Source organism: Pseudomonas sp. GW823-FHT02F05, from assembly GCF_058797315.1.
This window is the reverse complement of record NZ_JBXAJM010000002.1, coordinates 286450-334817: the sequence shown is the minus strand read 5'-3', so window position 1 is coordinate 334817 and position 48368 is coordinate 286450. Positions and strand designations below refer to the sequence as shown.

Sequence of the window (48368 nt, the reverse complement as noted above, 5' to 3'; positions counted from 1 at the left end):
CTCACCGTCGCCGCGTTCATTCAGGAAACACATGTTATCGTTGACGTTTTTCGCGAGCAAGCTCGCTCCTACAGTTGATCTCTATCGTTGTTCAGCGATTCAAGGGCGCAACGAAGCGGCTGTCAGCAGCGGTATAAATCCAAGGCTCATCCACATCAGTGACTTTGAAACGCAGGGTTTGAGAGCTGCTGGCCGGTGTGTCCGCCAGCAACGCTACCGACACCGGTATATCGACAATTTCCCCGGCAGCCAGACTGACATGGGTCTTGCCTTGCAACTGGAACCCCTCGGCATCCACCAGTTCCAGGCGGTAGTCCTGGCGCTGCTGGGTCTTGTTGATCACCTTGAGGCTGTAGATGTTTTCGATCAAGCCCTGGCTGTTTTCACGGAACATGCCTCGGTCTTTGGTCACATCCAGCGACACCATCGGCCGTTCAATCAGCGCCACCACCAACGCCGCGATCATCACCAGCAGCACGGCACTGTAGCCGATCAGGCGCGGCCTGAGCAGGTGGGTCTTGCCACCTTGCAATTGATGCTCACTGGTGTAACTGACCAAGCCACGGGCATAGCCCATTTTGTCCATGATCGAATCACAGGCGTCGATGCAGGCCGCACAACCAATGCATTCCATTTGCAGGCCGTCGCGGATGTCGATGCCCGTGGGGCAAACCTGAACGCACAGCTGGCAATCGATGCAATCGCCAAGGCCAACCTCGGCTGGCTGCACGTCACGTTTACGCGGGCCACGATGCTCGCCGCGGGTGGTGTCGTAGGAAATGGTCAGGGTGTCCTTATCAAACATTACGCTCTGGAACCGTGCATAGGGGCACATGTGCATGCACACCGCTTCGCGTAGCCAGCCGGCATTGATGTAGGTAGCGCCCGTGAAAAACAGCACCCAGAACAGGCTCACCCCACCGATCTGCCACGTCAACAGTTCGGCGGCCAAGGGGCGGATCGGGGTGAAGTAGCCCACAAACGTCAGCCCGGTCAACACACTGATACCCAGCCACAATGTGTGCTTGGCCGAGCGCCTCGCCAGCTTATTCAGGCTCCAGGGGGCGGCCTGAAGTTTGATGCGCTGGTTGCGCTCACCTTCGGTCACCTTCTCGCACCACATGAACAGCCAGGTGAACGAGCTTTGCGGGCAGGTGTAGCCGCACCATACGCGGCCGGCAAACACCGTGATCGCGAAGAGGCCGAAGGCGCAGATGATCAACAGCGCCGAGAGCAGGATGAAGTCCTGGGGCCAGAACGTCGCACCAAAAATGTGGAACTTGCTCTCGGCCAGGTCCCACAGTACGGCTTGGCGCCCACCCCAGTTCAGCCACACGGTGCCGAAAAAAGCCAGGAACAGCAGGCCGGCACCGCCCACTCGCAGGGTGCGAAACAAGCCGGTAAAGCTGCGGGTATGGATCAGGTTGTCGCTGGATTTGGCCTTCACTTTCTTGGGGTGAATGGGCTCAAAGGTTTCCACGGTTGGGATTCGTTCGCTCATGGTCATTCGCTCATCAGCCTCCATCAGGCCGACGAACTATGGGCGACAGACTGTTTGCATAACAGACTCAGGTGGCGTGATAAAAAGCGGATCAGATCAGCTTGAAGCGTTCTTGTGCGTCAATCTGCTGCACCCCATGGGCATAGGGGTGCAGGGGTTAAGCGGGTCTGATGATGCAGATCAATTAAATCACCGAACCAGGTTGGTCCGCCTTTACATGCTCACGGCCATCGGTTGCGCCTTCAACCGTCAGCGCGTCCGCCTCGGCTTCGGTGATGTAGATGCGCGAACCTGCCAGTTCCAGATAAGACATGGCTTTGTCGTGATCGGTCAGGATGGTCACCCGGGTGGCTGGCAGGCTTTGTTCCTGGCCATTGTCGTCGAGCGTGAAGTAGCACAGATGATTTTCGATGCGTACGGTCATGACAATCTCCGTTTTGTGGGCTATGCAGCGTTAGGCGGCCGCCATGCGCACGGGTTCCAGGCAACTGACTGGCGGTCTGCGCTGTCCATCCTTTATCTATCCATAATAAAAAGGAGCGCATCCATGGAGGCCTGGTGGCATCTGGCGTGGCAAACCCTGCAAGCCGAATTCGCAGACCTTGGCGATGCCCGGCAACTCACCCAAGTGACCGTGCGCCTGCTGATCGCGGCGATCCTCGGCGGCATCCTGGGGTTTGAGCGTGAACACAAGGGCAAGGCGGCCGGAGTGCGCACCCATATGCTGGTGGCGCTGGGCGCCGCGCTATTTGTGCTGGTGCCGCAGATGTCCGGCAGCCAGGCGGATGCCATGAGTCGTGTGGTTCAAGGGGTCATCGCGGGCATTGGCTTTCTCGGCGCTGGCACCATCCTCAAGGGCAAGGAAGACGAAGAGGGCCAGCATGTAAAGGGCCTGACCACCGCGGCCGGGTTGTGGATGACCGCCGCCATTGGGGTTGCGGCGGGAATGGGGCGTGAATCGACGGCGGTGCTCAGTACGCTGCTGGCCCTGGCGGTATTCAGTGTGATGCCGCGGATCGTCAAGCTGCTGGAGAAGGATGAGTGACGCGGGTTACGTGATGAGGTTGCCGTATCTCACCTCACCGAAGGCTTTCACCACAAACGGCGACTCTCCCGGGTTGCCGGAAATCATCACCACGCTCGTATTGTGAGCCGGGCTATAGTGAATCTGTACCTCACTACTGACTCCCGAGAAGTTTCCTACCAATTTCAATGGCGTGTTGCCGAGTTGATTTCTAATTGCCGATACATCGAGTTTGTCTCTGTGGTGGTCAAAATCCATCACTTGCTCAGGCGCGTCGAAACTTGATTCACGGCTATTACGGAAGGTGAAGGTCTGACCATTGTCATTCCTGAGCTTGTTGTTGTGTTTGAGGCTTTCTGCCGGGGGCGGTGGATTATCCGGTTGAGGGGGTGGGTTGCCGAGGTCCGCCTCTTTGCCGATATCGAAGAGGGCTGAAGCCAGAGGCGTACTTTGCCGCATTCGCTGTATGGCAGAAAGCTTCTCAATGCGTAGATCACGCTCGATTTGCATAGCGCAGTTGAAACCTGCCTCGGGATCAAGAGTGGAGGTGCGCTCGCGAATTTCTTCAAGGCTCAAGCCCGGGTCCTCGATATGTGAGGATCGGTCATGAATCATCTGCAGGCTTGATTGACCTAAACGCTCCTTCACATCGGTAATCAGTTTGCGCGCTTCGTCTGCATCCGGGCCGTGCAGCAAGGATTTGACGTTTTCCCTGCTTAACAGGCTTCGGATCGTGGTCACCTGCCCGGAGGTCTCGTGTGAGTTGGGCGCGCGCAGCATATTGGTAATGTTCTGCTGGCTGGTCAGCGCACGAAGTTGGGCAAGCTGGGTGGCGTCGGCACCGGCCGTCTTCGGCTCTACGTCCGCAGAGGGGGCAGGGTTGGGCAAGGTAAAGGTTTGCGGCGCCCCGGAAGGGGCGGAGGCGGGCGTGTCAGGCTCTTTCCTGCGCATGATTGCGCTTGGGCCGGCCCTGAACAGATCGTTCAGTTTTTCCCGATGATCGTTGACTGGCGGTTGTTGGATGCCGTGAACATCCGAGAACGGGGGCAGTAGTGAGGTGCGCATAGAAGGTACTCGCTTAACGGACAAGATAGTCTGCGGCCGGCAAGGGGGCGAGGCAGCGTACGGGAGACTGAATCTATCTTGTTCATCAAGAGGGGGATCTCGGTATTGTCGGTGATTGAAGTAGGAAAGCTCAGTAGCGCTTGCCCGCGATACTTTCACGGGCAAGTGCTTGCGTGTCTGTGAGTCAGGCAATAACCGGCGGCATCGTCGTGGGCGGTTCCTGCACCGGTGGCGGCTGGTTTTCAGGCGGCTCCTGTTCAGGGTCGCGTTCCGGTTCGGGCGGGGGCAATGGGGGGGCGTCGATATTCGGATCTTCGGGTTCAGGAGGTGTCGGGATGCTCATGGGTATGGCCTCGTTTGTGCTTTGCTCTGTTGGTGGACCATTGCCTGCTGGAAATGATTCCCGCCCAGGGGCGGTATATCCACCTGAACTTTTGGGCAGCGCCCAGGCTCGGACTTTAAACGGCCCAGCTCAAGGATAGCGTCGCCGTACCTGAATTCGTATCAAGCAAAGAGCGTCCAAAGGGCGTAAGGGGAAGCTGCTCGATGACTGCCGAAACACTGGTTCCAGAAGACTCCGTGCTGCCGTTGTCGCAGGCGCTGCTGCTACCCAGGATCGCGATCGAAAGCACCATGCCGGTCATCGACAACGGGGAGTTTGCCGTCAAGGCGGTGGTGGGCCAGCGGGTTCATGTCACCAGCAAAGTGTTCGCCGATGGCCACGATAAACTGGCGGTGTTGATCCGCTGGCGCGCCCTGGGAGACGAAAGCTGGCACAGCGTAGTCATGCTTGATATCGGCAACAACGGTTGGGAGGGCGCGTTTACCGTGGCCCACCAAGGCCGTCATGAGTACTGCATCGAAGCCTGGATCGATACCTTTGCCAGCTTCTGTTACGAACTGCGCAAGAAGCATGAAGCTGGCGTGCCCGTCAGCCTGGAGTTGCAGGAGGGCCGTAGCCTGGTGCTGCAGGCCGCCGAACGCAGTGACAACGAACTGCGTGACCGCTTGATGCTGTTGCACCATGAGCTTTCCGGCCTGTTGGAAACCGAGCAGGTGGCGTTGTTCCTGCACGAAGACAGTGCACACCTGATGACCCAGGCCGACCATCGCGCCTATTTGAGCGTCAGCCCCGCCTACCCGATTGACGTGGAACGTGAAGCCGCACAATTTGCCAGCTGGTACGAGCTGTTTCCCCGCTCGATCACCGACGATCCGGCGCGGCACGGCACCTTTAACGACGTGCACGCACGCTTGCCGATGATTCACGACATGGGCTTCGACGTGCTCTATTTCCCGCCGATCCACCCCATCGGCCGTAGCCACCGCAAGGGCAAGAACAACTCACTCACCGCCGGCCCTGATGATCCGGGCAGCCCCTACGCCATTGGCAGTGAGGAGGGCGGTCACGAGGCTATTCACCCTCAGTTGGGCACTCGCGATGATTTCCGCCGGTTGGTCAAGGCTGCTGCCGACCACGGCCTGGAAATCGCCCTGGATTTCGCCATCCAGTGCTCCCAGGACCACCCGTGGCTCAAACAGCATCCGGGTTGGTTCAACTGGCGCCCGGACGGCACGATCAAATACGCGGAAAATCCGCCGAAAAAGTACCAGGACATCGTCAACGTCGATTTCTATGCGGCCGATGCCATCCCCAGCCTGTGGACCGAGCTGCGTGACATCGTGGTGGGCTGGGTGGAAGAGGGCGTGAAGACCTTTCGCGTCGACAACCCGCACACCAAGCCGCTGCCGTTCTGGCAATGGCTGATCAGCGACGTGCGTGCCAAGTACCCGGAGGTGATCTTCCTCGCCGAAGCTTTCACCACACCGGCGATGATGGCGCGCCTGGGCAAGGTCGGCTATTCCCAGAGCTATACCTACTTCACCTGGCGCAACACCAAGGCTGAGCTGAGCGAGTACCTTGCCCAACTGAACCAGTCGCCCTGGCGTGAGTGCTACCGCCCGAACTTCTTCGTCAATACGCCGGACATCAATCCGGGTTTCCTGCATGAGTCCGGTCGCGCAGGCTTCCTGATCCGCGCTGCGCTGGCCACGATGGGCTCGGGCCTGTGGGGAATGTATTCGGGTTTCGAGTTATGCGAAGCCGCGCCGGTGCCGGGCAAAGAGGAATACCTGGACTCGGAGAAGTACGAAATCCGACCTCGGGACTTCACCGCGCCGGGCAACATCATCGCCGAGATCGCCCAGCTCAACCGCATCCGCCGCCAGAACCCGGCGTTGCACACGCACCTGGGGCTCAAGCTCTACAACGCCTGGAACGACAACATTCTGTATTTCGGCAAGCGCAGCGAAGACGGCAGCAATTTCATTCTGGTCGCCGTCAACCTCGACCCGCACAACGCCCAGGAAGCCCACTTTGAATTGCCGCTGTGGGAGATGGGCTTGCCCGACGATGCCCAGACCCAGGGCGAAGACTTGATGAACGGCCACCGCTGGACCTGGTACGGCAAGACCCAATGGACCCGGCTGGAGCCGCAGATGCCGTTCGGGATCTGGCGCATCAGCACATCCTGAGTGCTCGTTCCCACGCTCTGCGTGGGAACGCCTCACTTGACGCTCTGCGTGGGAACGTCTCACTTGACGCTCTGCGTGGGAACGTCTCACTTGACGCTCTGCGTGGGAACGCCTCGCTTGACGCTATGCGTCGCGCTTGGGACGCGGAGCGTCCGGGGCTGCGTTCCTACGCGGAGCGTGGGAACGATCCTCGAGAACTTTGTATTTTCAGGAGTTTGCAATGGCCAAGAAACCCAAGGCAGCCACCTTTATCAAAGACCCGCTCTGGTACAAAGACGCGGTAATCTACCAGGTTCACGTCAAATCCTATTTCGACTCCAACAACGACGGCATTGGTGACTTTGCCGGGCTGATCGCCAAGCTCGACTACATTGCCGACCTCGGCGTGAACACCATCTGGCTGCTGCCGTTCTACCCATCTCCCCGGCGTGATGACGGCTACGACATTGCCGAATACCGCGGCGTGCACAGCGACTACGGGACGATGGCCGACGCCAAGCGCTTTATTGCCCAAGCCCACCAACGCGGGCTGCGCGTGATCACTGAACTGGTGATCAACCACACCTCCGACCAGCACCCCTGGTTCCAGCGCGCGCGCAAGGCCAAGCCAGGCTCGGCCGCACGGGACTTCTACGTGTGGTCGGATGATGACCAGAAATACGACGGCACACGCATTATTTTCCTCGACACCGAAAAGTCCAACTGGACCTGGGACCCGGTGGCCGGCCAGTACTTCTGGCACCGCTTTTACTCGCACCAACCCGACCTCAACTTTGATAACCCGCAGGTCATGAAAGCGGTGCTGTCGGTGATGCGCTATTGGCTCGACCTGGGCATCGACGGCCTGCGCCTGGACGCCATTCCCTACCTGATCGAACGGGACGGCACCAACAACGAAAACCTGGCGGAAACTCACGACGTCCTCAAGCAAATCCGCGCCGAGATCGACGCCCATTACCCCGACCGCATGCTGCTGGCCGAAGCCAACCAGTGGCCCGAAGACACGCAGCTGTACTTTGGTGACAGAAAGGGTGATGACGGCGATGAATGCCACATGGCGTTCCACTTCCCGCTGATGCCGCGCATGTACATGGCGTTGGCCCAGGAAGATCGCTTCCCCATTACCGACATTCTGCGCCAGACCCCGGAGATTCCCGCCAATTGCCAGTGGGCAATTTTCCTGCGCAATCATGATGAGCTGACCCTGGAAATGGTCACCGACAAAGAGCGCGACTACCTTTGGAACTACTACGCCGCAGACCGCCGCGCCCGTATCAACCTGGGCATTCGGCGACGCCTGGCGCCGCTGGTGGAGCGTGATCGTCGGCGGGTGGAATTGCTCAACAGCCTGTTGCTGTCGATGCCGGGCACGCCAACCTTGTACTACGGCGATGAAATCGGCATGGGCGACAACATCTACCTGGGCGACCGTGACGGCGTGCGCACGCCCATGCAATGGTCTATCGACCGCAATGGCGGGTTTTCCCGTGCCGACCCGGCCAGCCTGGTGTTGCCGCCGATCATGGACCCGCAATACGGCTACCAGTCGGTCAACGTTGAGACCCAGGCCCAGGACCCGCATTCATTGCTCAACTGGACCCGGCGCATGCTCGCAGTGCGCAAGCAGTCCAAGGCGTTTGGCCGTGGCAGCCTGAAGATGCTCTCGCCGACTAACCGGCGCATCCTGGCTTACACCCGTGAATACACCGGCGAAGACGGCCACACCGAGATCATCCTGTGCGTAGCCAATGTGTCGCGCAGCGCCCAGGCGGCGGAGCTGGACCTGTCGGCCTTTGCCGGCATGGTGCCGGTGGAGATGCTCGGCGGTAATGCCTTCCCGCCGATCGGTCAGCTGAATTTCCTGCTGACCCTGGCGCCCTATGGTTTCTATTGGTTCGTGCTGGCAGCGGAAAACCAGATGCCCAGCTGGCATGTGGAACCGGCGCAAAGCATGCCCGACTTCACCACTTTGGTACTGAAAAAACGCATGGAAGAGTTACTGGAAGAACCTTGCCGCACCAGCCTGGAACAGACTTCACTGCCCGCCTGGCTGCCCAAGCGTCGCTGGTTTGCCGGCAAAGATACGGCAATCGACACGGTGCACATCGCTTATGGCGTGCGTTTTGGCGACCCGCAGCATCCGGTGTTGCTCAGTGAGATCGAAGTGACCAGTGCTGGCCAGGTCAGCCGCTACCAACTGCCCTTGGGCTTCCTTGGCGAAGACCAGTTCACCAGCGCCTTGCCCCAGCAATTGGCTTTGGCCCGAGTGAGACGTACCCGTCAGGTAGGTTTGGTGACCGATGCCTTCAGCCTTGAGCATTTTATCCTTGAGGTGATCCAGGCCATGCAGGCCGGCACCGTGCTCAATACCCCTGACGGCGATCTGCGCTTCGAGGCCACTCAACACTTGGCCGCACTGCAACTGACCCGTGAATCGCCGGTGCGTTATTTGTCTGCCGAGCAGTCCAACAGCTCGGTGGTGGTCGGTGACAGCCTGGTGCTCAAGCTGATTCGTAAAGTCAGCGCCGGTGTGCACCCGGAGCTGGAAATGAGTGCCTACCTGACCGCCGCCGGCTACCCGAATATCTCGCCGCTGTTGGGCTTTATGAGCCGCCGCGACGGGCAGGGGCAGGACAACCTGCTGATGATTGCCCAGGGTTACCTGAGCAATCAGGGCGATGCCTGGAGCTGGACCCAGAACAACCTGGAGCGGGCGATCCGCGATGAGCTGGCCGACGCGATCTCTGAACAGGAACAGCATTACAACGCCCTCGGCGAACTGGCGGATTTTGCCGGTTTGCTCGGTCAGCGCCTGGGTGAAATGCACCTGGTGTTGGGTGCGCCAACCGCCGACAAGGCTTTCAAACCCGAACCCACCACAGCCAAAGACACCCAAGCCTGGGCCCAGGATGTCGGCGCCCAGATCGACCGCGCCTTGCAGTTGCTCAAGCTTAATCAAAGCCAGTTGAACCCCGCCGACCAGGCGTTGGTCAGTGAATTACTGGCGCAGAAAAAAGCCATCGCGGCGCATGTTCAGGCGTTGGCCAAAGCCACGGTGGGCGGGTTGCGCATTCGCGTCCACGGTGACTTGCACCTGGGCCAGGTATTGGTGGTCAAGGGCGATGCCTACTTGATCGACTTCGAGGGCGAACCGGCGCGACCGCTGCATGAGCGGCGCGGCAAACACAGCCCTTATAAAGATGTGAGCGGTGTGCTGCGTTCCTTCGATTATGCCGCGGCCATGGCGCTGAATGTGCAGGGGGTGGATCACACGCCAGAAGCGAACGCTGCGCGTAAACGTGTGACCGACCGCTACCTGAATGAAGCCCGCGTAGCATTTACCCAGGCTTACCAGGCCGCTGCGTCTACACTGGCGCATGACTGGCAGGATGCCAACGGCCAAGACGCAGCGCTGACCTTGTTCAGCCTGGAAAAGGCCGCGTACGAAGTGGCCTACGAAGCAGAAAACCGCCCGACCTGGCTGCCGGTGCCCCTGCAAGGGCTGCACGGCTTGCTGAGCGGGCTGACACCTATATCTAAACCTGTACGCGGTGGGGAGACGTCATGAGTTTTACACAGAGAGAACCGCTGCAGCCCAAGTTGACTGCATTGCCGGCGTCCAAGGACGTCGATGCGCTGGTGCGCGCCGAGCACCCCGACCCCTTTTCGATCCTGGGGCCCCATGATGACGAGCAGGGCGGCCAGTTTATCCGCGCGTTCCTGCCGGAGGCCCTGAGTGTCCAAGTATTGGCGCGTGACACGGGCGAGCCGGTTGGCAGCCTCGACGCCACCCAGGTGCCGGGCCTGTTTGTCGGGCACTTCAGCACTCGCCAGCCCTACCTGCTTAAAATCCAGTGGGCCGGCGGTGAGCAGATCACCGAAGATCCCTACAGCTTCAGCCAATTGCTGCTGGGGGAAATGGACCTGTACCTCTTTGCCGAAGGCAATCACCGTGACCTGGGCAACTGCCTGGGGGCTCAGGTGGTCAGCGTCGACGGCGTGCAAGGCGTGCGCTTTGCCGTCTGGGCGCCGAACGCACGGCGGGTTTCGGTGGTGGGAGACTTCAATATCTGGGACGGGCGCCGCCACCCGATGCGTCTGCGCCATCCATCGGGAGTGTGGGAAATCTTCATCCCACGCCTGCAGCCGGGCGCGGCCTACAAGTATGAAATTCTCGGTGCCCACGGCATTTTGCCGCTCAAGGCCGACCCTTTGGCGTTGGCCACCCAACTGCCGCCGGACACCGCCTCGAAGGTCGCCGCACCTTTGCAAGTGGATTGGCAGGACCATGAGTGGATGCAATCGCGGGGAGACAAGCAGAAAACCACTGCGCCGTTGTCGATCTACGAGCTGCATGTGGGGTCCTGGCAGTGCGAGCTGGACGAGGCCGGTGAAGTTGCCCGTCAATATGGCTGGCGCGAACTGGCTGAGCGGCTGATTCCTTACGTTCAACAATTGGGCTTCACCCATATCGAGCTGATGCCGATCATGGAACACCCCTTTGGTGGCTCCTGGGGCTATCAGGCGTTATCCCAGTTTGCCCCCAGTGCTCGCTTTGGCTCGCCGGAAGACTTTGCCTGGTTCGTCAATGCCTGCCATCAGGCCGATATCGGCGTGATCCTTGATTGGGTACCCGCGCATTTCCCCACCGATACCCACGGCCTGGCGCAATTTGACGGTACCGCGCTGTACGAATACGCCAACCCCCTGGAAGGCTTTCACCAGGACTGGGACACGCTGATCTACAACCTGGGCCGCACCGAGGTCCACGGTTTCATGCTCGCGTCGGCCTTGCACTGGCTCAAGCATTTCCACGTCGATGGCCTGCGCGTGGACGCAGTGGCCTCCATGCTGTATCGCGATTATTCGCGCAAGGCCGGTGAATGGGTGCCCAACCGCCATGGCGGTCGCGAGAACCTGGAAGCCATCGACTTCTTGCGGCACCTGAACGACGTGGTTGCCCTTGAAGCCCCGGGCGCCTTGGTGATTGCCGAAGAGTCCACGGCCTGGCCTGGCGTCAGCCAGCCTACCCAACAGGGTGGCCTGGGGTTCAATTACAAATGGAACATGGGCTGGATGCACGACTCCCTGCATTACATCCAGCAAGACCCGGTGTATCGCGCCCATCATCACAACGAGCTGAGTTTCGGGCTGGTGTACGCCTGGTCGGAGCGCTTTATCCTGCCGATTTCCCATGATGAGGTGGTGCACGGCAAGCACTCGCTGATCGACAAGATGCCCGGCGACCGCTGGCAGAAATTTGCCAACCTGCGCGCCCACCTCAGTTTCATGTGGATGCACCCCGGCAAGAAGTTGCTGTTCATGGGCTGCGAATTTGGCCAATGGCGCGAGTGGAACCACGATCAGCAACTGGATTGGTATTTGCTGCAGTACCCCGAGCACCGTGGGGTACAGAAGCTGGTAGGCGATTTGAACCGCCTGTACCGCGAAGAGCCGGCGCTGCACGAACAGGACGATGCGCCCCAGGGCTTCCAATGGCTGATCGGTGATGACGCGATCAATAGCGTCTACGCCTGGCTGCGCTGGAGCAAGGATGGCAAGCCGGTGTTGGTGGTTGCCAACTTCACCCCGGTGCCCCGTGAAGGCTACGCAGTCGGTGTGCCGTTTGGCGGGCGGTGGAGTGAGGTGATCAACAGTGATGCCGATACCTACGCGGGCTCCAATTACGGGAATGGCGGGGCCGTGTTTACCCAGGATGAGCCGCGCCATGGGCAACCGGTGTCGCTGTCGTTGAACCTGCCGCCCCTGGGCGTGCTGATTTTGCGACCTCAACAGCCTGAAACGCTCTAGCGCGGCGTATGCCGCTGTTCGGCTTGCTGGCAAGGTGCCACAATGGCGCCTTTGCCGTCGCCGGTCAAACAGGCCAACCCCATGCATAGCCTCGGGCAAGATCAGGGTCACTCCATCGAAGAGCAGGTGCGAACCGACCGTTTGCACCAGCTCTTTCGTCAATCATTCTCGGCGATCTTCGGCAGCTACCTGGGCGCCGTCATGCTCTGCTGGCTGTGCTGGGATCGATTCGATCAGCAGGTCATCCTGGTGTGGCTGGTACTGCTGGCGGGCTCGTCATTGGTGCGCCTGCATCTGTTTGTGCAATGGTTTCGCTGCCCTGACGTGGGGCGCACACCCGCCCGTTGGGAGCGCCACTACTGGGTCACGCTGATGCTGTCGGCGGGTATCTGGGGCGGCGGTGCTCTGGCGGTGATGCCGGTCGATGACCGCTTGTCCCAGGTGCTGGTGATGCTGTTTACCGTGGGCATGTCGGTCAGCGCGGTGTCCTGTTATTCAGCCTATCGCTACATGACGCTGGGCTCGATGGCGCTGGTGTTGCTTCCCTGCACGGTATGGATGCTGTTTCAGCCTTCTCCGATGCAGGTTGGCGTGGCGCTGGCGGTGCTGGTGTTTGCTTCGTTTGTGGTCGGTGCGACGCGCAAGCTGTCCGATGCCCTGGAAAAAGCCTTCCGTCTGACGAGGCAAATGGAGCGCGCTCATCATATTTCCAACCGTGCCGCCCAGACCGATGAGTTAACCGGGCTGATGAACCGTCGGGCGTTCTACGAACAGGCCCAATTGCTGTATGCCCAGTGCCTTCGCGAGCAGCAGCCGCTGTGTGCATTGATGATGGACATGGACCACTTCAAAGCCATCAATGACACCTACGGCCACCAGGCCGGCGACCAGGTGTTGCGCCAGATTGGCGCGGTGATCAGTGCGTCCTTTCGCCAGACCGATATCTACGGTCGCCTGGGGGGCGAAGAGTTTGCGGTATTGCTGCCCAATACCTCGTTGGAGACCGCACGCAGCATCGCCGAGGAGTTGATCCAGACGATTCATGATTTGCCCGCCGACCCGGTACAAGGGGTGAGCGCAAGCCTGGGCGTAGCATCGACCTGCACTCAGCCTCTGGATTTGAACGCCTTGATGAACAGCGCCGACAAGGCCCTGTACCAGGCCAAGGCATCGGGTCGCAATCAGGTAGCGGTCGTCGACTGATCCTTGCACATCGCCTTTGCCAGCACCCGCGCAACTTGGTCGGCGGAGTAGGGCTTGGCGAGGAACTCAAAGCCTTCGTAGCCGCTGTCTGCCAGTTCCTCACTGTAGCCAGAGACGAGTACCACGGGCAGGTCGGGGCGGCGCTGGCGCAGCAACCTGGCCATGGCCACGCCGGTCATGCCGGGCATCACCACGTCGGAGAAAATCGCGTCGAACCCCTGGACGTCATTGCCAGCGAGGTTCAGCGCCTGTTCGGCATTGGTCGCCCAGGTGGTCTGGTAACCCAGGTCCTTGAGGATCTGGCTGGCGAAGCGTCCCACCTCTAAGTTGTCCTCAACGATCAGCACATGTTGATGAGCAGCCTCCTGCGGCGCTGGCAGATCTGCAGGGGTGTGTTGATCCGGCGCCGCTTCGCCTTCGACTTGCGGCAGATACAAGGTAAACACCGTGCCTTGGCCGAGGGTGCTGGCCACATCGATATTGCCGCCTGACTGCTTGGCAAAGCCGAATACCTGCGACAGGCCCAGGCCGGTGCCTTTGCCCACGGCCTTGGTGGTGAAGAACGGCTCGAAGATGCGCTCGAAGGTGTCGCTGGGAATCCCGCTGCCGGTGTCGGCCAGGGAAATGGTGATGTAGGGCATGCACGACTCGGCATCCCCACGAATACGTGGCAGCGTTTGCTCGCTGGCGACTTTGAGGGTCAGGGTACCCTGGCCGTCCATCGCATCGCGGGCGTTGAGGGCGATGTTGATCAGTGCGGTTTCGAACTGGCTGGGGTCGATGCGCGCATAGCAGGGCTGATCGGGCAATTTAACCTGCACATGAATGCGTGCACCGGTAACGCTCTCGAGCATCTCGCCGATATTTTGCACGCGCTGGCCGACATCGAACACCTGCGGGTTCAGTGGTTGGCGCCGGGCAAAGGCGAGCAGTTGGCTGGTGAGCTTGCTGGCCCGCTCGACGGTGTCGGACACCGCGCACATGTAGCGTTGCCGACGCTCCTCGGACAGGCCGGGCTGGCGCAGGAAGTCCACCGACGAGCGAATAATGGTCAGCAGGTTGTTGAAGTCATGGGCGACGCCGCCGGTCAGTTGGCCGATGGCCTCCAGCTTCTGTGACTGGCGCAGTGCGGCTTCGGCCTCGGCCAGCGCATGGGTACGCTCATTCACGCGCTGTTCCAGGCTGGCATTGAGCTCTGTATAGGCGGCCAGGCCCTCGCGCACGGCGGCATCGGCGCGTACGCGCTCGATATGCGCCCAGGAACGCTCGGTGACTTCGCCCACCAGCGCCATGTCATAGGATGACCAAAAGCGCGGCAGTTTGTCGTGCACGGCCATCAGCGCGGTGAGCCGCCCGTCTTTGATCAACGGCATGCAAATAGTGGCTGTCACCCCCAGTGCCTGGAAGCTCGCGGCGTCATGGGGTGGCAACTCGATCAGATTATTGCGTATCACCAGTGGCTCGCCGGCACGCAGGCAGTTGACCGCGCATTCCCCGAACGCCGCGAGGCTGTAATGCCCGATGATGCTCGGCGAGCCATGCGCCGACCAGTCGCCGCGAATGGTAAAGCCATCTTCATCCTCGTCCATGTCGGCGTAGGCACAGATGGATACCTGCAGATGTTCGGCCAGCAGGCGGGTCGTAGACGTCAGGATGGTTTCGGCGTCGGTGGCATTGACCACGCTGTTGCCGATGGCGTCCAGCACTGCCAGGCGACGGGCCAGGAATACCGTGGCGGTTGTTTCGGTCACCGTGTCGAGCAAACCGACCACCACGCCTTGGGCATTGCGAATCGGGCTGTAGCAAAAGGTGAAATAGGCTTGTTCCGGCGCTTCGTTGCGTTGGATCAACAGCGGGAAGTTTTCGATATAGGTGGCGTGCCCATCGAACGCGGCGTCGGCGATAGGGCTGATATCGTCCCACACCTCGTGCCAGATCTCGTTGAACGGGCGGCCCAAGGCGTCGGGTTTGCTACCCAGGATCGGCGTGAACGCGTCGTTGTAGAGAGTAATCAACTGAGGCCCCCAGACGATGGCCTGGGGGAAACTCGACGCGAAGCACAGCGCAACGGTTGTCTTCAACACATCGGGCCAGTGTTCAAGTGGCCCCAGGGGCGTATTGGCCCAATCGTGCTGACGAACCCGCTCTGCCATTTCGCTGCTGCCTTGCAGCCAATTCATCATGGGGTTCACACCTTGCTTGCTACGTATTGTTTAGCTTTGAAGAGTCAGGCCGACTAGCAACAGACCGGAATGACCGCATTCAGTTCAGCGCAATTATCTCCCTGATAGCACTTTGATTTCATTGTCTATTTGCACGCCGTCATTATTGGCCGGGTTGGGCCGGCGCTCAACCTTATTGCGTGCCGAATAAGCCCGTCCAATAGATGCCCGCGTCACTCTTGGGGTCCATGGCGTAGGCGGCACCCAATTCGCGAAATTGCGGGTTCATCAGGTTGGCGCAGTGGCCGGGGCTGGCGAGCCAACCGTCTACGACCTTGCGCGGCGTGTCGAGGCCGGCGGCGATGTTTTCACCAATATTCTTCGCGATATACCCCGCCAACTCGGCGCGGTCGCCGGGCGTACGGCCGTCGGGGTCCAGGTGGTCGAAGAAATTGCCGTTGGCCATGTTGCGGGTATGGCTGTTGGCTGCGCCGGCCAGGGTGTCGTTCCACGACAGGGGCGCCGTGGCGGTGAACGCCTGGGTGCCACACTGGCGCGGCTCGGCACGGGCGGTGTTGATCAGGTCGAGCAGTTTTCTGCCTTCGGTCTGCCAATCGCCCAGGCCGCTGGTCACCAACGGGCGAGCCAGCACGATGCGCCAGTCCTGGCCGCTGTTGCTGACCCCGATGTCGACAAATTGCGGATCGAGCACTACGCGGCAAAAGCTCTCGCGCACCGCTTTCATCGCAGCCTCGGCATCCTTGGGACCGGACAGACTGATGGCCTGCACGTTCACCATCGGGTACGCAGCCCGCGCCAGCGACTGCTGCAAATCGCCGACATTGGAGGCCGGCAACACCAGCCGTGTATCGCTGGTCAGCGGCGGCAGCTCCTGGGAACCCTGGTCACCGCAGCGTTGCACCTGGCTGCGGTATTGGTTGATCTGTTGGACTAACTGACTTTCTTCATTCGCCATCGCGCTGGCGCAGAACACCGTAGTGGCGGCCAGCGTCGCAAGACCCATCATCAATGACAGAACGCGCATGGACGTTACCCTTGAGCTTGAAAGTGCCCATGATGCGCGATCCAGGTGCATCCATGCACCCGTTGGTCCGAACTTTTTTGCTCAGTTCTTGAATGCCGAGTGTTTCGCGCCCTGATCGCAAAGGGCAAACACCACCACCAACAAGGCAGAAATCGCAAGGATCACCACCACGCCATCGGTGGAGTGGGTGGCCGAGGCCGCTACCATAGATAGCGCGCCCAGCGGTGCCAGGCCACCGGCAATGGCGGTGCCGATTTCCCGCCCGGTGCCAAAACCCGAAGAGCGCGTTTGCGTCGGGAACTGCCGGCTCAGGAACGAGCCCTGGGGCGCAAACATCATCGGCGCGAGGATACCGGTGCCCACACCGATTGCGAGGTAAATCATCAGGCTTTCACCACTGTTGAGCAGGGCCAGGAACGGGTAGGCGAACAACAGCGAGCACAGCCCGCCGAGCATCAACACGGCCTTGCTGCTCCACTTGTCACACAGCCAGCCGAAGCAGGGCACGGCGACGATGGCTACCAGGCTGGCGATGGTCACCGACAGCGAGGTGACATGCACGTCCACGCCTTTGAATTGGGTCAGGTACGCCAGGGAGAAGGTCTTGAAGATGTAGCTCAGGGCGTTGTAGCCAATCGCGACAAAAAACACCACGGCGAGGCCCTTGAGGTCGTTCTTGAACAAGGCCTTGAGGGGCGATGGCTTGGCTCTGGCTTTTTCCTTGCTCAGCGCTTCGAACTGTGGGGTTTCCGGAATGCTGTTGCGCACCCACAGGCCGACGCCCACCAGCACGATGCTGCAGATAAACGGAATGCGCCAGCCGCCGGCCAGCAGGAACTCGTTGCCGTTGATGGTCAGCAGGTAAATAGTCAGCGAGGACAGCAACAGGCCCAGGTTCAGGCCCAGTGCCGGCCAGGCGCCCTGGCTGCCACGCTTGCCTTGGGAGGCATGCTCGTAGGACGTGACCGCCGCCCCCGACAACTCGGCACCCGCGCCCAGGCCCTGGATGATGCGGATAAACACCAGCAGGATCGGGGCCCATATGCCGATGGAGGCGTAGCTGGGGATCAAGCCGATCAAGGTGGTGCACACGCCCATCAGGCAGAAGGTCAGCACCAGCACTTGCTTGCGCCCGAACTTGTCGCCCAGGTAGCCAAACAGGATGCCGCCGAAAGGGCGTGCGATAAAGCCGATGGCAAAGGTCGAAAAGGCCATCAGCGTGGCAGTCTTCGGGTCGCTGTTATCGAAGAAGATCTTCGAAAACACAATCGCCGCCATGGTGGCGTACAGGTAAAAGTCGTACCACTCCAGCATCGAGCCGAAGATGGTGGCGGCGGCTACTTTGCGTAGACGCTTGCGGGTTTGTTCGGGCGTTTCGGTACCGGGAATGGAGGCGGATGCCGACATGCTGGACTTCCTTCTGGGTCTTGTAGTTATTGTTGGGTGAACGGGCGGTGCGGTGTTACTGGGGGTGGAACAGGCGGTCGGCGATCATCGCGCCGATGGGCATGGCCGAGGTGGCGGCCGGCGAGGGCGCATTGCACACATGCAGCATTCGTGAGGTTTGGGCGAACAGAAAGTCGTGCACCAGGCTGCCGTCGCGCATCACTGCCTGGGCACGGATACCGGCCTCGTAGGGCAGCAGGTCATCGAGGGTCAGGGACGGACAGTACTTGCGGCACTGCTCCAGGTAGCCGGACTTGAACAAGGAGTTCTTCATCTCGGTGGTGCCCGAACCGAGGTTTTGCCAGAGGGTTTTCCAGAAACCCGGGAAGCTGGCGTACTGCGCCACGTCGCGCCAGTTCACCGAAAACTTGCGGTAGTTCTCGCGGCCCAGGCCCAGCACGGCATTCGGGCCGACGGTGACGCTGCCGTCGATCATGCGGGTCAGGTGCACGCCGAGGAAGGGCAGCTCCGGGTCAGGGATCGGGTAGATCAGATGGTTGACGATGTTGTTCTTGGCGGCGGGCAGGCGGAAGTATTCGCCCCGAAACGGGATGATCTGATGGTCGATACGGATGCCGGCCAGGCGTGCCAGGCGGTCCGACTGCAAGCCGGCGCACACCACCAGGTGGCGGGCCTGCCAGGTCTCGCCCTCGGTGTTGACGGTGACCGTATCGGTGTTTTCGTGGATGGCAGTGACGGTGCGTTCCAGGCAGATCTGCCCACCGTTGCGACGAATCACCTGGGCCATGGTCTCGCACACTTGGCGGTAATCCACAATCCCGGTGGCATCGAGAAACAAGCCGCCGAGGCCGACGATGTTCGGTTCACGCTGGCGCAGTTGTTCGGCATTCAGGCGCTCGACCTGCATGCCATTGAGCTGGGCACGGGCGTACAGCGCTTCCATACGTTGCATTTCCAGCGGGCTTGAGGCCACCAGCAGCTTGCCGCACACCTCGAATTTGATCCCGTGTTCGCGGCAGAACTGCTTGGTGGCTTCGGCGCCGCGCTTGCACAAATCGGCCTTGAGGCTGCCGGGTGCGTAGTAGATGCCGGCATGGATCACGCCGCTGTTGTGGCCGGTCTGGTGCCTGGCCAGTACCGACTCTTTTTCCAGGATCACCAGCGACGCGCCGGGTTGGCGCTTGAGCAGCTCCATGGCGGTGGCCAGGCCGACAATGCCGCCGCCGATAATGCAAAAGTCATGAATCATTGCTGGGTACCTAGGCTGTACATTTCAGTCTGCTTATCAGGTTGTCAGACTAATGTTTTTGTTAAAAAAATGGCGTGTCCACGGACACGCTGCAAACAAGGTGGATCAATTCGTGGTGGGTAATTCCAGTTGCAGGCGTCGCGCCGCGGCACGCAGGTGCGCCTCGGCACTGGCGGCGGCGCGCTGGGCGTCGCCGTCGGCAATGGCCTGGTAGAGCTGTTGATGTTCCTGGGTCGCGTCGGCCGAACCGGTGGCAAAGCGCGAGGCCGAGTTTTCCCACGCGGTTTTACGCGCACTGGCCAACTGGCTCCTGAGGAAGTCATGGAAGGCCACGAAGTAGTCATTCTTGCTGGCGTCGGCAATGGCACGGTGGAATTCCACATCGGCCAGGGCTGCGGCTTCAAAGTCGTCGCGGTTGTCCTGCATGGCCTGCAACGCGCTTTTCATGCGCTGCAGGTCGGCGCTGTCGCGGCGCTGGGCGGCAATCGAAGCGGCCTGGGTTTCGATCCACAAGCGCACTTCGAACATTTGCGCCAGGTCAGGTCGCCGACCATTGGGCTGTGGAAACCGAAACACCGTGCCTGCAGGGGTCTGCGAAATAAACGAGCCCAGGCCACGGCGGGCGGTGAGCACACCGTCGGCCTTGAGCTGGGCAATGGCTTCACGCACCACGGAGCGGCTGACGTTGAGTTGTTCGGCCAGTTGCTGTTCGGTCGGCAGGCGCGACTCCGGGGCCAGTTGGCCGGATTCGATTTCTGCGCGAATGGCGCTGACAACCCGTACGACAAGCGAATCGGGGCGCTGGAGCTCAAGCATGGGAAAACCTTGGTGATCAGGTTGTCAGACAATAGTCGTTACGATTTTAGCTTGTCAACGTTTGTCTGCTTCGCGCTGGCCAGGGAATGTGCGCGTCTCCAGGCGATCAGCACAGCCAGTAACAGCAAACCTACCGCCATGGCGAAGGTGGCGTGCAGGCCGGCTGCCACCGCCTGGGGCGCGGCATGGCTGACATCCGGGGTGGTGTGGGCGAACACCGCGCCGAGGGCCGATGCGCCGAAAATCAGGCCCAGGTTACGCGACAGATTCAGCAGGCCGGACACTGTGCCTCGGCGTGTCGCCTGTATATCGCTCATTACCGCCGTGTTGTTGGCCGCCTGGAACAGGCTGTAGCCGGCTGTCAACACGATCAGCGCCGCGAGATAAACACCAAGCCCGGGCGCCTGCGACAGCAACATAGCCCCGCACAGCATCACGCTCAGCCCCACGAGGGTCAGGCGTTGACTGCCGAGGCGATCGGTCAGGTAACCCGCCGGTACACCGGTAACCGCCGCGACCGTTGGCCCGACGGCCATGGCCAAGCCCATCCAGGCGGGATCGAGGCCCAGGCCACGGGACAGGTAGAACGGGCCCACCACAAACGTGGCCATGATCACCGCCGACACCAGAACGCTCATGACCAGGCCGGCGCGCAACGGCGCATCGCGCAGGGGCGCCCAGAGTGTATCGCCTGGCGAAGCTTCGCGGGCGTTAGCATCCGCCGGCAAATAACGGTAGGCGAGGGCGGCAGCCACACCCGCCAAGGGCAGGCCGATCAGAAACAGCGCGCGCCAGCTCCACAGGCTGAGCAATACTCCGCCGACACTCGGCCCCATGGCCGTGCCGAGTGCCGACATAGTGCCGAGCAGGCCCATGACCCGGCCCGTATTCGCTTTCGTGACCGTGTCACCGACCATGCCCAGGGTCATCGCCATCATGATCGCCGCGCCCAGGCCCTGGAATGCCCGTGCGCCGATCAGCCAGGACAGGGTTGGCGCGGCGGCACAACCGGCGCAGGCCAGGGCAAACACCAGCAACCCGGCCAGCAGCAAGCGCCGGCGCCCCAGACGGTCGCCCAGGCGCCCGGCGCTGACAATCACGGCGGTGATGGCCAGCAGGTAGGCGAGCACCACCCACTGCACGGCCTGAAACGATGCCCCGAAGGCGTGCGCCAGGCTGGGCAGGCCGACATTCGCGATGCTGGTGCCCAGGGCGGCCAGCAACATGGACAGCGACAAGGCCACCAGGCCGCCGCGTGTGGAGGTTTGCATGCGCGTTTCCTTGAGTGAATGCACCTGTCGCAAATCTACGGCGTCGCTTAAGATGGCGGAAGACGCAGGGGTTGCAGGTTATAGCTGCATCCAACGCCTGATAAGGAGACCCCATGCCCGACCTCAATTTACTCATCACCCTGGACGTGTTGCTTGCCGAAGGCAGCGTCGCTCGCGCCGCCCAGCGCCTGCGCCTGAGCCCTTCGGCCATGAGCCGGGCCCTGGCGCGTTTGCGTGCAGCCACTGGCGATCCGCTGCTGGTACGTGCCGGGCGCGGCCTGGTACCGACGCCCCGGGCGTTGCAATTGCGTGAACAGGTCAGCCAATTGGTGCAGGACGCCCATGCGGTATTGCGCCCGGCAAACACCCTGGACTTGGGTGAGGTGGTGCGCACCTTCACCCTGCGCACTAGCGAGGAGTTCGTCGAACGCTTCGGCCCCGCCTTGCTGGCGCGTATCGCCCAGGACGCCCCAGGGGTGCGATTGCGTTTCGTGCACAAGAGCGACAAGCACAGTACGTTGCTGCGCGACGGTGTCGTCGACCTGGAAACCGGTGTGGTCGATGCCGGCGCCAGCCCGGAGGTGCTGACCCAGGCGCTGTTCCGTGACCGCCTGGTGGGCGTGGTGCGCGAGGGCCATGCTCTGAGCCGCGGCCCTCTTAGCGCAGCGCGTTTCGCCCAGGGACAACATGTCTACGTGTCGCGGCGTGGGCAGGACCGTGGCCAGATCGACGAGGCCCTTGAGGCGCAAGGTCTGGTTCGGCAGGTCGGCATCGTGGTCGCCGGTTTCAACACGGCCATCGCCCTGGCGCGTGATACCGACCTGATCGCCAGCGTGCCTGAGCGCTATATCACAGTGCCGCCTCGAGGCTTGTACTGCTTTGAGCTGCCGGTGACATTGCCGCCATTTACCGTGGCGATGCTGTGGCACCCGCGGCAGGACGCCGACCTGGCCCATCGCTGGCTGCGCGCATGTTTGCGCGAGGTGTGCGGGCCATGAGCGGCGCGCAACAGGTACAATCGCCGCTGCCTTGACGCGAAACCCCAGGAATTTGCATGTTCAGCCTTACCCGCTACACCACGCCGTGCCCCGAACCGGTCAACAGCCAGATCCTGCAGATGGTGGTGGACAACCTCACCGATATCAGCAGCGTAGCGCTGGCACCGAGCAACCTGCTCTACAACATCTACCAGTACGCCATCGGGTTTGAGGTACACCTGTACCTTGAGGCGTTGAATGGCGAAAAGGGCATCGCCGTCGAGTTGGTCGTGGCAATGGAAGACGAGACGGTGGTGGGCTTTTGCCTGTACCTGCCGGTGAAGGATGATCCGCACGCGTGTGGCATCGCGTTTATGGCGGTACACGCCCGCTTTCGTCGCCAGGGTGTGGCACGCAGCCTGATGGACGAGGTGTTGGCGCGTTATCCCCACGCCGAACTGGCCTGTGCGGTAGAGAAGGTTGCGGTGTTCGAAGCCATGGGTTTCCAGGTACGCGGTGCGCGTGGCACCCAGGTCGTGATGAACACCCGCAACTACGGCACCGATGGGCTGATGGGCGTGTTGGATGTGGCTTCAATCTACAGCTCGCTCGAAGTGCGGCAGATCCACACCTACCTGCTGCAAAAACACGGCAAGCGCGCCATGGTCGACGCAGAGAAACAGCGTGATCGGCACCTGGACCAGTTGACGCGCAAGGCGCAACTGTTCGTCCAGGGCCGTCTGCCTACGGCCTGACGCGCCTGACCATCCCGAGGATAGTCTCCAGCAGTTCCTGCTGAGCTTCCTCGCGGCTGATCTCGCCATTGGCCGCCGCATGGGACAGGGCTTCCGCCGCGCCGAGCATGGCGCGCAACCCGGCCTGGGAAATACTGCCGCCGTGGGTGAAGGGCGACAGCGCGTCTCGGCATTTATCGAGAAAGATCGCCTCGTATTCGCGCTTGGACGCTTCCAACTCCGGCGAACCGCTCAAGGCGGCAATCACCCCGGGGATTTCCCGACCTTGCAACAACACACAATCGACATACGACGACGCGATAACCCACGCGCGGTCCTCAAGAGTCGCCTTGCTGGTGGCGATGGCATCGGCAAACACCTGGTCCTGGCGCACGTCGAAGTCTGCATACAGCGCGGCCAGCAAACCCGCGCGTGTAGCGAAGTGGTCGTACACCACCGGTTTGGTGACGCCCGCCAGCTCGGCCAGGCGGCCCAGGGTCAGGGCGTCGGAGCCCTCGTCACGCACCAATTGCCAGGCCACGTCGAGTAACTGGCGCAGGCGATCTTCACGGGACAAACGACGACGTGGGGCAGGGGATTCACTGCTTGACATGCTTATATACCAAAAGTAACTTATTCGACGTAACTTACTAAAAGTAGATTAATCCGAAATGGAGTCAAAGTCATGCACGCACTGATCGTTGTTGCCCATCACGACCCACAATCCCTTACCCATAGCGTGGCCGCCGAGGTGGGTGCAGGCTTGAGCGCCTCTGGCCACACCTTTGAAATAGCCGACCTTGCCGCTGAAGGGTTCGACCCACGCTACAGCGCGGCCGACCATCGGGTGCACCGTACTCGGGCGACGCCGCCAGCCGACGTGGTGGCCGAACAGGCCCGCATAGACCGCGCCGACGCGCTGGTGCTGGCGTTCCCCATCTACTGGTGGTCGATGCCGGCGTTGCTCAAGGGTTGGGTCGACCGCGTATTCGTCAATGGCTGGGCGATTGATTACGGCCCCGATACACCGGTGCAGAAGAAACTCAGGCATTTGCACGTGCATGTGCTGGCCCTGGGGGCGGCTGACGAAAGCGCCTTCGATCGACACGGTTATGCCAAGGCCATGAATACCCAGATCGACTACGGCATCTTTGATTATTGCGGGGCGCGGGTACTCACTTCCGAGTTGTTGTTGGACTCGGAAAGTGGCACGGCCCAGGCGCATTTGCACAAGGCCCGGACCGTGGGGCACAGGTTGTTTGAGCGTGAGGCCATCGCGGGATAATTCAAGCGTCGCGAAACAGGTCGTGGGCGTCGAGCAAGCGGTAGGCAATCTCTGGGTTTTTCTCCAGGCCACGGCGAATGGAGGCGGGGATCGACTGGCGGGTCTTGCGGCACATGCCCGGCAGTTCGTCGATGACGATCTGGATCCCGCGCATGCTTTTGACCTCGGTATGCCCGGGCGCGATGTGTACGCGGATGCCGAGTTGGTCGTACATCCGCTGTTGCAGGTGTTCGAGGTCTTGCAGGCTCTTGAGATTTTCCAGGCGCTCCAGCAGGATTTTTTCCTGCTGTCGCGTCAGTTGCAGAATGCGCAGATCAGCGCCGGGAGCTTCCAGCAGTTGTTCACGGTTGCAGACACAGGCGCCGGGTGGGCAGGGTTGGCGAAGGGTCATTGACGCTCCCGGCAAGGTTCAGTTGTAGGAGCGAGCTCGCTCGCGAAAAACTCACAGGCGCCGCATTCATTCAGCAAACACGCGTTTTGGTTAACGTTTTTCGCGAGCAAGCTCGCTCCTACAGGTTTGTGTGTCAGTAGCTTAAGTGAACGCCCAGGCTGGCCAGCGCTTTCCAGTAGTCAGGGTAGGTCTTGGCTACGCAGTCCGGGTCTTGAATGCGAATGCCCGAGACTTTCAGCCCGGCCAGGGCAAAGCACATGGCGATGCGATGGTCGGCGTGGGTGTCGATCAGTGCGGTGCAGGCGGTGCCAGCCAGGGCGGGGTCGCTGGCGACCAGCAGGTCATCGCCCTCGATGGTCGCCAGGCCCGGGCGAATTTCGTTGAGGCCATCGTGCAGCGCCTGCACGCGGTCACATTCCTTGACGCGCAGGTTCGCCAGTTCAGTAAAGCGCACCGGGGTATTGTTGAATGCGGCGAGCACCGCCAGGGTCGGGATCGCATCCTGCATTTGTGAACCCACCACCGTGGCCTGCATGTTCGGGAATTGCGCGATCACGGCCTGTGCCTTGGCGTCGGGCTGGGTGAAGTCCTGCGCGGCTACACCAATATCGATACGGCCACCGGTCAGTACTTCTGCGGCCCACAGGTAAGTGGCGGCGGAAGCGTCGGGTTCGATCAGGTAATCATGGGCGGTATAGCCCGTGGGGGCCACGCGCCAGGTGGTGTCGTCCACGATGTCTACTTGGGCCCCGAACGCACGCATGCAATCGAGGGTCAGGTCCACATAGCCACGGGCGCCGATGTCCTTGCCGGTCAGCGCCACTTCAATCGGCGCTTCGCCGCACGCCGCCAGCATCAGCAGGGCCGATACGTACTGGCTGGACAAGCCTCCGTCAATCTCAAAACGCCTGGCCTGGACCTTGCCCGCGCCATGCACCGTTACCGGTGGGCAACCGGTGGGGCTGTCGACCTGGATGCCGTTCTGGCCCAGGGTGGCCAGCAGCGGGCCGATCGGGCGTTTTTGCATGTACTCGTCACCGTCCAGTACCACGGTGCCTTGCACGGTGGCGACGGCAGCCGTGAGAAAGCGCATGGCGGTGCCGGCGTTGCCGAGGAACAACGGCTGGGCCGGCAATTGCAGCGAGCCTTGGCTGGTGACGACAAAGGTGGTGTCGTCCGGCTCGTCGATGGTGACGCCCATCTGCCGCAGGGCGACCGACATGTGGCGCGTGTCATCACTTTTGAGCGCACCGCTCAAACGGCTGGTGCCCTTGGCCAGTGCCGCGAGCAACAGCGCACGGTTGGTAATGGATTTGGAGCCGGGGGGCGCGACCTTGCCAGTGAGGGGGAAGTTGGGCGGTGTAACGGTCACGGTTTTCTGCGAACTCAAGGTACAAGGCTCCTGGTCAAGGCAAGGTGGCGTGGAGTGGCCGACGTGCGGACCCGAATCATCAGGCAAACACGCCATGCTTGTCGAGTGAGTGGGTGATCTGCGTGATTTATTGGCATGCGCTGCGTCCCTAATGTAGGAGCGAGCTTGCTCGCGAAAACGTCAACGATAAGCGTGCTTCCTGAATGAACGCGGCGCCTGGAAGTTTTTCGCGAGCAAGCTCGCTCCTACTGCCTTAGCGCTGGCTCAGCCAGTAGTCATGCAGCGCCCGCGCAGCCGGTTCGATTTCGCTGACCTGCAGTTGATGGGCGTTTACATCCAGGTCTGCCGGCAGTTCGAAATTGTCCTGTTCGGCGCAGCAGGAAATCCGCTCCAGTTGCCCGGCTTGTACAGCGGGCAATGGCGGCCAGTTGGCGATTGTCACGCCGCGCACATAACCAAAGCACCATTCCTCGGCAAGGGTCACCGCCTGGCCTTGATGTTCGGTTTCATCGAAACGGGCTTTGAATGCCTGGGAGTCAGTGGCCAATTGTGCGGCCAGGGTATTCATATGGCGTACACACAGCTCAAGAAAAGCCTGGGCCTCGTCCATGTTGTCCCATTCAGGGTTTTGCCCACCCCAGATTGCCGGGAACCACTCGGCCACATCCACCTTGGCCGGGCTGGAAACCAGGGCGGTGAAATAACCGTCGAGTTCGGCCATGTTCAGCACCGAGTGGTCTTCGCCGTATTTGAGCAAGGTGGCGTCAATGAATTCGAAATCGGCGGGAGCGAGGGGTTGGGCGTGCATGGCATTTCCTTAAAACGTCGAGCGCCGCGCACAGCGCGGCTTAAAGCGCAAAGGATGGCCTGTGCATCGGGTTTTATCCAGCGTCTTTTCCCTCACCGTGGTCAGTCCCGTTTTTGGCCGATGCGCCGTGGCGCACCCTTGATATAGTCTGGCCTTTCTCAATCGCCAGTCAGGGATCACTGCCATGTCCGAATACCAAGCCTTCGTTGTCGAACTCAGCGGCAACGTTGCCCATGTGCAGATCAATCGCCCGGAAAAGATCAACGCCATGAACGCGGCGTTCTGGACCGAAATCATCGACATCTTCCAATGGGTCGACGAGACCGACGCCGTGCGTGCCGTGGTGCTCAGCGGCGCGGGCAAGCATTTTTCCTCGGGCATCGACCTGATGATGCTGGCCTCGATCGCCAATGATTTTGGCAAGGACGTGGGTCGCAATGCGCGCCTGCTGCGCCGCAAGATTCTCGAGCTGCAAGCTTCGTTCAACGCCGTGGACACTTGCCGCAAGCCCGTGCTGGCGGCGATCCAGGGCTACTGCATTGGCGGCGCCATCGACCTGATCAGCGCGTGCGACATGCGTTATGCAGCCGAGGACGCGCAATTCTCGATCAAGGAAATCGACATCGGCATGGCCGCCGACGTCGGCACCTTACAACGCCTGCCGCGCATCATCGGCGACGGCATGCTGCGTGAACTGGCCTATACCGGTCGTCAATTCGGCGCCGAAGAAGCGCGCAGCATCGGCCTGGTCAATCGCGTGTTTGGCGATCATGAAAGCCTGCTGGCGGGTGTCATGGACCTGGCCCATCAAATCGCCGCCAAGTCGCCGATTGCCGTGACCGGCACCAAGGCCATGATCAGCTACATGCGTGACCACACAGTCAATGACGGCCTGGAATACGTTGCCACCTGGAACTCGGCTATGTTGCAATCCAACGACCTGCGCGTGGCCATTGCGGCCCATATGAGTAAGCAGAAACCCGAATTCGTGGATTGACTGACATGACCCCAGGCTGGATTACCACAACGCTGCTGGACAACGACGCCCCCGGCGGCTGGGCCGTCGCCCGCAGCCGCGAAGGCTTCTTACACGACACCAACGGCCCGCTGTTCCCGCGCGAATGGCTCAAGCGCCAGGACCTGCCGGTGTTTGCCGAACACGGCATCGGCCACCTCGACGGCGAGCCGGTGTACCTGTTGGAACTCGACTCGCCGGCTGATGTGCCAGGGTGCAGTTGGCAGGGCTTGCGCGGCTTTATGCTGCAAGGTGATCACACCCTGTACAAGGTGCTGGGCTACGCCGCGCAGATCGGTACCTGGGCGCGGGAACACCGTTTTTGTGGCAGTTGTGGCCAGGCGATGGTACAGGTGCCGAGGGAGCGGGCGATGTATTGCCAGGCCTGTGACCTGCGCAGCTACCCACGGATCTCACCGAGCATGATCGTGCTGGTGACCCGTGGCGATGACATCCTGCTGGCGCGTTCGCCGCGTTTCGTCACCGGGGTCTACAGCACCCTGGCCGGTTTTGCCGAGCCGGGTGAGTCCGCCGAAGACTGCCTGATCCGTGAAGTGCGTGAAGAGGTGCAGCTGGAGGTCAAGAACATCCAGTACATGGGCAGCCAATGCTGGCCGTTCCCTCACTCGATGATGCTGGGCTTTCACGCCGAATACGCCGGTGGCGATATTGTGCCCCAGGCCGACGAGATCGAGGACGCGCAGTGGTTCAATATCCACGAGCTGCCGCCGTTGCCGGCGTCACGCTCGATTGCGCGTTACCTCATCGACCTCTACGTGGCCCGCCGTTTAGGCCACGCTGAACCAGTGCTGCCAGGCTAGGCGCACGGTCAGGCCCAGGACCACGGTGATAAACACCGGGCGAATGAATTTGGCGCCGCCGCTGATCGCGCTGCGTGCGCCAAAGAACGCGCCACACATCACCGATACCCCCATCGCCAGGCCGACAATCCAGTCCACCGAACCATTGATGATAAACACCGTCAGCGCCGCCGCGTTGCTGACGAAGTTCATGCTGCGCGCTACGCCGCTGGCCTTCACCAGGTCGATGGGGTGCAGCAGCATCGTGCTGACCGTCCAGAACGCCCCCGTGCCGGGCCCCGCCACGCCGTCGTAGAAACCCAGGCCAAAGCCCTGGGTGGCTTGCCATTTCTTTTTGATCGGTGCCTCCGCGTCCAGTGGCGCCTTGGGCGTGCCACCGAACAGCAGGTACACACCGCAGGCGAAGACGATCACCGGGAGCATTTTGTTCAGGGTTTCGGCAGGCAAGTAATGGGCGACGACCGCGCCGGTCAGTGCGCCGATCAAGGTACCGACGATGGCGTGCACCCATTGGCGTGGGTGGAACAGCTTGCGCCGGTAGAAGGTAAAACTGGCGGTGGCCGAGCCGAAGGTGGAGCTGAGCTTGTTGGTGCCCAGCACCAGGTGCGGCGGCATACCAGCGGTGAGCAGGGCGGGCGTGGTCAACAAACCGCCACCGCCGGCGATGGCGTCGATAAAACCGGCGATAAAAGCGACAACGGCCAGGATGGCCAGGGTGGTGAGGTCAACGCTGAGTTCGAAAGGCATGGGCAGGGCTTATTGTTGGAGGGCCGCAGAAGGCCAGCATCTTACTGCGATGTGACTCAAATGTGGGAGGGGGCAAGCCCCCTCCCACATTTTTTACCGAGCCCGCTTGTTATTTGTGCGCGCCCAGCCATTCCACGGCCGTGCGCCAGATGCAGATACCCAGGAAGTACGCCGACATCAGCGACCATAAGCCAAATGTCCAAGGGTTGGTGTTCGGGTAATCCACCACCATCAGGAAGCTGCACAGCAGCCAGATGGTGGTCACCGCGATGTTGATCGGCATGAAGCGCTTGACCCGGAACGGGTGCAGGAACTTCATCGGCGTGACGGTCAACAGCGCCAGGCCGATCACGGTCAGCAAGGTGACCCAGGCATCCGGCTGGATGATATAGACGCACAGGGCAACGACGTTCCAGGCGGCAGGGAAGCCGACGAAGTAGTTGTCCTTGCTCTTCATGTTCACGTTGCAAAAGCAGAACAGCGACGACACCAGAATCACCGAAACCGCAAACAGGTGGGTGAAATCAGGCAGGTCGATGTAGCGGTAGATAAACAGTGCAGGAATGAACACGTAGGTGAGGTAGTCGATCACCAGGTCCAGCACCGAGCCGTCAAAGCTGGGCAGCACCGTGCTGACATTCACCCGTCGCGCCAGCGAGCCGTCGACGCCATCCACCACCAGTGCCAGGCCCAGCCATAGCAGGCACGCCTTGGGGGAGTTTTCCAGCAGCGCCAGGGTGGCCAAAAAGGCCAGTACCACACCGGTGGCGGTAAAGCCGTGGGCGCCCCAGGCTTTGAGTCTGGCTACATGCAGGGTCGATATCACGGGCGGTTCTCCAAAAGGTCAAACGGGGCAGCCGACAACGTAGCGCCGTCGAGTCTGGCCAGGGAATGCAGGTATCGACCGGGAAGGGGAGGATAAGGTTCACCGCCCGGCGTATCCGTTAGCGTAGCAAGCGTAGGATGTTTCGGCATCAGCCCTGACGGAACACCAGTGCCTTTAGTCCACTCTGCGGATCAATGTCAGGAAATTCCGGTGGGTTTTCCAGCCGCTGTACAAACCGCAGGCCCGGTGCTTCGCGGGTCACGCCGTCGATCAGGAAGTCTTCGCCGAAGGCCGGATCGTTCATGCATGCCAATACGGTGCCGTGGGCACTGAGCAAGTCCGGCAGGCGGCGCAGCACGCGCTGGTAATCCTTGGTCAGCAGGAAACTGCCTTTCTGGAAGGAGGGCGGGTCGATGATCACCAGGTCGTAAGGACCGTTGTTCGTCACCTTGGCCCAGGACTTGAACAGATCGTGGCCGAGGAAACTCACCCGGCTCAGGTCGTGCCCATTCAGGCGATGGTTGTCGCGGCCACGGCTGAGGGCCCCACGGGCCATGTCCAGGTTCACCACATGGTCGGCGCCGCCTTCGATGGCGGCCACGGAAAAACCGCAGGTATAGGCAAACAAATTCAGCACACGCTGGCCCTGGGCCTGTTCGCGCACCCAGTTGCGCCCGTAACGCATGTCCAGGAACAACCCACTGTTCTGTTTTTTACCCAGGTCGATCAGGTAGCGCAGGCCGCCCTCGGTGATGGTCAGTTCGTCGATGGCGTTGCCCACCAGCCATTCGGTGGTGCTTTGCGGCAGGTAGCGGTGTTGCAGGGCCACGGTGTGCACGCCGAAACGGCTCCACTCGATCTGCAACAGCGTGTGCTTCAGGGCATCCAGGTGCTCGGTTTCTTTGAACAAAGCAACCAGCACCACCCCTTGCAGCCAGTCCACCGTCAGTTGTTCCAGGCCCGGCCAGCAACGGCCACGGCCATGGAACAGGCGCCGGGTTTCCGCGGGCGCGTCAGCCAGGGCAGTGAGCAAGTGGGCGTGCAGGGTAGCGAGTGCGTCTGGGTTCATCGTTAAGCGTCAGTCATCGGGCGGGCGGCATTTTAAACACAATTGGGTGGGAACTGGCTTGCCTGCGATGACGGCCTGATGGTCGACGCTTATCTACCTTGGATCGCGGAGCGTGAGTTGGATCATCGTCGGCTGTCAGGGCCGTCACGGGAGCAAGCTCCCTCGCCACAGGTCCAGCGTTGTACCGCAGTAATGTAACTACCTATGGCCAGTTCCCGCAGTGTTTGCGATTTGGGTCAGCGCGTGGCAATCAGCGCCGGCCCGAATGACTCTTTCAAGAAAACCGGGGCGATATAGCGTTCGTAATGTGCCTCGGACAGCAAAAAGAACTCTCGATCTATCGCATCGCGCAAATCCGCCAGGTGGCGTTCACGAAACTCCGGTAACAGCGTCAAACCATAGGCATCCAGCCTGGAAATCACCCGCGCACCCCGCGCAATCAACTGGTATGCCCAGCAATACGGCGACTGGTGCGGCATAAAACGAATCTTGCGCGCTTCCAACTGCTGTCGCAGGCAGTGCGGGTCGAACACTTCCAGCTTGCTGACCATTACCTGTACCAGCAGTTGTTCCAGACGCAGCCACACCGCCTGCTTTTCCTCGGCGTTATAGCCATTCCACTGGATCACCTCGTGGTGATAGCGCTTGCAGCCCCGACAGACCAGGTCACCGTAGACGGTGGAGCACAGGCCGACGCAAGGGGTTTTGATGGTTTGGTTGGGCATAAAGGCTTGCTTGCAAAGTCTATGGATCATCAATAGCCAATGTGGGAGCGGGCTTGCCCGCGATAGCTGTGTGTCAGTGGGTACATCCGTGACTGATACAGCGCTATCGCGGGCAAGCCCGCTCCCACATTTATTGGTTCGTGTTGATTCAGTCCCAGCTCAACGCGCCGCCGGTCTGATACTCGATCACACGGGTCTCGAAGAAGTTCTTCTCTTTCTTCAAGTCCATGATCTCGCTCATCCACGGGAACGGGTTAGTCGTGCCTGGGTACTCTTCCTTCAAGCCGATCTGCGACAGGCGACGGTTAGCGATGAACTTCAGATAGTCTTCCATCATCGCCGCATTCATACCCAACACCCCACGAGGCATGGTATCCCGAGCATATTCGATCTCCAGCTGCGTCCCTTGCAGGATCATCTGGGTCGCTTCTTCCTTCATCTCGGCGTCCCACAAGTGCGGGTTTTCGATTTTGATCTGGTTGATCACGTCGATACCGAAGTTCAGGTGCATCGACTCATCGCGCAGGATGTACTGGAACTGCTCGGCCACGCCGGTCATTTTGTTGCGGCGGCCCATGGACAGAATCTGGGTGAAGCCGCAGTAGAAGAAGATGCCTTCCAGCACGCAGTAGTAGGCGACCAGGTTGCGCAGCAGTTCTTTGTCGGTGTCGACGGTGCCGGTTTCGAACTTCGGATCGGAGATCGAGCGGGTGTATTTGAGGCCCCAGGCGGCCTTTTTGGCGACCGATGGAATCTCGTGGTACATGTTGAAGATCTCACCTTCATCCATGGCCAGCGATTCGATGCAGTACTGGTAGGCGTGGGTGTGGATCGCTTCTTCGAAGGCCTGGCGCAGGATGTACTGGCGGCACTCCGGGTTGGTGATCAGGCGGTACACGGCCAGCACCAGGTTGTTGGCCACCAGGGAGTCGGCGGTGGAGAAGAAGCCCAGGTTGCGCATGACGATACGGCGTTCGTCGTCGGTCAGGCCTTCGGGGTTTTTCCACAGGGCGATGTCGGCGGTCATGTTGACCTCTTGCGGCATCCAGTGGTTGGCGCAGCCGTCGAGGTACTTCTGCCAGGCCCAGTCGTACTTGAATGGCACGAGTTGGTTGAGGTCGGCGCGGCAGTTGATCATGCGCTTTTCGTCAACGGCGACGCGGGCGGAGGCGCCTTCGAGTTCGGCGAGGCCTTCGGCGACGTCGAGTTTGTCCAGGGCGGCCTTGGCGCGCACGATGGCGGCGGAGTCGTTGGCGGTGACGGCGCGGGCTTCCACGGCGGCAGCGGCGCCGGCACCGTCGAGGCGGTCCATGTTGGCTTCGGTGGCGTGGCCGGCGTTGGCGCCTTTGATCACCGCTGCACCGGTGTCTTCGTTGTCGACTTCATCCCAACTCAGCATTGAAATACTCCCTTCTGATCCGTTCTGACGGTGTTCAACCCGTCCAAAAAATGTGCGATTTGCAGGCTACCAGGCATTGAAATACTGCGCTGAGTGTGGTCGGCAAATACCGATTCTGCACACTATGTAGTGGTCTGTTTTGTTTGTGGGCACACTATATGGTGTGTAACAAGGTTGGTCAACGCACAAGATGTGCGGTTATAAGTCGCTGCCGAACGTTGGGCGCCGGGCAGATGGGAGGCGAAGAATATTTACTTCATATATCTTTATAGAATAGATAAATAGATATTTATTTCTTTTAATCTTTTCTATCGAGGCGCAATTTGAGGGCCTGCGCATTCGTGCGGATTGACCCAACAGCCAAAAGGAAAGCCGACATGACCATCAAAGCGATCAACGTGCGCAACCAGTTCAAAGGCGTGATCAAGGAGATTCTACTGGGGGAAGTGGTGTCGGAAATCGATGTGCAAACCGCGTCTGGCATTGTGACGTCGGTGATTACCACACGTTCGGTGCGTGATCTGGAATTGAAGGTGGGCAGTGAAGTGATTGCCTTCGTGAAATCGACTGAAGTGTCCATCGCCAAGTTGTGAATGAATAATGTGGGAGGGGATTGCCTGCCCCTCCCACGAATGCCTCGTCGGGCAGGTTAGCGCTGGCGCAAGGCACGTTCCATGCGCTGTATACCTTCCTCCAGCATCGCCCGTGGGCAACCGAAGTTCAGGCGCACGAACTGCTGGCTGTCATCGCCAAATTCGATCCCTGAACTCAGGCCGACCTTGGCCTGCTCCAGGAAAAACTGCTGCGGGTCATCCAGGCCAAGAGCGCTGCAATCGAGCCACGCCAGGAAGGTGCCCTGTGGTGCATGCATCACCACACCAGGCAAGCGAGTCTTTACTGCATCGAGCAGGTAGTCACGGTTGGCCTGCAGGTACTGCAACAGCGCAGCGAGCCAGTCGCCGCATTGGCTGTAGGCGGCTCGGGTGGCTTCCAGGCCCAGGGGGCTGACGCTGTCGACCATGCCGCAGCGCGCGTTATTGAAACGCTCGCGCACTTCGGCGTTCTGGACCACCGCAAAGCAGGTCTTCAAGCCGGCCACGTTATAAGCCTTGCTCGCCGACATCAGGGTGATGGTGCGCTGGGCAATCTCGGGGCTGAGGCTGGCGGTGGGGATATGGCGACGGCCGTCGAAGCACAGCTCTGCGTGGATCTCGTCGCTGATGATCAGCGCGCCAGCTTCCAGGCAGGCATTGGCTACCGCCGTCAGTTCCTCCCTGGGAAATACCTTGCCGATGGGGTTGTGCGGATTACTCAGCAGCAACGCACCGGCACCGCTCAATGCCTGGCGCATCGCAGGCATAGGCGTGACGTATTCGCCGTTGAGCAACTCGAACGGCATTTCGATACGTGGCAGATTCCAGTTGCCCGGCGCCAGGCGAATCGGCCGGTAGTTGGGGGTTTGCAGCACCACCGCCTGGCCGGGCTGGACGAATGCGTGCAGGGCCATATTGAAGCCAGGCTCGACGCCGGGCAGGAACAACAGTTCTTCGGGCTGCACGCGCCAGGCGTACTTGGCCCACAGGTCAGCGACGATGGCGTCGCGCACGTCCGGGCCGGCCACGCTGTAGCCGAGAATCTGCTGGTCCAGGCGCGCGTGCAGGGCGCGCAAAATGGCGGGCGGCGCGGCGATGTCCATGTCGGCGATCCACATCGGCAGAACATCTTGCGGGTAACGGCTCCACTTGGTACTGCCGGTATCGAAGCGTGGGTGGATCGTGTCGAAATCAAAGCTCATGGACAGGCTCGTATCAGGGCGGCGGCGAAAGAATGGCGCCGATTCTAGCGCCATTAATTTTATAGGCCAGAGCTGATTGCCGCCTTGCACAGCGGTGTGCGTTCCATGACCGACAAGTTCTGTAATAAAAACGCCATTGCGCTGGGGATTGAATCAGCGAGGGGCTATTTTGGTGCATCTCAATAATCAGAGTAGCCATGGATGAAATACCAACCCTTGAGTCACACCTTGATTGCTACCGCGCTGGTATTAACGATCAACGGGGTGCATGCAGCTTCCCAAGCCCCGGTTGCGGGTGAAAATGGCATGGTGGTCACGGCCCAGCACCTGGCAACCCATGTGGGGGTCGATGTGCTCAAGGCCGGCGGCAACGCGGTCGATGCGGCGGTGGCAGTGGGTTACGCACTGGCGGTGGTGTACCCGGCGGCGGGCAACCTGGGCGGTGGCGGTTTCATGACGGTGCAACTGGCGGACGGGCGCAAGACCTTCCTCGACTTCCGCGAAAAAGCCCCGTTGGCGGCGACGGCCGATATGTACCTCGACAAGGCCGGCAATGTGGTCGAGGGCCTCAGCGCCAAAGGCCATTTGGCGGTCGGCGTACCGGGCACGGTGTCCGGCATGGAGCTGGCCCTGAGCAAATACGGCACCCTCAAGCGCGCCCAAGTGATTGCCCCGGCGATCAAGCTGGCGGAAAACGGCTTTGCGCTGGAGCAGGGCGATATCGACCTGTTGCACACCGCCACCGGTGAGTTCGAAAAAGACCAGGATATGCGTGGCATCTTCCTGCATAACGGCGAGCCGATGCAGGTAGGCCAGAAGCTGGTGCAGAAGGACCTGGCCAAGACCCTCAAGGAAATCTCGGCCAAGGGCACCGACGGTTTCTATAAAGGCTGGGTCGCCAAGGCGGTAGTGGATTCCAGCCAGGCCGGCAAAGGCATCATCACCCAGGCCGACCTCGACGCCTACAAAACCCGCGAACTGGCCCCCATCGAATGCGACTACCGTGGCTACCATGTGGTCTCGGCGCCGCCACCCAGCTCCGGCGGTGTGGTGATCTGCCAGATCATGAACATCCTCGAAGGCTACCCAATGGCCGACCTGGGCTATCACTCGGCACAGGGCCTGCACTACCAGATCGAAGCGATGCGCCACGCCTACGTGGACCGCAACAGCTATCTCGGTGACCCGGACTTCGTGAAGAACCCCATCGAGCATCTGCTGGACAAGAACTACGCGGCCAAGCTACGTGCGGCGATCGAACCGCAAAAGGCCGGTGATTCCCAGGCAATCAAACCGGGTGTATCGCCCCATGAAGGCAATAACACCACCCACTATTCCATCGTCGACAAATGGGGCAACGCGGTCTCGGTGACCTATACCCTCAACGACTGGTTTGGCGCCGGGGTGATGGCGAGCAAGACCGGGGTGATTCTCAACGATGAAATGGACGACTTCACCGTCAAGGTCGGCGTGCCGAACATGTACGGGCTGGTGCAGGGCGAAGCCAACGCCATCGCACCGGGCAAGGCGCCGCTGTCGTCGATGAGCCCGACCATCGTCACCAAGGACGGCAAGGCGGTGATGGTCGTCGGTACACCGGGGGGCAGCCGCATCATCACTGCCACCTTGCTGACCATCCTGAATGTCATCGACTACAAGATGAATATCCAGGAAGCCGTGGACGCGCCGCGCTTCCACCAGCAGTGGATGCCTGAGACCACCAACCTTGAGACGTTTGCCGTGAGCCCGGATACCCAGAAGATTCTCGAGAGCTGGGGCCATAAGTTTGCTGGTCCGCAAGATGCCAACCATTTGGCGGCGATCCTGGTCGGTGCGCCTGCTCTGGATGGCAAGCCGGTGGGTAACAACCGCTTCTATGGGGCCAATGACCCGCGACGCAATACGGGGTTGTCGTTGGGTTACTAAGGCTTCACACCGTTGGTGTAGGAGCGAGCTTGCTCGCGAAGATCGTTAACGATAACGCGGGGTGCCTGATTCACAGCGGCGCACTCCGGTTTTTCGCGAGCAAGCTCGCTCCTACAGGGGGAAGGCGAGCAACTGCTTGACGGCGGTAAATGCCGCCTGGCGGCGCTGCTCCCAATCTCCGCCAATCACCACCAGTGGCTGTCGATGCTCCTGCATCCACTCCAGGCTGGCCTGAAAAAACGCCCGGCGATCCGCCAGTTCCGGCTGGCAGCGCTGGCCGTCGGCACTCCATTCCACATCCTCGGGTGAGAGCAGCAAGTGCAGGTCGTAATGCCGCGCCAGTAGCTCGTCATCAAGCCAGCCGGGATAGTCGCCGAACAGGGTCTGGCTCCAGAGCTTGTTGGTCAGCAGGTGGGTGTCGAGGATCAGCAAGGCGGGGCGGTTGGCGCGGGCGGCGTCCTCCCAGGCCAACTGGCCCTGGGCAATGGCCGGGATATCCGCCAGGGTGGTGTCGCGCTGATGCTGATCGATGAAGTGCCGCACATATTCCCCCACCATCAACCCGCCGAAGCGCGCGTGCAACTGCGCCGCCAGCCAGCTCTTGCCGCTGGATTCGGGGCCCGCCAATACCACCACTTTCATGCGCGTAACGCCGGGTCGGCGCGCCATTCGCGCCAGCCTTGCACGGCAATCACGGTAAACAATGCATAGAGTGCAGCCGTGAGATAGAGGCCTTTGTAGAGGAACAGGCCGACGAAGATCACATCCACCACAATCCACAACGGCCAGCACTGCACGCGTTTTTGCGCCATCCACATCTGCGCGACCAGGCTGAAGCCGGTGAGGGCGGCGTCGAGCCAGGGCTGGGCGGCGTCAGTCCAGTGGGCCATGGCGGCGCCCAGCAGCAGACTGCCGACGGCGCCCACAGCCAGGCTGGCCATGATTGCCGGCGCTTTCAGGCTGGTGACCTGGCGGCCTTGCTTGACCTCGCCAGCGCGGGTCCACTGCCACCAACCGTAAACTTGCAGCGCCGCGTAGACCACTTGCAGCAGCATGTCCGAGTAGAGCTTGACCTCGAAAAACACCCAGGTGTAGAGCAACACCATCACCAGGCCGATGGGCCAGCACCAGGGGTTTTGTTTGACCGTCAGCCAGACAGCGATCACCCCCAGGGCGGCGGCGAACAGTTCAAGCCCGGACATGGTGGATCCTTGGGAGAGTGGGAGAGGGCGGTGATTGTACCCAGAGCTCACCGATCCTCAAACACAGCAATGCGTCATTGCCCTCTGCAGGAGCGAGCTTGCTCGCGAAGATCGTCAACGTTACCGCGTATTGTCTGAATAACCGCGGTGCCTATGGGTTTTTCGCGAGCAAGCTCGCTCCTACAAAAGGCTAATCAGCGCTAGATTCGGAATTGGCGCAGCAACCCATCAAGCTGCTCACTCAAGCCACGCAACTGCGCACTCGCCACGCTCGATTGCTCCGCCGCCAGCGCCGTGCTGTGGGACAGCCCGGCCGCTTGGGTGACGTTCTGGTTGATGTCTTCCACCACATGGGCCTGCTGCAGGGTGGCGCTGGCAATCGAGGCGTTCAGGCCGTTGAGGTTGTGCAGTGCCTGGCCGATGGCGGTGAGGCTTGCACCGGCCTGGCCGGCTTGCTCGATGGTCAGTTGCGAGGCGCTGTGGCTGTCGCTGATGACCTTGACCGCCGCTTCCGAGTGACCTTGCAGGCGCTCGATCATTACCTGGATCTCGGCGGTGGATTTCTGCGTGCGCTGGGCCAGCAGTCGCACCTCATCGGCAACCACCGCAAACCCACGGCCTTGCTCCCCGGCGCGGGCGGCTTCGATGGCGGCGTTGAGGGCGAGCAGGTTGGTCTGGTCGGCGATGGAGCGGATCACCTCCAGTACCCCGCCGATCTGCGTGCTTTCGCTGGAGAGTGTGCGGATCACCTCCACAGCCTGGCTGATGGTGGTGGAGAGCTGGTCGATCTGCTGCAAGCTGCCGTCGATGTTGACCTGGCCCTGTTGTGCCTGGGCCTGGGCATCGCGCATTTCGCTGGCGGCGTGTTCGGCATTCTTCGCTACGTCCTGCACGCCGTAGGTGACTTCATTGATGGCGGTGGCCACCAGTTCCATCTGCTGCGATTGCTGCTGGCTGCGGTCATGGGCCTGGCTGGCGTTGTGGCCCAGCTCGGTGGACGACTGGCCCAGGGCGTTCGCGCACACCTGCAACTGGCCGACAACCTGGCGCAGCTTGGCGGTGAAGCTATTGAAGTGCTGGGCCAGTGCGGTCAGTTCGTCACGACCGTGGGTGTCGAGGCTGTGGGTCAGGTCGCTTTCGCCGCTGGCGATATTGCCCATGGCATTCACCGCCGCCTGCAACGGCTGCACGATGCTGCGAGCGATCAACACCACCAGCACGGCCATCATCAACGCAATGCCCAGGCCAATGGCCGAGGCTTTCCACACCTGGCCCCTGAATTCAGCCTGTACATCGTCGACGTAGACGCCGGAGCCGATAATCCAGCCCCAGGGTTCGAACAGTTGGATGTACGAGGTTTTCTCTACCGGCGCTTCGGCGCCGGGTTTCGGCCAGCGGTAGTTGACGATGCCGGCGCCCTTGGCCTTGGCCAGGCTCACGAATTCGTTGAACACGGCGAAACCGTCCGGGTCGCGAATTGCCGAGAGGTTCTGACCGTCGAGCTTGGGGTTGGCCGCGTGCATGATCATCACGGGGGTGAGGTCGTTGATCCAGAAGTAATCATCGTGGTCGTAACGCAGGCCGCGCACCGCGCTCAAGGCCTGTTGTTGCGCGGCGTCGCGGGTCAGTACGCCGGTTTTTTCCAGGTTCTGGTAATAGCTGAGTACGCCACTGGCGGTCTGTACCACGTGCTGGGTCTGCTGGCGCTTGGCCTGGTAGAGGTCGCCGTGGATCTGGTTGAGCATCAACAGCCCCAAGGCCAGCAGCATCAACACGGCGACTATCAGGATCAGCCAAAGGCGGCGGCTGATCGACATGCTGCGCAAACTGTTCATCGTCCTGTCACTCCCTGCTCTTTATAATTGTGGTGCTGCTTCGAGATTTCCGGCGTGTCTGATAGGCTTTCGGCCCGGAATCGAAAAACCTGAGTACTGCCTGATTTTTCACGGAATTTTTGCAGACCGGCGTTGAGAATCAACCGCGGGCGCTTGTGTGCGCTCGTCGTCAGTGAACTTAAAAAAGACTATGAGGCATGCCACGCGCATGACCTTTGGAGACAGCATGGATTTTTGGACCGCCATACAGGCATTGATTCTCGGCATCGTCGAGGGGCTTACGGAGTTCTTGCCGATCTCCAGCACTGGCCACCAGATCATCGTCGCCGACCTGATCAATTTTGGCGGCGAGCGTTTCGAAGCCTTCAATATCATCATCCAGCTGGGCGCGATCCTGGCGGTAGTCTGGGAGTTTCGGCGCAAGATCTTTGACGTGGTCATCGGCCTGCCGACCCAGCCCAAGGCCCGGCGCTTTACCGTCAACCTGATCATCGCCGTGTTGCCGGCGGTGGTATTGGGGGTGATTTTTGCCGACCTGATCAAGCACTATCTGTTTAACCCGATCACTGTAGCGACTGCCCTGGTAGTGGGTGGCGTGATCATGTTGTGGGCCGAGCGCCGCCAACATGCAGTGCGGGCTGAAACCGTCGACGACATCACCTGGAAAGACGCCCTCAAGGTCGGCCTGGCCCAGTGTCTGGCGATGATCCCGGGCACTTCGCGCTCCGGTGCAACGATCATCGGCGGCCTGTTGTTCGGCCTGTCGCGCAAGACAGCTACCGAGTTCTCGTTCTTCCTGGCGATGCCGACCATGGTCGGTGCGGCGGTGTACTCGGGCTATAAATACCGTGACCTGTTCCAGCCCGCGGACCTGCCGGTGTTCGCCATTGGCTTTGTCACCTCGTTCATCTTCGCCATGATTGCGGTCAAGGCCCTGCTCAAGTTCATCGCCAGCCACAGCTACGCGGCGTTTGCCTGGTACCGCATTGCGTTCGGCCTGGTGATCCTGGCGACCTGGCAGTTCGGCTGGATCGACTGGACTGCGGTCAAGCCATGACTATCCAGCACCCACGCCTGAAGGCGCTGATCTTTGTACTGCTGTGTGCCGCGCCGCTGCTGGGCTCTGCGTTGCTGTGGTACCGCGGCGAAACGGTAATTCCGTTGATGGCCTATGGCGTGGTCAGCGTGGTGGCGTTCTTCTTGTACTGGAGCGATAAGCGCAAGGCGCAGACCGAAGGCTGGCGCACCCCGGAAAACATCCTGCATGCGGTGGAACTGGCGGGCGGTTGGCCGGGGGCGTTGATCGCCCAGCAGGTGTTCCGGCACAAGACGCGCAAGGTGTCTTACCAGGTGCTGTTCTGGGTGATTGTGCTGTTGCACCAGGTGTTCTGGCTGGACCAGCTGTTCCTCGGCGGCACCTTGCTGTCAATCCTCTAGCCGCAAGCCAATCTGCGTGCGCTTGGGCAGCTTGCTCACCACCAACTGGTGGGAGCGCTGCAACAGGCCGCGCAGTTCCTCTGCGCCCAAAGGGTAGGGTGTGTTCATGATGACCCACTGCGCCCTCGCCAGGTAAGGCGCCGGGTGAATGCCCGGGCGGTCGACGTGACCCAGGAACAGTTCTTTGTCGACCTTGAAGGCCAGCGACTCACCGCGCAGGTTCTGCAAGGCGAACATCTTGTTGCCAGCAATCGAGAACACCCGCACGCCACCCCATTTATAGTCTTCCCGTGCGCCTGGCAGGCTCAGGCAGAAACGTGTGACTTGTTCTTCCGTCATGCTCATAACAGCCGATCTCCACAGCCTTTGAAGCCTTCTTCCAGGTAGTCGATCCAGGCCCGGATGGCCGGCAGCACGCCGCGCCGGTGCGGGTAGACCGCCTGCAGCCAGCCGCCTGGCAATGACCACTGCGGTAGCAATTGCACCAGCCGGCCGCTGGCCAGTTCTTCTTCGCAGTACATCATTGGCAGCACCGTAAAGCCCACGCCCATCATTGCGCTGGCCTTGCGCACGATAAAGTCTTCGATGCCCAGGCGCGCCTCCATCACTAGCTCATGCATGTTGCCCTGGGGGTCGATGATGCGTTGGTGCACCATTCGGTCCGCCTCGAGTGCGCCAAGGATTGGCAACTGCTTGAGGTCTTCCAGGGTTTCGACCCGCCGCTCACGCATGAAAACGGGGCTGGCCACCAGCACGGTATGCGCCTGGCGCAGGCGTTTGGTGACCAGCAACGGGTCTTCGTCGCCCAGTTCGCGTACGCGCAGCGCTACATCAATGCCTTCGGCCACCAGGTCGACGCGGCGATTCACCAGGGTCATGTCCAACTGCACCAACGGGTGCGCGGCCAGAAAACCGGCTACCAGCTCCGGCAGGATCTGCTGGGCCAGGCCCACCGGGCAACTGACCCGCAAGCGCCCCCGTGGTTCGCTGGACATACTGGCCACGGCCTCGTCGGCCATTTCCGCTTCAAGCAGCATGGCCTGGCAGTGGCGCAGGTAGCGTTCGCCGACGGCGGTGAGCGTCAGTTGCCGGGTGGTGCGTTGCAGCAAGCGTGCACCCAGGCGGTCTTCCAGTTCGGCAATGCGCCGTGAAAGCCTGGATTTGGGAATGCCAAGTAGCCGGCCAGCCGCAGCAAAACCGCCGGCTTCGACGACTTTGGCGAAATAGTAGAGGTCGTTGAGGTCTTGCATGGTGGGCCTATTGTCCTGTCAGTGGGACAAACTATCGCATTTCAGCTGGCTTATCGATCATTGGTTTCATGCGTAGCATCACCACCATCTGATCGCCACTGTCGATCCCACCTCGGAGATCCATCATGAAACTGTTGCACATCGATTCCAGCATCCTCGGCGACAACTCGGCCTCCCGTCAGCTCAGCGCCGGTGTGGTCAAGGCATGGCAAGCTGCCCAGCCGGGTGTGGAAGTGACCTACCGCGACCTCGCCAGCGAAGGCATCAACCATTTCTCCGGCGCGACCCTGGGCGCATTGGGCACTGCTGCCGAACTGCGCGATGCGGCGCAAAAGCACGAGGCTGAACTGAGTGCATCGTCGCTGGCTGAGTTTCTCGCCGCCGATGCGGTGGTAGTCGGTGCGCCGATGTACAACTTCACCATCCCAACCCAATTGAAAGCCTGGATCGACCGCATCGCAGTGGCCGGCCAGACCTTCCGTTACTCCGAAGCCGGCCCTGAAGGCCTGTGCGGCAACAAAAAAGTCATTATTGTCTCCACCGCCGGCGGCATGCATGCCGACCAGGCTTCGGGCGCTGCCCACGAAGGCTACTTGAAGCTGCTGTTCGGCTTCCTGGGCATCACCGACATTGAGATCGTGCGCGCTGAAGGCCTGGCCTACGGTGATGAAGTGCGCAGCAAAGCCATGAGCGACGCCAACGTGCGCATCAACGAGCAACTGTTCGCCGCTGCGTAAGGCTTATGTAAATTTGCCCTGTCCTCGGTTTCATTCTGAAACCGAGCGCCTAAACTCTGTATTCTGATCGCCTGAACGCGAGCGGAGTACGGAGTTTTTTCGTTGTGGCCCAGGTTATGCACACATCCCTTCGATACCCTGGACTTTTTATTCGACAGGCCGGTTCTTGTGCAGCAAAGGTGGACGTCCCCATGATGCGTCTTTGTGCTGTTTTGGTACTTTCGCTGTTGGGCGGCCTGGTTTCAGTGCACGCCGCGCCGGCACCGCACCCCCATTGGAGTGTGGGGTTTCATCGCATGAGTGTGCTCGACCCGCTGGATTCGCAGCCGATGAAGGCCATCGCGTTTTACCCTTCCACCGATACCGAACGCACCACGCCGCTGGGCGCCTATCAGGTCGCGGCCAGTGAAGATGCCAAGGTTGCTATCGGCCGTTTTCCGATGCTGATGCTATCTCACGGCAACACCGGCACGCCCCTGGCCCTGCACGATCTGGCTACGTCACTGGTGCGTAAGGGGTTCGTAGTGGTGGCGGTGCTGCATCCCGGCGACAACTATAAGGACCACAGCCGCCTGGGCACCGTGAGTAATCTGTATGGCCGGCCGATCCAGATATCCCAGGCGATCACCGCCACCCTGGCCGATCCGATGCTGTCGCCCTTTGTCGATGTCGATCAGATCGGCGTCATCGGTTATTCCGCCGGTGGCGAAACGGCATTGATCCTGGCGGGCGCCAAGCCGGATTTCGAACGTCTGCGCCGCTACTGCCAGGAACGCCCCGAAGACCGCGACGCGTGCACCACCAAGGGCGAGTTGGTGGTTGATCGCGACGACTTGCAACCCCAGGCTGACCCGCGCATCCATGCGTTGATGCTGATGGCGCCGCTGAGCTTGATGTTTGGCCGCCATACCCTGGCGGACGTGCATGTGCCAGTGCTGCTCTACAGTGGCGATGGCGACCAGTTGGTGGCAGTGGACAAAAACGCCGCCGCCCTGGCGCGCAAACTGCCAGAGCCGCCGGACTTCAAGCTGTTGGCCGGGGCAGGGCACTTTGTATTCATGGCCCCGTGCGACAGTGATCAACTGGCGACAATGCCGGGCATCTGCACCGATGCCGATGGTGTCGACCGTGAAGGGATTCACCGCGATATGGTCTCCGAGGCCGGGCGCTTTTTCAGTCGCACCCTCGGTGAGGCAACGCGTGCCGGCCTGCAGACGGCTGATCAGTAGGCGCGGCGCCTGAGCAGTACGGTCAGGGCGAGCGCGCTGACCGACAGCAACGCGGCGCAGAAGAATATCCAGCCGTAGCCAAGATTCAACGCCACGGCGCCCATCAACGGCCCGGCGATCGCCAGGGCCAGGTCGAAAAATACCGCATACGCACTCAGCCCCGCGCCGCGGCTGCTGTCCGGCACTTGCTTGATAGCTTCCACGCCGAGCGCCGGGTAAACCAGTGACAAACCAAAACCGGTCAACCCTGCGCCGATCAAGGCCACGCTGGTAGACGGTGCCAGCCACAGCAGCGTCAGGCCCAGGGTTTCGATGAGCATGCAGGCGATGGCGGCGGTGAACCCGCCAAACCGGCTGATGGCTGAGATAAACACCAGGCGCGAGAGAATAAAGCACACACCAAATACCGTCAGGCAATACGCCGCACCGGCCCAGCCACGATTCAGGTAATACAGGGTGATAAAGGTCGTCAACGTGCCGTAGCCAATCGAAGCCAGGCACAGGCTGGCGCCGAATGGTGCGATACGCCCGAACACCGCCCAGAACGGCAGCCGCTCGCCACGTACCACCGGCACCGACGGTTTATTGCGGATCAGCACCAGGCCCAACGCCGCCAACACCGTCAGGGCAAGACCGAGGCTGGTGTAGCCGTAATCAGCCACCATCACCACGCCAAGTGGCGCACCAATCGCAATCGCGCCGTAGGAGGCGATGCCATTCCAGGAAATCGAGCGTGCGATGTGCTCGGCGCCCACCGCGCCCATGCACCAACTGATGGTCCCCACGCCAATCAGGCCCTGGGCCACGCCGAGTAACAGGCGACCGGCGATCAGAATACCCAGGCTCAAGCTCGGCAGACTTTCCAGCAGCGTGGCGATAAAGGTCAGTACACCGCTGATCAGAATGCCGGCCAGGCCCAGCACGATCGCGCGTTTGGTACCGACGTTATCCGACATCCGCCCGGCCATCGGACGGCTGAGCAGCGTGGCCAGGTACTGCGAACCGATGGTCACCCCGGCCACCACGGCGCTGAAACCCAGTTGCTCGTGCACATAGCCTGGAATCACCGCTATCGGCAGGCCGATGCAGATAAAGGCAATGAAGGTGTAGAAAACGATGGAAACGATCTGCAGGGTGATCGACAGGGAGGAGGGGGCGGCAGGCATGAGTACTCAATCGCTGGCGGGCGGTAAAGCATCATGGCATATCCCGCATTACTGTAGGAGCGAGCTTGCTCGCGAAGAACGTCAACGATAACGCGGGTTGCCTGATTCTGCGCGGCGTCCTCAGGTTTTTCGCGAGCAAGCTCGCTCCTACAGTAGTAGAGCGTATGCAAAAAAGCCCTGTCACAGGGACAGGGCTTTTGCTTGCAGCTAAGTGCTGTTCTTAGAACACCACACCCTGGCTACGCAGGTAGTCGTCATAGGTGCCGCTGAAGTCGATCACGCCGCTTGGGCTCAACTCGATGATGCGGGTGGCCAGGGACGATACGAACTCGCGGTCGTGGCTGACGAAGATCAGCGTGCCCGGGTAGTTCTCCAGCGCCAGGTTGAGCGCCTCGATGGATTCCATGTCCAAGTGGTTGGTCGGTTCGTCCATGATCAGCACGTTGGGCTTTTGCAGGATCAGCTTGCCGAACAGCATGCGACCTTGTTCACCACCGGAGATCACTTTGACCGACTTCTGGATCTCGTCGTTGGAGAACAACATACGACCCAGGGTGCCGCGAATCATTTGCTCGCCTTGGGTCCACTGGCCCATCCAGTCGAACAGGCTCACGTCGTCTTCGAAGTCGTGGGCGTGGTCCTGGGCGTAGTAGCCCAGTTCGGCGGCGTCGGTCCACTTGATGCTGCCGGCGTCCGGGGTCAGTTCGTTGACCAGGGTGCGCAGCAGGGTGGTCTTGCCGATACCGTTGGGGCCGATGATCGCCACGCGCTCGCCCGCTTCAACCTGGAAGCTGAAGTCCTTGAACAACGGCTTGCCGTCGAAACCTTTGGCCATTTTTTCGACCATGACCGCCTGGCGGTGCAGCTTTTTGTTCTGCTCGAAACGGATGAACGGGCTCACACGGCTCGACGGCTTGACTTCGGCCAGCTGGATCTTGTCGATCGCCTTGGCACGGGAGGTCGCCTGCTTGGCTTTCGAGGCGTTGGCCGAGAAGCGGCTGACGAAGGATTGCAGTTCGGAAATCTGCGCTTTCTTCTTGGCGTTGTCCGACAGCAATTGCTCGCGGGACTGGGTCGCCACGGTCATGTACTCGTCGTAGTTGCCCGGGAACAGGCGCAGCTCGCCGTAGTCCAGGTCAGCCATGTGGGTGCACACGCTGTTCAGGAAGTGACGGTCGTGAGAGATGATGATCATCAGGCTGGAGCGCTGGGTCAGGATGTTTTCCAGCCAGCGGATAGTGTTGATGTCCAAGTGGTTGGTCGGTTCGTCGAGCAACAGCACTTCCGGGTCGGAGAACAGCGCCTGGGCCAGCAGTACGCGCAGCTTCCAGCCGGGGGACACTTCGCTCATCGGGCCGAAATGCTGTTCCAGGGGAATACCCAGGCCCAGCAGCAGCTCGCCGGCGCGGGATTCGGCGGTGTAGCCGTCCATCTCGGCGAACTCGGTTTCCAGCTCGGCCACGGCCATGCCGTCTTCTTCGCTCATTTCCGGCAGCGAGTAGATGCGGTCGCGTTCGGCCTTGACCTTCCACAGCTCCTCGTGGCCCATGATCACGGTGTCGAGCACGGTGAATTCTTCGTAGGCGAACTGGTCCTGGCGCAGTTTACCCAAGCGCACATTCGGCTCCAGCATGACCTGGCCGCCGGACGGGTCGAGGTCGCCACCGAGGATTTTCATGAAGGTCGACTTGCCGCAACCGTTGGCACCGATCAGACCATAGCGGTTGCCGGCGCCGAACTTGACCGAGACGTTCTCGAAGAGCGGCTTGGCGCCGAACTGCATGGTGATGTTAGCTGTGGAGATCAATTACTTTACCTATCAATGGGTTGCGAGCGTGACGGCAGGTGCCTTCAGGCATGCGTCAACAGCGACATCAAGGCGCGAAACCCGGTCGCTGAACACAAAATTGGGGATGTGTGTTGGAATTTGGCGCGCATTGTCGCATATGTCAGGCGACAGTTGTATGGCGAGCGAAGGATGGTTTTGCCAATGTCTCAGGCATAGCCAGCCACAACAGCATCAAGGCAGCGGCTGCAACCGCTGCCAACGTCAGGAAGGCCGCGTTGTAGCCAGCCTGCTGCACCACGAAACCGGCCAGGCTGTTACTGAGTGCCGCGCCCAGGCCGAATACGGTGGAGAGGGCGCCCAGGCTGACGTTGAAGCGGCCAGTGCCTTGGGTAAGGTCCTTGACGATTACCGGGAACAGGGCGCCGAAAATACCAGCGCCGATACCGTCGAGCATCTGCACGGCTACCAACCAATATGGGTCGCTGGATAGGGTATAGAGCACGCCACGCAACGGCAGTATCAGGAAACCGGCAAGCAGCAGTGGCTTGCGCCCCCAGATATCGGCCTTGAGCCCGACCAGCCAGGCCATCGGCACCATCACCAACTGTGCGGCGACAATGCAGGCTGAAGTCAGCGGGGTAGCCATCTGCAGATTGATCTGCGCCAGTTTCTGACTGACCAACGGCAGCATCGCGGCATTGGCCAGGTGAAACAGTGCGCAGCAGATGGCGAACAGTAGCAGCG

43 protein-coding genes (1 of these 43 running past the window's edge) are annotated in these 48368 nt (G+C 60.9%); 16 read left to right on the top strand and 27 right to left on the bottom strand.

Annotation, left to right across the window (positions count from 1 at the left end; translation table 11 throughout):
- Nucleotides 1-91 precede the first annotated feature (91 nt).
- Together ccoG and AC1RAC_RS04000 are read right to left on the bottom strand one after the other, a co-directional pair.
- A complete protein-coding gene (gene ccoG, locus AC1RAC_RS04005; protein ID WP_057977356.1) occupies nucleotides 92-1501 on the bottom strand; it encodes a cytochrome c oxidase accessory protein CcoG in 1410 nt (469 codons plus the stop codon).
- A gap of 184 nt (nucleotides 1502-1685) precedes the next feature.
- Nucleotides 1686-1925, bottom strand: coding sequence for a DUF3203 family protein (locus tag AC1RAC_RS04000; RefSeq protein WP_034127638.1), 240 nt, complete (start codon nucleotides 1923-1925; stop codon nucleotides 1686-1688).
- A 123-nt stretch (nucleotides 1926-2048) separates the two neighbouring features.
- Here AC1RAC_RS04000 and AC1RAC_RS03995 point away from each other — a divergent pair, with 123 nt between their 5' ends.
- Nucleotides 2049-2546, top strand: a complete 498-nt coding sequence (locus tag AC1RAC_RS03995) for an MgtC/SapB family protein (RefSeq protein WP_186526806.1) — start codon at nucleotides 2049-2051, stop codon at nucleotides 2544-2546.
- A gap of 6 nt (nucleotides 2547-2552) precedes the next feature.
- Here the strand turns inward: AC1RAC_RS03995 and AC1RAC_RS03990 are convergent, their stop codons facing one another.
- Nucleotides 2553-3590, bottom strand: coding sequence for a M10 family metallopeptidase C-terminal domain-containing protein (locus tag AC1RAC_RS03990; RefSeq protein ID WP_492616278.1), 1038 nt, complete (start codon nucleotides 3588-3590; stop codon nucleotides 2553-2555).
- Nucleotides 3591-4136: 546 nt separating this feature from the next.
- Between AC1RAC_RS03990 and AC1RAC_RS03985 the strand changes: the two genes are divergently transcribed.
- The 4 genes from AC1RAC_RS03985 (at nucleotide 4137) to AC1RAC_RS03970 (ending at nucleotide 13139) form a co-directional block, all read left to right on the top strand.
- Nucleotides 4137-6125 (top strand): alpha-1,4-glucan--maltose-1-phosphate maltosyltransferase, encoded by a 1989-nt coding sequence (locus AC1RAC_RS03985; RefSeq protein ID WP_054898707.1) that lies wholly within the window; start codon nucleotides 4137-4139, stop codon nucleotides 6123-6125.
- Nucleotides 6126-6345: 220 nt separating this feature from the next.
- Nucleotides 6346-9693: a maltose alpha-D-glucosyltransferase gene (gene treS, locus AC1RAC_RS03980; RefSeq protein WP_313043294.1), complete on the top strand. Its 3348-nt coding sequence runs from the start codon at nucleotides 6346-6348 to the stop codon at nucleotides 9691-9693.
- The gene (gene glgB / locus AC1RAC_RS03975) at nucleotides 9690-11936 is read left to right on the top strand and encodes a 1,4-alpha-glucan branching protein GlgB (RefSeq protein ID WP_492616277.1); all 2247 of its coding nucleotides are present in this window, start codon (nucleotides 9690-9692) and stop codon (nucleotides 11934-11936) included. Before treS ends, glgB begins: the two co-directional genes overlap by 4 nt.
- 42 nt (nucleotides 11937-11978) lie before the next feature.
- The gene (locus tag AC1RAC_RS03970) at nucleotides 11979-13139 is read left to right on the top strand and encodes a sensor domain-containing diguanylate cyclase (RefSeq protein ID WP_313043298.1); all 1161 of its coding nucleotides are present in this window, start codon (nucleotides 11979-11981) and stop codon (nucleotides 13137-13139) included.
- Here the strand turns inward: AC1RAC_RS03970 and AC1RAC_RS03965 are convergent.
- The 6 genes from AC1RAC_RS03965 to AC1RAC_RS03940 form a co-directional block, all read right to left on the bottom strand.
- The gene (locus AC1RAC_RS03965; RefSeq protein ID WP_054921412.1) at nucleotides 13118-15322 is read right to left on the bottom strand and encodes an ATP-binding protein; all 2205 of its coding nucleotides are present in this window, start codon (nucleotides 15320-15322) and stop codon (nucleotides 13118-13120) included. The two genes, AC1RAC_RS03970 and AC1RAC_RS03965, sit on opposite strands and share 22 nt — an antisense overlap.
- 172 nt (nucleotides 15323-15494) lie before the next feature.
- Nucleotides 15495-16346: a CAP domain-containing protein gene (locus AC1RAC_RS03960; RefSeq protein WP_054921410.1), complete on the bottom strand. Its 852-nt coding sequence runs from the start codon at nucleotides 16344-16346 to the stop codon at nucleotides 15495-15497.
- Nucleotides 16347-16427: 81 nt separating this feature from the next.
- On the bottom strand, nucleotides 16428-17753 hold the full coding sequence (locus AC1RAC_RS03955) for an MFS transporter (RefSeq protein WP_054898703.1): 1326 nt from the start codon (nucleotides 17751-17753) through the stop codon (nucleotides 16428-16430).
- Between the two features lie 55 nt (nucleotides 17754-17808).
- Nucleotides 17809-19002 (bottom strand): L-2-hydroxyglutarate oxidase, encoded by a 1194-nt coding sequence (gene lhgO / locus AC1RAC_RS03950; RefSeq protein WP_054898702.1) that lies wholly within the window; start codon nucleotides 19000-19002, stop codon nucleotides 17809-17811.
- Nucleotides 19003-19107: 105 nt separating this feature from the next.
- Nucleotides 19108-19818, bottom strand: coding sequence for a FadR/GntR family transcriptional regulator (locus AC1RAC_RS03945; RefSeq protein ID WP_019816878.1), 711 nt, complete (start codon nucleotides 19816-19818; stop codon nucleotides 19108-19110).
- A 38-nt stretch (nucleotides 19819-19856) separates the two neighbouring features.
- A complete protein-coding gene (locus AC1RAC_RS03940; RefSeq protein WP_492616276.1) occupies nucleotides 19857-21089 on the bottom strand; it encodes an MFS transporter in 1233 nt (410 codons plus the stop codon).
- Between the two features lie 113 nt (nucleotides 21090-21202).
- On the opposite strand from AC1RAC_RS03940, the gene AC1RAC_RS03935 reads away from it, so the two are divergent.
- Both AC1RAC_RS03935 and AC1RAC_RS03930 read left to right on the top strand, forming a co-directional pair.
- Nucleotides 21203-22087: a LysR family transcriptional regulator gene (locus AC1RAC_RS03935; protein WP_054898699.1), complete on the top strand. Its 885-nt coding sequence runs from the start codon at nucleotides 21203-21205 to the stop codon at nucleotides 22085-22087.
- A gap of 56 nt (nucleotides 22088-22143) precedes the next feature.
- Nucleotides 22144-22821, top strand: coding sequence for a GNAT family N-acetyltransferase (locus AC1RAC_RS03930; protein WP_198791039.1), 678 nt, complete (start codon nucleotides 22144-22146; stop codon nucleotides 22819-22821).
- Here the strand turns inward: AC1RAC_RS03930 and AC1RAC_RS03925 are convergent.
- Complete coding sequence (locus AC1RAC_RS03925; protein ID WP_492616275.1) at nucleotides 22811-23413, bottom strand: TetR/AcrR family transcriptional regulator; 603 nt, start codon at nucleotides 23411-23413, stop codon at nucleotides 22811-22813. The two genes, AC1RAC_RS03930 and AC1RAC_RS03925, sit on opposite strands and share 11 nt — an antisense overlap.
- Before the next feature lie 72 nt (nucleotides 23414-23485).
- Here AC1RAC_RS03925 and AC1RAC_RS03920 point away from each other — a divergent pair, with 72 nt between their 5' ends.
- Nucleotides 23486-24085 carry an NAD(P)H-dependent oxidoreductase gene (locus AC1RAC_RS03920; protein WP_492616274.1) on the top strand — a complete coding sequence of 200 codons (600 nt, stop codon included), beginning with the start codon at nucleotides 23486-23488 and terminating at the stop codon, nucleotides 24083-24085.
- Between the two features lies 1 nt (nucleotide 24086).
- Here the strand turns inward: AC1RAC_RS03920 and AC1RAC_RS03915 are convergent, their stop codons facing one another.
- The 3 genes from AC1RAC_RS03915 to AC1RAC_RS03905 form a co-directional block, all read right to left on the bottom strand.
- A complete protein-coding gene (locus tag AC1RAC_RS03915; protein WP_034127625.1) occupies nucleotides 24087-24476 on the bottom strand; it encodes a hypothetical protein in 390 nt (129 codons plus the stop codon).
- 133 nt (nucleotides 24477-24609) lie between these two features.
- Nucleotides 24610-25866 carry a 3-phosphoshikimate 1-carboxyvinyltransferase gene (locus AC1RAC_RS03910; protein WP_034127624.1) on the bottom strand — a complete coding sequence of 419 codons (1257 nt, stop codon included), beginning with the start codon at nucleotides 25864-25866 and terminating at the stop codon, nucleotides 24610-24612.
- Between the two features lie 235 nt (nucleotides 25867-26101).
- Nucleotides 26102-26656, bottom strand: coding sequence for a UPF0149 family protein (locus AC1RAC_RS03905; protein ID WP_054921393.1), 555 nt, complete (start codon nucleotides 26654-26656; stop codon nucleotides 26102-26104).
- Between the two features lie 184 nt (nucleotides 26657-26840).
- On the opposite strand from AC1RAC_RS03905, the gene AC1RAC_RS03900 reads away from it, so the two are divergent.
- Together AC1RAC_RS03900 and nudC are read left to right on the top strand one after the other, a co-directional pair.
- Entirely contained in the window at nucleotides 26841-27653 is an 813-nt protein-coding gene (locus tag AC1RAC_RS03900) for a crotonase/enoyl-CoA hydratase family protein (RefSeq protein WP_197900493.1), read from the top strand.
- 5 nt (nucleotides 27654-27658) lie between these two features.
- On the top strand, nucleotides 27659-28492 hold the full coding sequence (nudC, locus tag AC1RAC_RS03895; RefSeq protein WP_034127621.1) for an NAD(+) diphosphatase: 834 nt from the start codon (nucleotides 27659-27661) through the stop codon (nucleotides 28490-28492).
- Here nudC and AC1RAC_RS03890 read toward each other — a convergent pair.
- From AC1RAC_RS03890 to AC1RAC_RS03870, 5 genes are all read right to left on the bottom strand, one after another.
- A complete protein-coding gene (locus AC1RAC_RS03890) occupies nucleotides 28460-29239 on the bottom strand; it encodes a TSUP family transporter (RefSeq protein ID WP_003191011.1) in 780 nt (259 codons plus the stop codon). The genes nudC and AC1RAC_RS03890 overlap by 33 nt on opposite strands.
- A 109-nt stretch (nucleotides 29240-29348) precedes the next feature.
- A complete protein-coding gene (pcsA, locus tag AC1RAC_RS03885) occupies nucleotides 29349-30065 on the bottom strand; it encodes a phosphatidylcholine synthase (protein WP_003191017.1) in 717 nt (238 codons plus the stop codon).
- Between the two features lie 148 nt (nucleotides 30066-30213).
- Complete coding sequence (locus tag AC1RAC_RS03880) at nucleotides 30214-31134, bottom strand: class I SAM-dependent methyltransferase (protein WP_105226747.1); 921 nt, start codon at nucleotides 31132-31134, stop codon at nucleotides 30214-30216.
- Nucleotides 31135-31370: 236 nt separating this feature from the next.
- On the bottom strand, nucleotides 31371-31859 hold the full coding sequence (locus AC1RAC_RS03875) for a DUF1289 domain-containing protein (RefSeq protein ID WP_089042617.1): 489 nt from the start codon (nucleotides 31857-31859) through the stop codon (nucleotides 31371-31373).
- Nucleotides 31860-32007: 148 nt separating this feature from the next.
- The gene (locus AC1RAC_RS03870; protein ID WP_032892020.1) at nucleotides 32008-33258 is read right to left on the bottom strand and encodes a ribonucleotide-diphosphate reductase subunit beta; all 1251 of its coding nucleotides are present in this window, start codon (nucleotides 33256-33258) and stop codon (nucleotides 32008-32010) included.
- A gap of 377 nt (nucleotides 33259-33635) precedes the next feature.
- Here AC1RAC_RS03870 and AC1RAC_RS03865 point away from each other — a divergent pair, with 377 nt between their 5' ends.
- Nucleotides 33636-33851, top strand: a complete 216-nt coding sequence (locus AC1RAC_RS03865) for a TOBE domain-containing protein (RefSeq protein WP_003173733.1) — start codon at nucleotides 33636-33638, stop codon at nucleotides 33849-33851.
- 56 nt (nucleotides 33852-33907) lie between these two features.
- On the opposite strand, the gene AC1RAC_RS03860 is transcribed toward AC1RAC_RS03865, so the two are convergent.
- Entirely contained in the window at nucleotides 33908-35053 is a 1146-nt protein-coding gene (locus AC1RAC_RS03860; RefSeq protein ID WP_492616273.1) for a MalY/PatB family protein, read from the bottom strand.
- A gap of 201 nt (nucleotides 35054-35254) precedes the next feature.
- On the opposite strand from AC1RAC_RS03860, the gene ggt reads away from it, so the two are divergent.
- A complete protein-coding gene (gene ggt, locus AC1RAC_RS03855) occupies nucleotides 35255-36979 on the top strand; it encodes a gamma-glutamyltransferase (protein ID WP_034127337.1) in 1725 nt (574 codons plus the stop codon).
- Nucleotides 36980-37090: 111 nt separating this feature from the next.
- Here ggt and AC1RAC_RS03850 read toward each other — a convergent pair whose 3' ends face one another.
- The 3 genes from AC1RAC_RS03850 to AC1RAC_RS03840 form a co-directional block, all read right to left on the bottom strand.
- A complete protein-coding gene (locus tag AC1RAC_RS03850; protein WP_259037843.1) occupies nucleotides 37091-37621 on the bottom strand; it encodes an AAA family ATPase in 531 nt (176 codons plus the stop codon).
- On the bottom strand, nucleotides 37618-38181 hold the full coding sequence (gene pnuC / locus AC1RAC_RS03845) for a nicotinamide riboside transporter PnuC (protein WP_034127339.1): 564 nt from the start codon (nucleotides 38179-38181) through the stop codon (nucleotides 37618-37620). Before pnuC ends, AC1RAC_RS03850 begins: the two co-directional genes overlap by 4 nt.
- A gap of 200 nt (nucleotides 38182-38381) precedes the next feature.
- Entirely contained in the window at nucleotides 38382-40016 is a 1635-nt protein-coding gene (locus AC1RAC_RS03840; RefSeq protein WP_034127340.1) for a methyl-accepting chemotaxis protein, read from the bottom strand.
- A 226-nt stretch (nucleotides 40017-40242) separates the two neighbouring features.
- Here AC1RAC_RS03840 and AC1RAC_RS03835 point away from each other — a divergent pair, with 226 nt between their 5' ends.
- Both AC1RAC_RS03835 and AC1RAC_RS03830 read left to right on the top strand, forming a co-directional pair.
- Nucleotides 40243-41073: an undecaprenyl-diphosphate phosphatase gene (locus tag AC1RAC_RS03835; protein WP_044273643.1), complete on the top strand. Its 831-nt coding sequence runs from the start codon at nucleotides 40243-40245 to the stop codon at nucleotides 41071-41073.
- Nucleotides 41070-41453, top strand: coding sequence for a DUF1294 domain-containing protein (locus AC1RAC_RS03830; protein ID WP_034127342.1), 384 nt, complete (start codon nucleotides 41070-41072; stop codon nucleotides 41451-41453). The genes AC1RAC_RS03835 and AC1RAC_RS03830 overlap by 4 nt, the downstream gene beginning before the upstream one ends.
- On the opposite strand, the gene AC1RAC_RS03825 is transcribed toward AC1RAC_RS03830, so the two are convergent.
- Nucleotides 41442-41798 carry an MmcQ/YjbR family DNA-binding protein gene (locus AC1RAC_RS03825; protein ID WP_181125270.1) on the bottom strand — a complete coding sequence of 119 codons (357 nt, stop codon included), beginning with the start codon at nucleotides 41796-41798 and terminating at the stop codon, nucleotides 41442-41444. The two genes, AC1RAC_RS03830 and AC1RAC_RS03825, sit on opposite strands and share 12 nt — an antisense overlap.
- Nucleotides 41795-42703, bottom strand: a complete 909-nt coding sequence (locus AC1RAC_RS03820) for a LysR substrate-binding domain-containing protein (protein ID WP_014718355.1) — start codon at nucleotides 42701-42703, stop codon at nucleotides 41795-41797. The genes AC1RAC_RS03825 and AC1RAC_RS03820 overlap by 4 nt, the downstream gene beginning before the upstream one ends.
- Nucleotides 42704-42828: 125 nt before the next feature.
- Between AC1RAC_RS03820 and AC1RAC_RS03815 the strand changes: the two genes are divergently transcribed.
- Both AC1RAC_RS03815 and AC1RAC_RS03810 read left to right on the top strand, forming a co-directional pair.
- Nucleotides 42829-43440 carry an FMN-dependent NADH-azoreductase gene (locus AC1RAC_RS03815; RefSeq protein WP_492616272.1) on the top strand — a complete coding sequence of 204 codons (612 nt, stop codon included), beginning with the start codon at nucleotides 42829-42831 and terminating at the stop codon, nucleotides 43438-43440.
- A gap of 191 nt (nucleotides 43441-43631) precedes the next feature.
- Nucleotides 43632-44669, top strand: a complete 1038-nt coding sequence (locus AC1RAC_RS03810) for an alpha/beta hydrolase family protein (protein ID WP_034127346.1) — start codon at nucleotides 43632-43634, stop codon at nucleotides 44667-44669.
- Here the strand turns inward: AC1RAC_RS03810 and AC1RAC_RS03805 are convergent.
- The 3 genes from AC1RAC_RS03805 to AC1RAC_RS03795 form a co-directional block, all read right to left on the bottom strand.
- Nucleotides 44663-45835, bottom strand: coding sequence for an MFS transporter (locus AC1RAC_RS03805; RefSeq protein WP_054895935.1), 1173 nt, complete (start codon nucleotides 45833-45835; stop codon nucleotides 44663-44665). The two genes, AC1RAC_RS03810 and AC1RAC_RS03805, sit on opposite strands and share 7 nt — an antisense overlap.
- Before the next feature lie 220 nt (nucleotides 45836-46055).
- Nucleotides 46056-47642, bottom strand: a complete 1587-nt coding sequence (locus AC1RAC_RS03800; protein ID WP_003191057.1) for an ABC-F family ATPase — start codon at nucleotides 47640-47642, stop codon at nucleotides 46056-46058.
- 142 nt (nucleotides 47643-47784) lie between these two features.
- On the bottom strand, nucleotides 47785-48368 hold the 3' portion of the coding sequence (locus AC1RAC_RS03795; protein ID WP_492616271.1) for an MFS transporter. It continues 655 nt past the right edge of the window; 584 of the gene's 1239 nt are visible here — the last part of the coding sequence; the start codon falls outside the window, past its right edge — the gene reads right to left on this strand; the stop codon is at nucleotides 47785-47787.

Excerpts from the sequence above, each read along its gene's own strand:
- AC1RAC_RS03930 (WP_198791039.1), top strand. The coding sequence starts at position 22,144 with ATGTTCAGCCTTACCCGCTACACCACGCCGTGCCCCGAACCGGTCAAC.
- AC1RAC_RS03875 (WP_089042617.1), bottom strand. The coding sequence starts at position 31,859 with ATGCCCAACCAAACCATCAAAACCCCTTGCGTCGGCCTGTGCTCCACC.
- AC1RAC_RS03815 (WP_492616272.1), top strand. The coding sequence starts at position 42,829 with ATGAAACTGTTGCACATCGATTCCAGCATCCTCGGCGACAACTCGGCC.
- AC1RAC_RS03945 (WP_019816878.1), bottom strand. The coding sequence starts at position 19,818 with ATGCTTGAGCTCCAGCGCCCCGATTCGCTTGTCGTACGGGTTGTCAGC.
- AC1RAC_RS03995 (WP_186526806.1), top strand. The coding sequence starts at position 2,049 with ATGGAGGCCTGGTGGCATCTGGCGTGGCAAACCCTGCAAGCCGAATTC.
- AC1RAC_RS03810 (WP_034127346.1), top strand. The coding sequence starts at position 43,632 with ATGATGCGTCTTTGTGCTGTTTTGGTACTTTCGCTGTTGGGCGGCCTG.
- AC1RAC_RS03900 (WP_197900493.1), top strand. The coding sequence starts at position 26,841 with ATGTCCGAATACCAAGCCTTCGTTGTCGAACTCAGCGGCAACGTTGCC.
- AC1RAC_RS03840 (WP_034127340.1), bottom strand. The coding sequence starts at position 40,016 with ATGAACAGTTTGCGCAGCATGTCGATCAGCCGCCGCCTTTGGCTGATC.
- AC1RAC_RS03825 (WP_181125270.1), bottom strand. The coding sequence starts at position 41,798 with ATGAGCATGACGGAAGAACAAGTCACACGTTTCTGCCTGAGCCTGCCA.
- glgB (WP_492616277.1), top strand. The coding sequence starts at position 9,690 with ATGAGTTTTACACAGAGAGAACCGCTGCAGCCCAAGTTGACTGCATTG.
- treS (WP_313043294.1), top strand. The coding sequence starts at position 6,346 with ATGGCCAAGAAACCCAAGGCAGCCACCTTTATCAAAGACCCGCTCTGG.
- AC1RAC_RS03865 (WP_003173733.1), top strand. The coding sequence starts at position 33,636 with ATGACCATCAAAGCGATCAACGTGCGCAACCAGTTCAAAGGCGTGATC.
- AC1RAC_RS03850 (WP_259037843.1), bottom strand. The coding sequence starts at position 37,621 with ATGAAAGTGGTGGTATTGGCGGGCCCCGAATCCAGCGGCAAGAGCTGG.
- AC1RAC_RS03970 (WP_313043298.1), top strand. The coding sequence starts at position 11,979 with ATGGCGCCTTTGCCGTCGCCGGTCAAACAGGCCAACCCCATGCATAGC.
- AC1RAC_RS03960 (WP_054921410.1), bottom strand. The coding sequence starts at position 16,346 with ATGCGCGTTCTGTCATTGATGATGGGTCTTGCGACGCTGGCCGCCACT.
- AC1RAC_RS03985 (WP_054898707.1), top strand. The coding sequence starts at position 4,137 with ATGACTGCCGAAACACTGGTTCCAGAAGACTCCGTGCTGCCGTTGTCG.
- AC1RAC_RS03860 (WP_492616273.1), bottom strand. The coding sequence starts at position 35,053 with ATGAGCTTTGATTTCGACACGATCCACCCACGCTTCGATACCGGCAGT.
- AC1RAC_RS03835 (WP_044273643.1), top strand. The coding sequence starts at position 40,243 with ATGGATTTTTGGACCGCCATACAGGCATTGATTCTCGGCATCGTCGAG.
- pnuC (WP_034127339.1), bottom strand. The coding sequence starts at position 38,181 with ATGTCCGGGCTTGAACTGTTCGCCGCCGCCCTGGGGGTGATCGCTGTC.
- AC1RAC_RS03920 (WP_492616274.1), top strand. The coding sequence starts at position 23,486 with ATGCACGCACTGATCGTTGTTGCCCATCACGACCCACAATCCCTTACC.
- AC1RAC_RS03940 (WP_492616276.1), bottom strand. The coding sequence starts at position 21,089 with ATGCAAACCTCCACACGCGGCGGCCTGGTGGCCTTGTCGCTGTCCATG.
- AC1RAC_RS04000 (WP_034127638.1), bottom strand. The coding sequence starts at position 1,925 with ATGACCGTACGCATCGAAAATCATCTGTGCTACTTCACGCTCGACGAC.
- AC1RAC_RS03955 (WP_054898703.1), bottom strand. The coding sequence starts at position 17,753 with ATGTCGGCATCCGCCTCCATTCCCGGTACCGAAACGCCCGAACAAACC.
- AC1RAC_RS03820 (WP_014718355.1), bottom strand. The coding sequence starts at position 42,703 with ATGCAAGACCTCAACGACCTCTACTATTTCGCCAAAGTCGTCGAAGCC.
- AC1RAC_RS03890 (WP_003191011.1), bottom strand. The coding sequence starts at position 29,239 with ATGCCTTTCGAACTCAGCGTTGACCTCACCACCCTGGCCATCCTGGCC.
- lhgO (WP_054898702.1), bottom strand. The coding sequence starts at position 19,002 with ATGATTCATGACTTTTGCATTATCGGCGGCGGCATTGTCGGCCTGGCC.
- AC1RAC_RS03990 (WP_492616278.1), bottom strand. The coding sequence starts at position 3,590 with ATGCGCACCTCACTACTGCCCCCGTTCTCGGATGTTCACGGCATCCAA.
- AC1RAC_RS03830 (WP_034127342.1), top strand. The coding sequence starts at position 41,070 with ATGACTATCCAGCACCCACGCCTGAAGGCGCTGATCTTTGTACTGCTG.
- AC1RAC_RS03925 (WP_492616275.1), bottom strand. The coding sequence starts at position 23,413 with ATGTCAAGCAGTGAATCCCCTGCCCCACGTCGTCGTTTGTCCCGTGAA.
- AC1RAC_RS03805 (WP_054895935.1), bottom strand. The coding sequence starts at position 45,835 with ATGCCTGCCGCCCCCTCCTCCCTGTCGATCACCCTGCAGATCGTTTCC.
- AC1RAC_RS03965 (WP_054921412.1), bottom strand. The coding sequence starts at position 15,322 with ATGATGAATTGGCTGCAAGGCAGCAGCGAAATGGCAGAGCGGGTTCGT.
- AC1RAC_RS03870 (WP_032892020.1), bottom strand. The coding sequence starts at position 33,258 with ATGCTGAGTTGGGATGAAGTCGACAACGAAGACACCGGTGCAGCGGTG.
- ccoG (WP_057977356.1), bottom strand. The coding sequence starts at position 1,501 with ATGAGCGAACGAATCCCAACCGTGGAAACCTTTGAGCCCATTCACCCC.
- AC1RAC_RS03935 (WP_054898699.1), top strand. The coding sequence starts at position 21,203 with ATGCCCGACCTCAATTTACTCATCACCCTGGACGTGTTGCTTGCCGAA.
- ggt (WP_034127337.1), top strand. The coding sequence starts at position 35,255 with ATGAAATACCAACCCTTGAGTCACACCTTGATTGCTACCGCGCTGGTA.
- nudC (WP_034127621.1), top strand. The coding sequence starts at position 27,659 with ATGACCCCAGGCTGGATTACCACAACGCTGCTGGACAACGACGCCCCC.
- AC1RAC_RS03880 (WP_105226747.1), bottom strand. The coding sequence starts at position 31,134 with ATGAACCCAGACGCACTCGCTACCCTGCACGCCCACTTGCTCACTGCC.
- AC1RAC_RS03905 (WP_054921393.1), bottom strand. The coding sequence starts at position 26,656 with ATGCACGCCCAACCCCTCGCTCCCGCCGATTTCGAATTCATTGACGCC.
- AC1RAC_RS03915 (WP_034127625.1), bottom strand. The coding sequence starts at position 24,476 with ATGACCCTTCGCCAACCCTGCCCACCCGGCGCCTGTGTCTGCAACCGT.